Consider the following 57,671-nt stretch of genomic DNA (forward strand, 5'->3'; position numbering starts at 1 on the left):
ATATTTACTACGAATAGTTTTTTGTTTCTTTCCATTGCGTGCATTTTCTACATCAGTACGCTCATATGGAGAATACCCTAAATGGTTATCCATCTCAGCTGCAAGCATGCTTTCAATAGTACCTCCAAGAAGGTCTTTTAATGCGTCTTGAATGTCCTCAGCAGATTGAATGTCATACTCCCTAATTAAATCAGCAATAATATTCTTTTTTCCCTCTGTTAATCTTTCTTTTCTTTTACCCATAACAAAACAGCCTCCTATGATATTTATATTTTATCATAGAAAGCTGCTATATTTTGTAATTTACAGACTTTTTTTCACAGGCTCGTTTTTTTATGTTACTAAAAACTTCTTTTACTGAATGTACCCCTATCTATATGTAATTCAGCTTGAATATCTGCGTTATCAAAACCAACTAGCTTTATACGATTATTTCCCTTTTTAATTGGTAATTTTATAGAAGTATTTTCTTTGTTTGAAGATTTTGCTGTATTCTCAATAAGAGTAATAACTTTATTATCTGGTGATATTAAAACAATTTTAGCTTTACCTTTTTTTACCAATAGCTTATAAGGTACTTCTAAATCCAAGTCTTTATCACTTTCATAATCCCATATAATTATGTGTCCAGTTAGCTTTAGTCTTCCTTTATACACATTTTTATCTACTGTTTCTTCACACCTATTTAGTGAAAAAGAATTATAGTCCTTAGCTATTTCACTGTTATTATTGTAAAGTATATTCATAGAAGTGTCAGCGCATCCTATTAATAGGGTGCCTATAATAATTGTCATAAAAAATAATAATAGTCTTTTTTTATAATGCATTTTTATTCCCCCTAATATAAAACTATATAGAATTACTTCTATATAATACAAAATGTTGGTGCTGGTTAGCTGTGAATTTGCACTAATAATGAAGTTTTATCTTATATTTTATAGAATGAAAAGTTAATGTAAATATTGAAAACTTTCATAAGTAAGTATATCATAATTAGTATTTTTATGTAAAATGGGTTAACGAATTACAATGAAGCGTATGTAGATTTAGACAAGTCAAATCTATGTATGCTTTTTTATCTTTAAGGAAATTATAAAATTTTAAATAGTTTTAAAAATTTCTGTATAAAAACTTCAATAAGCGACAATAATTAAGTTAGGAGGGATAGTATGGAATTAAAAAATAAAAAAAGAATATATATTGTTTTAGTTATTATGGTTTGTGCTATTATATTTAGCTTAAGTTATTATATAGCTATAGATAAAATAAAGAGCAACAATAAAGAAAATAGAGATGACAAAATACAAGTAAATAATGTAAATGATGAAATGGAAAAAATAGCTGTGCAGGGTAACGCAGACGAAAAAATATATCCTGAGACTTCTATTGTGTTTCAGATTAGATATAAAAAGAGTGGAGATAAAATTACAGAAAAAGCAGAAAAGGGCAAAAATATAAAGGAAAAAACAAGAAATACACTTGAGGAAAGATATAAAAAAGAAGATTATAAATTAGAAGAAGCATCGTCAGCAAAAATTGTATTAGTAAAAGAAGTAGACAAATATTCACCTAATAAATATGTTTTGGGTATAAAGGGAGATTACATAGCCATTTTCAGAACAGATAGTACAGGAGAAATGTATATTGAAGATGAGGCAAAGGATGTAACAACTAAAAAGATTGATAATCTGAAGGAACAAGATATAAATCTTTTAACTAATGGTAATAGATATTTTCAATGTAATACACGAGAGGAAGCTTTATCACGCCTTGAGGATTATGATTAATAATCCTTAAGGTTTTTTTTATTGAATAAAGTTTCTTATAATGGTAAAGTAATAGGTGATAATTTATTATAACAAGGGGCTGAAATTTATATGTATGAGTACATAAAAGGCGTCTTTAGAGGAATAAATAAAGACTATATAGTGGTAGAAAATAATGGTATAGGCTATAAAATATATACTTCTGGAAATACTTTAGCTAGTATGCCAAAGATAGATGAAGAAGTAAAACTATATTTACAGCAAATAGTTAGAGAAGATTTTATGGGGTTATATGGTTTTTATACTAAAGAAGAAAGAGATATGTTTAATCTTTTATTAACTATAAATGGAGTAGGTGCTAAAGCGTCTTTATCATTGCTTTCTATAAGTAGTATTTTAAATTTAAAGTATGCTATTCTTACTTCAGATGAAAAAACTTTAACCAGAGCTCCAGGTATAGGTAAAAAAACTGCTCAAAGGATTATACTGGAACTTGGGGACAAACTGAAAAAGGATGATTTATCAGGAGAAGTAAAAGCACAATTAGAAGAAAATAGTGAAATTATAGATAGATCTTCAGAAGCATTAGGTGCATTGATTTCTTTAGGTTACTCAGAGAAAGAAGCTAACAATGCATTAAAAGCAGTAGATAAAAATAGTTCACTAGAAGGAATAATAAAAGATTGTTTGAAATTTTTAATGAATTGAAAGGAGTAATATAATGGATGATAGATTTGTTACCCCTTCAAATATAGAAGAAGATAACGATATGGAATATAGCTTAAGACCACAAAGGCTTAAGGAATATATAGGACAAAAAAAGGTAAAAGAAAAGTTAGATATTTTTATAAAAGCTGCTAAAATGAGAGATGAAGCACTAGATCATGTTCTGCTTTATGGTCCTCCGGGTCTTGGAAAGACAACATTAGCTAATATAATTGCAAGAGAAATGGGTGGTAATTTAAAAATTACTTCAGGGCCTGCTATAGAAAGAGCAGGAGATTTAGCTGCAATTTTAACAAGTCTTAGTGATTATGATGTGCTATTTATAGATGAAATTCATAGATTAAATAGGACCGTAGAAGAAATACTTTATCCTGCTATGGAGGATTATGCTTTGGACATAGTAATAGGAAAGGGAGCTTCTGCAAAATCTATTAGATTAGATTTGCCCAAATTTACTCTTCTAGGAGCTACTACAAGGGTAGGATTGTTGACATCTCCATTAAGAGATAGATTTGGAGTGCTATGTCCTATGGAATTTTATGAAGAAGACGAATTAAAAGAAATAATTGTAAGATCTGCAGGAATATTAAACATAGATATAGAAGAAGAGGCAGCGTATGAATTAGCTATGAGGTCTAGGGGTACACCAAGAATAGCTAATAGAATCTTAAAAAGAGTTAGAGATTTTTCTCTTGTAAAAGGAAATGGAGTTATAGACTTAAAAACTGCTAAAGATGCCATGGAACTTTTAGAAATAGATAGAGAAGGGTTTGACAATATAGATAATAAGATTTTAACTGCAATTATAGATAATTTTGAAGGAGGGCCTGTAGGAATAGAAACCCTTTCTTATTTTATTGGTGAAGAATTAGACACGATTCAGGATGTATATGAACCATATCTCCTACAAAAAGGTTTTATAATAAGAACTCCAAGAGGAAGAATGGCTACAGATAAAGCATATGCACACTTTAAAAGAATTAAGAGAGATAGGCTCGATATAGAGCAGTGTTCAATGGAAATTGATAACTGATTAATTCAGTTATTTTTTTAATCATACAAAGGAGTTGGAACTATGCAAGCAAAAGATTTTGATTACTATTTACCAGAAGAATTAATAGCACAATGTCCATTAGAAAAAAGAGATGAAGCAAGACTTATGGTCTTAGATAGGGAAAGTGGTGAAATTAAACATAAAATATTTAAAGATATAATAGATTATTTAAATCCAGGGGATTGTCTTGTACTTAATGATACTAGAGTATTGCCAGCTAGATTAATAGGAGAAAAAGAAGATACTCATGGAAAAATTGAATTTTTGCTTTTAAAAAGAATAGATAAAGACACATGGGAAACGTTGGTTAAGCCAGGGAAAAGGGCTAAAATAGGAACTAAATTTTCCTTTGGAGAAGGAGAGTTAAAAGCAGAAGTAATAGATATTGGAGAAGAAGGAAGTAGAATAGTTAAGTTTGAGTATGAGGGCATTTTTGAAGAGGTTTTAGATAGACTAGGACAAATGCCACTTCCTCCATATATAAAGGAAAAACTAGAGGATAAGGAACAGTATCAAACTGTATATTCTAAAGAGCAAGGATCAGCAGCGGCACCTACAGCAGGACTTCATTTTACAGAAGAACTTTTACAAAGAATAAAAGATAAAGGAATAAATTTAGCCTTTTTAACATTACACGTAGGACTTGGAACTTTTAGACCAGTAAAAGTAGAAGAAATAGAAGAACACCATATGCATTCAGAGTATTATAGAATGACAAAAGAAACCGCAGAACTTATAAATAATACAAAGAAAGCAGGAAAAAGAGTTATAGCAGTAGGAACAACTTCATGTAGAACTCTTGAAACTATAGGTAATGAAGCTGGAGAAGTGAGGGAACAATCAGGATGGACAGATATATTTATTTATCCAGGATACAAATTTAGAATTGTAGATGCTTTAATTACTAATTTCCATCTTCCACAGTCAACTTTAGTTATGTTAGTAAGTGCATTAAGTGGAAGAGATAAAATAATAAATGCGTATAATATAGCGGTAAAAGATAAATATAGATTCTTCAGCTTTGGTGACGCTATGTTTATTAAGTAGAAAGGAGCGTACATATGTATAAACTAATTAAAAAATGTGGAAAGGTAAGAAGGGGAGAATTTACTACACCTCATGGAACAATACAAACCCCTGTATTTATGAATGTAGGAACTTTAGGAGCTATTAAAGGGGCTGTTTCTTCTATAGATCTAAAAGAAATAGGCTGCCAAGTAGAACTTTCAAATACATACCATCTTCATTTAAGACCTGGAGATAAGGTGATAAAACAAATGGGTGGTCTTCATAAATTTATGAATTGGGATAGACCTATTTTAACAGACTCAGGTGGATTTCAGGTATTTTCTCTTGCAGGTATAAGGAAAATAAAGGAAGAGGGAGTGTACTTTAATTCTCATATAGATGGAAGAAAAATATTTATGGGACCAGAGGAAAGTATGCAAATACAAAGCAATATAGCATCTACTATTGCGATGGCTTTTGATGAATGTATTCCTAATCCTTCTACTAGGGAGTATGTAGAAAACTCTGTAGCTAGAACTACAAGATGGCTTGAAAGATGTAAAATTGAAATGGATAGATTAAATTCTTTACCAGATACAATAAATAAAAAGCAGATGCTTTTTGGAATAAACCAAGGTGGGACCTATGATGATATAAGAATAGAACATGCTAAGACTATAGCTAAAATGGATTTAGATGGATATGCTATAGGAGGTCTTGCTGTAGGAGAAACTCATGAAGAAATGTATAGAATAATAGATGCAGTAGTTCCTCACCTACCAGAAGATAAGCCAATATATTTAATGGGAGTAGGACTTCCAAGTAATATATTAGAAGCTGTGGATAGAGGAGTAGACTTCTTTGATTGCGTTCTTCCAGCAAGAAATGGAAGACATGGTCATGTTTTCACTAAGGAAGGTAAGATTAATCTAATGAATGTTAAATTTGAGTTAGATGGAAGACCTATAGATGAAGGATGCCAATGTCCAGCATGTAAGCATTATTCTAGAGCATATATTAGACATTTATTTAAAGCAAAAGAAATGTTAGCTATGAGACTTTGTGTTTTACATAATTTGTATTTCTATAATAATCTTATGCAAGAAATTAGAGATGCTATAGATGGAGATTACTTCCCAGAATTTAAAGAAAGAAAGTTAAAGGAATGGGGAGGAAAAGCTTAATTTAGTGATATCTAAATTTTAAAGTTAATAAATTTTTTACATTAAGTTGGAAAATTTTACTTTACACTTTGATAAAGTGCTTATAAACTTATACTATGAGGGGAGGTGATTGTATGACAATATTTGGAGAAACTTTAACTATAGCTGCAGCTAATCCACAAGGTGGGGCTTTAAGTTTATTTTTACCTTTTGTTTTAATGTTATTATTCTTCTATATAATTGTATATATACCAGAGAATAAAAGAAAGAAAAAATATAAGGGTATGTTAGAGTCTCTAAAAGTAAATGACGAGATTATAACAAAGGGCGGAATACTTGGAAAGGTTATAAATATACATGATACATTTATAATTTTAGAAACAGGACCAAGTAGAGCAAGGATAAAGTTAGATAAAAATGGAGTTCTTTCTATTCTAAATCCTTCAACTGTAGAGGAGAATGAGGAAAAGAAAGAAACCAAAAAAGAAAATAAGCATAAAGAAGAAGCAGAAGTAAAAGAAGAAGTTGGAGAAAACAATGAAAAAAATGGCGGAGTAGAATTTAAAGAAAATTAAATACTTGAAGTTAATTTATAAATTTTTTTCTTCAATCATAAAACACCTCTTTTTTACATAAATAGTAATATATAGGAGGTGTTTTATATATGGAAAAAACCAATTTTTTACCTATAGGATACGGTGTGCTAAGAAGTACCATTATAACGGTAATATTTATGATTGTATATGCAATTATAATGAGCTTTGTAGACATCGGAGAAAAAACTAATGCTATATTTTATTTAGCTACTACAGTATTAAGTATAATGTATGGAAGTATATATGCAGTACGTAAAATTAATAAAAATGGATGGCTTACAGGATTAATCGTTGCTATGATGTATATGCTAATAATCTATGTAGTATCATTAATAGCAGGGAATTCCCCTGATTTGCAATACAGGGGAATAGTAAGGGTTTTATTAGCATTAGCAGTAGGAGCATTATCTGGAATGCTAGGTATAAATATTTAATATTTACTTTATTTTATTATTGTTTTGTGTTATAATCAAACCGAAATAGCCTAGAGGAATGGAGGAGTTTAAATGAAACATATAAAAACTATTAACAAATCAAATATAAAAGACAGCTTAAAGAAACCAGGCTGTAAGGAATGTGCAAACTCATGCCAGTCAGCATGTAAAACTTCTTGTACAGTTGCAAATTTAGCTTGCGAAAATTAGTATAAAAAGCAGTAACTTTAAGTTACTGCTTTAAATTTAGTTGTAAATTAGTTGGGAGGAAAAGAAAGTGGCGGATATTCATAAGTTTATCCAAGATGGAGATTACTACATTATAGATGTAAATTCAGGAGCAGTACATATAGTAGATAAATTAGTATATAGTATAGTTGAAGAAAATGGATTAAAGGATATAAAAGAAGTTATTAAAGAATTCCATAACAAGTATGAGGAAAAGGATATAGTTGAAGCTTATGAAGAATTAAAAGAGCTTATAGAAGAAGGAGTACTATATTCAAAGGATTTATATGAAGATATAGGATTAAAAGCAGGACAAGGTGCTTCCTTTATTAAAGCTCTATGCCTAAATATAGCCCATGATTGTAATCTTCGTTGTAAATATTGTTTTGCAGATGAAGGTGAATATAAAGGTAAAAGAGAAATTATGTCTGCACAAGTTGGAAAGAAGGCTATTGATTTTGTAATAAAGGCTTCCGGTCCAAGAAAGCATATAGAAGTGGATCTTTTCGGAGGAGAGCCTTTAATGGCTTTTGATACAGTAAAAGAAATAGTTGAATATGCAAAAGAGCAAGAAAAAGTACATAATAAAACTATTAGATTTACTATGACAACAAATGCCACTTTACTAAATGATGAAATAATGGATTATTTAGATAAAAACATGGGAAATATAGTATTAAGCATAGATGGAAGAAAAAAGGTTAATGATGACGTTAGAATAAGAGTTGATGGTAGCGGATCCTATGACGCTATATTACCAAAAATAAAAGAAATGGTTAGTATTAGGGATAAAGATAAGCAATACTATGCTAGAGGAACCTTTACAAGAAACAATTTAGATTTCTTTGAAGATGTTATGCATTTAGCAAATGAAGGCTTTGATGAAATATCAATTGAACCAGTAGTATTACCAGATGAACATCCATTATCTTTAAGAGAAGAAGATTTACCAAAAATATTTCAACAATATGATAAGCTTTATAAAGAAATGGTGAAACGACATGAAGAAGGAAATGAATTTAAGTTCTATCATTTTAATATAGATCTTCAAGGAGGACCTTGTGTTTATAAGAGAATATCTGGTTGTGGAGCTGGACATGAATATGTAGCAATAACTCCATCAGGAGATATATATCCTTGTCATCAATTTGTAGGAAATGAAGACTTCAAAATGGGTAATGTATTTGAGGACGGCTTAAAAGAAGAAATTCAAAAAGACTTTAAAGAAGCAAATATTTATTTTAAACCAACATGTAAAGAATGTTGGGCTAGATTCTATTGCAGCGGAGGATGTCAGGCTAACAATTATAATTTTAATAAGGATATGCATGTGCCTTATAAATTAGGTTGTGAAATGCAGAAAAAGAGAATAGAATGTGCCATAGCTTTAAAGTCAAAATTTATGTCGGAATAAATTAACAATATACATATAAGTATGTATGTTACTTACTTATATTGACTATTTTTTACAAAAGTTATATAATCGTTGTATGTTGTTAAAATTCCTTAGAACTTATTCTAAGGAATGTACGCATTTAGAATTTAGAACTACAAAAGAAGGGGGATAAAGATGAGAAAAAAGAATACTGGCAAAAGTACAGTGTTATTTATATTATCAGTGTTAGTTATAGGGTTTTTAGCTTATGCTGGTACTTATGGAATAAATAATGTATTTGGCACAGGATATAAAGTTAAATCATTTAGCGAGACAATAAAGAAAGGACTTGACCTTCAAGGAGGTGTATCTCTAGTTGAAGAGATACAAGCGGATAAAGTAGATGCAGCTACTGTAGAAAGAACTATAGAGTTATTATCTAGTAGAGTTAATAAGTTAGGTGTTAGTGAAACGGTAGTACAAAGAGAAGGTCAAAAAAGAATTAGACTTGAAATACCAGGTGTATATAATGCCAAAGAGGTTATAGATACTGTGGGAAAGACTGGAGAACTTAAGTTTGTTGGACCAGATCAAAAGGTAATTCTTACAGGAAAAGATGTAAAAAATGCTGTAGCACAAATAAATCCTGAAAACAATCAACCTATAATAAGTTTTGAACTTAATGATGAAGGAACAAAGAAATTTGCTGAAGCTACTAAGAAGTTTATTGGTCAGACTATAGCAATATATATGGATGAAAAAGTATTAACTAGCCCTACAGTAAACAGTGTTATTCCAAATGGTAAAGGTATGATAGAAGGAAGCAAGACATTAGAAGAAGCAAAAAGACAGGCTGGTATCATAAAGTCAGGAGCACTTCCTGTAGTTGTAAAGCCTGTTGAAGTAAAAACCGTAGGAGCTACTTTAGGAGCTAATGCTCTACCTCTTAGTGTAAAGGCAGGAGTGGTAGGAGTAGGTTTAGTATTTCTATTTATGTTACTTTATTATAGAGTACCTGGGCTTATTGCAGATATTGCACTAGTACTTTATATAGTAATGGTATTGTTAACATTTGTTTCTATGAAGGCTACATTGACGTTATCAGGAATAGCTGGTTTCTTGCTTACAATAGGTATGGCAGTTGATGCTAATGTACTTATATTTGAAAGAACAAGAGAGGAATTAAGAGCTGGCAAATCTGTTAGATCTGCGGTAGATGCAGGCTTCCATAGAGCATTATCTTCAATCCTTGATTCCAATATAACCACTATTATTGCAGCTTTAGTATTATATAATTTAGGAACAGGACCAGTTAAAGGTTTTGCCCTCACTTTAATGGTAGGTATAGTATTAAGTATGTTTACAGCAATATTTGTTACAAGATTTTTATTAAACTTAGCCGTAGACATGGGGATGTTAAATAGTTTAGCAGCCTTTGGTGTTAAGAGGAGGGTAGAATAATATGAAGACATTAAAGATTATAGAAAAAACAAAACTATGGTTCTCTATTTCTCTTATTATAATACTTGTAGGATTCTTTTGTATGTTTAAAAATGGATTAAATTATGGCATTGATTTTAAAGGTGGTACCTTAGTTCAGATAAATATGAAAAAAGATTTTAATAAGCAGGATGTAGAAGCAATAATTAATAAATACACTAAAGATTATACTACTAATACTGCAACCAATACTGCCAATGAAGTACAATTAGAGATAAGAAGTAATTCATTAACTGATGAACAAGTAGAATCTATGTCTAAAGAAATGAAAAATAAGTATAAATTACAAGATAAAGATTTTTCTCAACAGAGAATTGGACCATCTGTAGGAAAAGAATTAAGACAAAAGGCAATTTTAGCATTAGTTATTGCTAACCTTGCTATGCTTATATATGTTGGTTTTAGATTTGAATTTAAGTTTGCATTAGCTGCTATATTAGGTTTAGTACATGATATTATAATAACTGTATCAGTTTATGCTATACTTCAAATTCCTGTAAATTCAAGTTTTATAGCTGCTATACTTACTATAGTTGGTTATTCTATAAATGATACTATAGTTGTTTTCGATAGAATAAGAGAAAATTCTAAGAAAATGAGAAAAGCTAATGATGTAGAATTAGCAAATATAAGTATAACTGAGACTATGACTAGATCTATAAATACAGTACTTACAACTTTATTTACTATTGTATCTGTATATGTATTTGTTCCATCTGTAAGAGACTTTGCTACTCCATTAATAGTTGGAATTGTATCTGGAGCATATTCTTCAATATTTATTTCAAGTCCACTATGGGTTATGCTTAAAAATAAGAGTGCAAAACAGGTTTTAACCACAAAATAAAAAATAAGTATAGTTTTACGTAAAATTGTAGATATTTATAAAAAACCAGAGCATATAGGTGCTTTGGTTTTTTAATTTATTAAAAAAATATTTAAAGTATTTGTCAAAATTCGCATTTTACATTATAATATATATGCTTTTTTATTTTTTTGGAGGATTAAGTTATGGAAGAAAAAGGTAGAACTGTGCAATTGTCAAAGCTGTCTACTTATCATAATCCTTTTCTGCTTTATGGAATGGATTGTGGATTAAAAAGAATAGTTAAGGCTGTAAATGAAAGAGAAAAAATAATTATATATGGCTGCTATGATTTAGATGGAATAACGGCAGTTTCTCTGCTTTTTTTGGTGTTAAAGTATTTAAATGCGGATGTAGAATACTTTGTATCTGATGGAGATAATGGCAAGTTTAATATAAATGCAGATATTATAAGAAATCATGTGAAATTTCTTGGAACAGATTTAATGATAACTGTTGGCTGTGGCATGAATTCTTATGAGCAGGTGGAACTGTGTAAGCAATTAGGTATAGATGTAATTATTACTGATTATCATACCTTTAATGGTATAATACCTAAGACTGTAGTTATTAACCCCAATCAAAGTGGATGTACATACCCTTTTAAGGAACTATCTAGTGTAGGAGTAGCCTACAAGCTTGTTCAAGCTATATCTTCTTATTATCAAATGAAATGTATAAGTAAGTATTTAGATTTAGTTATGTTAGGTACTATTTCTAATCATTTACCTTATATAGGTGAAAATAAGCTTATGATAGATGAGGGGATATATCATATGAATTACACTAATAATTATGGTTTAAAAGCTTTGAATAAGGTCAATAATATTAAATATATAAATTTGGAAAATGCTAATAAACTAGTTAGTAGTATTATGCCTTGTTGGAATAGTTCAAGGGGATTGGATAATGCAAGAATAACTGTGGAACTTTTTACTACTGCTAATAGTGATAGAGCAGAGCAAATTGCTAAGTATCTCAAAAACGAAATTAAAATAACTGGAATCCATAGAAAATAAATAAATATAATGTATAATATATTATGTAATTATGTTAAATATATTATTGTTTTTAATATATAGTGATATGGTGGTTAAAAACAGTAAAATAAATATATTTTTAAAGTTTTAGGGGGAACTAATAATGAATTTAAAGGAAAAAATAAGGATAGTAGAAGGATTTCCAAAGGAAGGTATAAGCTTTAAAGATGTAACCACTTTGCTAAATGATAAGGAAGCATTTAAGTTTACAATAGATAAAATAGTAGAACATCTTAAGGATAAAAATGTGGATATAATTGTTGGGCCAGAAGCAAGAGGATTTTTATTTGGTACACCTGTAGCCTATGCGTTAGGGGCGTCATTTGTACCAGTTAGAAAAAAAGGAAAATTACCTTCTGAAACTATTGGTGTAAGTTACGATTTAGAATATGGGTCTGATATATTAGAAATTCATAAAGATGCCATTAAACCAGGTCAAAGAGTTGCAATTGTCGATGATTTACTTGCTACTGGGGGTACTATACAATCTGTTGCAAAATTAGTTGAAAATGTGGGCGGAGAAGTTGTATCTATGGATTTTGTAATAGAATTAACAGATTTAAAAGGCAGAGCAAAGTTAGAAAAATATGATTTGCTATCCCTTGTACAATATGATATATAGTTAAAATATAAATTGCAAGTTTCTACAAAATATTATATAATGTTAGTAAAAAAATAATGGCTGGTTTAATTAACCAGCCATTGATTTTAGGAGAGTAAAGTATGCTTGAAAAGTTAATGGATAAAATTGATAAAAATTGCATTAATGTTGATAAAGAACTAGTAAAAAAAGCATATAATATTGCCTTTCAGGCACATAATGATCAAAAAAGGGAATCAGGAGAACCCTATATTATACATCCTGTTGAAGTGGCTTGTATTTTAGCAGAAATGGGTATGGATACAAGTACTATAGTAGCAGGTTTGTTGCATGATGTAGTAGAGGATACTCAATATAGTCGTGAAGATATAGAAAAGGAATTTAGTAGCGAAGTTGCAGATTTAGTTGAAGGGGTAACTAAGCTTGGAAAAATTCAATATAAGACTAAAGAAGAACAACAGGCGGATAATGTAAGAAAAATGCTACTTGCTATGGCTAAGGATGTAAGGGTTATACTTATAAAACTTGCAGATAGATTACATAATATGAGAACGTTAAAATATATGCCTGTAGAAAAGCAAAAAGAAAAGGCCAAAGAAACTTTTGATATATATGCTCCTTTAGCACATAGATTAGGTATTTCAAAAATAAAATGGGAATTAGAGGATTTGGCTTTTAGATATATAAATCAAAATGAGTACTATGATTTAGTAAAGATGATTGCAGAAAAAAGAGCTGAAAGAGAAGACTACATAAAAATGATAGTAAATCAGCTAAAGGATAATCTTGAAAAATCCGGTATAAAATCTGATATTGAAGGCAGACCAAAGCATTTTTATAGTATATACAGAAAAATGGTGAATAAGAATAAAACTTTAGAGCAGATATTTGATTTAACTGCGGTAAGAATACTTGTAGATACTGTAAAGGATTGTTATGCTGCACTAGGTATAGTTCATACTATGTATAAACCTATTCCAGGAAGATTTAAGGATTATATTGCTATGCCTAAGCCAAATATGTATCAGTCATTACATTCAACGGTAATAGGGCCTCAAGGGAAGCCTTTTGAAATACAAATAAGAACCTTTGAAATGCATAAAACAGCTGAGTACGGTATTGCAGCTCACTGGAAATATAAAGAAGGTAAAACTGACGAAAACAACATAGATTTAAAAATGACTTGGCTAAGAGAAATTCTAGAATGGCAAAGAGAAACTTCTGACGCAACAGAATTTATGGAAGGTTTTAAAATAGATTTGTTTTCTGATGAAGTTTTTGTATTTACTCCAAAAGGTGTAGTTATTAATTTGCCTAGCGATGCAACTCCAATAGATTTTGCTTATAAAATACATACAGATATAGGAAATAAGTGTATTGGTGCTAAGGTAAACAATAAAATGGTACCTTTAGATTATCATTTAAAAACTGGTGAAATTGTAGAAATAATAACTTCACCTACTGCTAAAGGTCCAAATATTGATTGGCTTAATGTAGTAAAGAGTAACCAGGCTAAAAGTAAAATTAAATCCTGGTTTAAAAAAGCTAAGAGAGAAGAAAATACTAGTAAAGGTAAGGAGCTTTTAGAAAAAGAAGCTAAAAAGCAAGGATATAATTTTGGTGAGATTGCTAAAGGTGAAATACTTATTTGTGTATTAAAAAAGTATAATTTTAATTCTGTAGAAGACCTGTATGCTTCAGTAGGTATTGGGGACTTAATGTCCTCTAATATTGTTACTAAAATAAGAGAACAATACGAGAAGGGAAACAAGGCACCACTATCTACTCAGGATATAATAAATAATATAAATAATAAAAATAGTAAACAAAATGAAAAAAAGAAGAGCAAAGGTCCTGGAGTTATAGTTAAGGGACTGAGTAATGTTTTAGTTAGATTTTCTAAGTGCTGTAATCCTGTTCCAGGCGATGAGATAATAGGATATATTACTAAAGGAAGAGGAGTATCTATTCATAGAAAGGATTGTAAGAATGTAGCTTTACTTATGGAAGATACAGAAAATAAAATAGTTGAAGTAAGTTGGGGAACAGTAAGTACAGGGGCGTATATTACGGAAATACAAGTGAAGTCAGAAGATAGAGATGGGTTACTTGCTGAAATTATGGATATTATTACTCAGACAAAAACTAATTTATATTCTATAAATGCAAAGAATATGCAAGGAAAAGGCGCTATAATAAATATAAAAGTAAGAATCCCCAATATAGAACATCTTAAAGATTTAATGAAAAAAATAAGAAAATTAAATGGGGTTAATGAGGTATATAGAGCCAAAAATTAGTTTAAGTCAATAATCGTTAGTGGATTTTCAAAAAGTTAATGAACTATATAGAACTAGAAATTAGGGGGAATTGAATTGAGAGCAGTAGTACAAAGGGTTAAATCATCTAAAGTACAAGTAGACGGAAAAGTAATAGGTAGCATAGAAGCAGGATTAAATGTACTTTTAGGTATATGTAAAGATGATACAAAGGATGACATAGCTTATTTAAAGGATAAGATTATAAATTTAAGAATTTTTGAAGATGAAGATGGAAAAATGAATAAATCTCTTTTAGATGTAAAGGGAGAATTATTAGTGGTTTCCCAATTCACATTATATGGTGATGTAAGAAAGGGAAAGAGACCTAGTTTCATAGAAGCATTAGGTGGGGATGAGGCTAATGTGTTATATGAGGAATTTGTAAAGCAGTGTAAAGATATATTAGGTAATGTAGAAACAGGCGAATTTGGGGCGGATATGGAAGTAACTATAATAAATGATGGACCTGTTACTATATTATTAGATAGTAAGAAAACTTTTTAAAAATTAATGGGAGTGGATTATTAAATGAATATTCAAAGAATTCCTGTAGGGGTATATGCAGCTAATTGCTATATAGTTATAGATGAGGAGACCAAAGATGCAATAGTGGTAGACCCAGGTTCTGAATATGCTGTTATAAAAGATGAAATTAAAAAATTAGGAGCCAATATAAAATATATATTTGTTACTCATGGCCATATTGATCATACTGGAGCAGTAGCTGAACTTAGAGAATTTTTAAATGTACCAGTATGTTTAAATGAAAAAGATGAAAAGTTAATTATGAATGGTGGATATATGTTTGGAACTCCTGAAAACTGTGGTAAGGCAGATATTCAGATAGAAGAAGGAGATATGTTTACTATTGGAAATATGAAATTAAAATGTATAGAGACTCCTGGACACACTTTAGGAGGTATGTGCTTTATTATAGATAATGTAGTGTTTACTGGAGATACATTATTTTCAGGTTCTATAGGAAGAACTGACTTTGAAGGAGGAAGTTTTGAATCTATAATAGATAGCATAAAAAGAAAATTACTAGTTTTACCACAAGATACCATAGTTCTTCCGGGACATGGAGATCATACTACTATAAAGAATGAAAAAGTATATAATCCTTTTCTTTCATTCTAAAAGAAAAGAACTAAAATAAGGGAGATAAAATGATAATAAATATAGATTTAAGTAACTTAAAATATAGATATGATGTATATCAAATGTTTAATCTTTTTTATCCCTTTAATGAGTTAGTATTTCAAAAGGATAATTGGAATTATAAAGTAGAAGTAAAAGATGATAAGTTTATTATAAGAGATAAAGAGGAGAGTAAAGAGTTTTTTATTGAAGAGGCTAGTAAAATAAAGGAAGAATTAAAAAAAGCTGTTTATATATTTTTAAGAGATAAAACAGGTAAAAATTTTCCCTGGGGGACATTAGTAGGTATAAGACCAAGTAAAATAGCTCTTTCTTTATTAAATGAAGGTAAAAGCGAAGATGAAATAGTGGATTATTTTTATAATCACCATTTAACTAATGAGGAAAAAGCAAGGCTTTGTATAAGAGTTGGGAAAATAGAAAAAAGAATGGTGAATAAAGAGCAAAATACAATTAGTTTATATATAGGAATGCCATTTTGTCCTACTAGATGTTTGTATTGCTCTTTTGCATCTAATCCTATTGCATCCTGTAAAAAAATAGTAGAACCTTATATTCATTCTTTAACACATGAGATAGAGAAAATAAGTAAGTTTATAAGGGAAAAGGATTTAAATGTGGAAACCATCTATTTTGGAGGTGGTACCCCTACTGCAGTGAATGATGAACAATTTGAATATATTATGAAAAATATATATAATAAATTTATATGTGGAAATAATATAAAAGAGTTTACTGTAGAATGTGGAAGACCAGACAGTTTAACCCAAAATAAATTTACTACTATGAAAAAATATAGGGTAGATAGAATCAGCATAAATCCCCAAACTATGAATGAAGATACTTTAAAATTAATAGGAAGAAATCATACTGTTTCTGATGTAATAGAGAAGTTTAAAATGGCAAGAGAATTAGGCTTTAATAATATAAATATGGATATAATAGTGGGGTTACCTAAGGAAAGATTAACTCAGATAAAAAACACATGTAAAGAAATATTAAGTTTAAAGCCAGATAGTTTAACAGTACATGGTTTATCTGTAAAAAGAGGATCAAAACTTCATGAAAACATGAAAGAACATTTGCAAAACATAGATCAAAATGAATTAAATCTTATGTATAAAGAAACTTCAAAGTTAGCAGAGGATCTAGGGATGACCCCTTATTATATGTATAGACAAAAGAACATGATAGGTAATATGGAGAATGTAGGGTATTCATTACCGAAAATGGAATGCATATATAATATACAGATGATAGAGGAAAGGCAAACTATTATTGCTATGGGTGCTGATTCTGTAACTAAAGTTGTATTTTTAGATGAGAATAGACTTGAAAGAGTTCCAAATGTAAAGGATGTAATAGAATACAATAAGAGAGCAGATGAAATGGTTGAAAGAAAAACTATAGAGTTAAATAAGCTCTATTAATTAATAGAAAGTTAGAGCGACTTAAGGGTTGCTGTTAATATAAAAATTAAATAATTATCAACTTATATATACAGGTTGATAAAAGGAGGAAAAGAAATGGGAGAAGCATTAAAGGGATTAAAAAGAACCATAATGTGTGGCGAACTTAGAGAATCCCATATAGACAGCACATTCACTGTAATGGGCTGGGTTCAAAGAAAGAGAAACCTAGGAGGACTTATTTTTATAGATTTAAGAGATAGAACAGGAATCCTTCAGGTAGTATTTGGTGAAGCAATAAATAAAGAAGCTTTTGAAAAAGCTGATACTGCTAAATCAGAGTATTGTATAGCAGTTACAGGAAAGATAGTAAAAAGAGAATCACCAAATGATAGCCTACCAACAGGAATGGTTGAATTAAAAGGTGAAAGTATTAAAATATTATCTGAATCTGAAACGCCACCTATATATATAAAAGAAGATTTAGATGCTTCAGAGAATATAAGATTGAAATATAGATATTTGGATTTAAGAAGACCCGATATGCAAAAAATATATATGATTAGACATAAGGCTGCTAAAGCTGTAAGAGACTTTATGGATTCACAGGGATTCTTAGAAGTTGAAACTCCAATACTTACTAAGAGTACTCCAGAAGGAGCAAGAGACTATCTTGTACCAAGTAGAAATTACCCTGGAATGTTTTATGCATTACCACAATCTCCACAATTATTTAAGCAGTTACTTATGGTGTCAGGTTTCGATAAGTATTTCCAGATAGCTAAGTGTTTCAGAGATGAAGATTTAAGAGCAAATAGACAACCTGAATTTACTCAGATAGATTTAGAAATGTCTTTTGTTGAAGCTGAGGATGTAATGAGCTTAAATGAAAAATTAGTTCAATATATATTTAAAACTATATTAGACGTAGATGTTAAGCTTCCTATGGAAAGAATGCCTTACAGAATAGCTATGGAAAAGTACGGTAGTGATAAACCAGATTTAAGATTTGGAATGGAAATAGAAAACATTAGTGAAGTAGTAGCAAATTCTGAATTTAAGGTATTTAGAGATGCATTAGATAATGGTGGTTCTGTACGTGCTATAAAGGCTGAAAATTGTGCAGACATGGGAAGAAAACAGATAGATAAATTAACTGACTTTGTAAAGACTTTCAAAGCTAAGGGATTAGCATGGATAGCTTACAAAGAAGGAGAAATAAAATCACCAATAGCAAAATTCTTATCAGAAGATGAAATGAAAGCTATACTAGACAAAATGAATGCTAAGGTAGGAGATTTAATCCTTATAGTTTCAGATGCTAAGGATAAAGTTGTATTCCAAAGTCTTGGCCAGTTAAGATTACACTTAGCTAAAGAATTAGAATTATTAAAAGATAATAAAGAGTTTAGATTTGTATGGGTTACTGAGTTCCCATTACTTTCATACAATGATGAAGAAAATAGATGGGAAGCAGAACATCATCCATTTACAATGCCTATGGATGAAGATCTTCAATATCTAGATTCAGATCCAGGAAGAGTAAGAGCTAAAGCTTATGATATGGTACTAAATGGAGAAGAGTTAGGTGGAGGAAGTATAAGAATACATGTATCTAGTATTCAGGAAAAGATGTTTGAAGTATTAGGATTTACTAAGGAAAAAGCTTGGGAAAGATTTGGATTCTTGCTTGAAGCATTCAAATATGGTCCACCACCACATGGAGGATTAGCATTTGGATTTGACAGAATGATAATGTTCTTAGCAGGAACAGAAAATATTAAAGATGTTGTTGCTTTTCCTAAAAATCAAAATGCATTTTGCCCAATGACAGAAGCTCCTAATATAGTAGATGAAGTTCAATTAAATGAACTAGGAATATGTACAAAAAATTCAGAAAAATAATCAAATTATATATGCTAAATGATTTAAATTGTAGTATAATATAATTGAAATAAAGAAGTATAATTCCTGCTGTGTGCGGAAATAGGTTTATGTTGAGCCAACATATTGATGAAGGGGAATCGGACTCTTTTTGTGGATTTGATGCTTAAGTTTTACTTAGGAACAGGGAAGCAAGAAGGAGATGCCCACCTGCTAGGTGCAGGTTCAAAAATAACCTATTTAAGCGACATGGTGGGAATTATGTTTATTTAGGAATTATTGTTACACGTATGGGGTCTTTAATTTCTATGAAAAAAAGCTAATGCATGAGAGCATTAGCTTTTAGTTTAAGCTTTTTTTGTTTTTACATATAAATAAGATATAATAAATGCTATTATACTAGGTGCAACCCACACAAAGCCTATCTTAGATAAAGGTATTAAGGCGATAAAGTCTTCTATAAACTTTATATGAATACCCAAAGGTGATATATTATCAAGAATGCTTATAACTAATGTAGTGTATACAGTGGAGGCTACAATCTTATGATTATCTATACCAAATAAAGTTAATATAACAAGTACCATAACTATAGGATATAATATTTTTAGTATAGGAACAGATAAAACTACAATTTTATCAACACCCATAGTAGCAGTTAAAATGCTCCATATGGAGATTATTATAGAGTTAGCTGTATAGGATAGTTTACCATTAGAAAGTTCCTCAAAATATTTAGCTGCTGAAGAAGTAAGACCAATAGATGTTGTGAGACAAGCTAGTGCTACAGCTAATCCAAGAACAATATTGCCAGAGAATCCTAATACTCTGGTTACTATTTCAGTAACTAATGCAGTTTTAGATATGTCGCCAGGTAATATAGAGGAAGTTTGGCTACCTAGATACATTAAACCTCCATATATAAATCCAAGGCCTACTACTGCAACTATACCAGCTATTGAAGTCATCTTTATAATATCTGATGTTTTAGTATAGCCTTTATCTTTTACAGAAGATAAAACGATAGATGCAAATATAACAGAAGCTGTAGCATCCATAGTTTGATATCCTTCAATTAATGAATTAGAAAACACATTTTGAAAATTAGTATTTACAATTGCGCCTATAGGACTAATAATTCCTTTAATTATTATAGTTAATAATAGTAATAAAAGTATAGGGGTTAAAATTTTTCCTATATTATCCACTATTGATGATGGCTTAAGAACAAAAGCTAAGTTAATAATAAAATATATTATTATACATGGTACAATCCCTACGTTTGGAAATAGTGGGCTGATACTAAGTTCATAGGTAGTAGCAGCAGTTCTTGGTATAGCTAGTAATGGTCCTATAGCAAGTATAATACCAGTAGTAGCTATAAGAGAAAATATTTTTCCAACTCTAAGTGACATTTCTTTAAATGTACCATTTATTTTTGCACAAGCAAGAATGCCTAGTAAAGGAAGACCTACTCCAGTTATTATAAAACCAATTATGGATATGACAAATTTTGATCCAACAGCTTTTCCTAAATATGGCGGAAATATCAAATTACCTGAACCAAAAAACATAGCAAAAAGTGCTAATCCGATTATAAATGCGTCTCTATTAGATTTTTTCATAAATATCTCCTTTCCGCTTATTTTAATAAAGTTAATAATTATTATATCATATAAAGTAGATATATGTTATTTTTAGTATTATATAAAAATTAAAAAATATGCTGCAAAAAGAAAAGGAGGTGCAAATATGAATTTATTAATGGAAAAAGTAAATTGTATGCAATATGAAAATAAAGGTAAAAGTACGCTTTTGTTTTTAGGTAAAGAATATGAAGTAAAGAAAATTAAATATAAAGATAGCAAAATAAAAATATTTATCAGGGGAAAAAATATAGAAATGTATATACCGGAACAAATGAATGAAATTTATTATAAAAATGAAATAAGTAAAGCTTTAAATCAGTGGTATAGATATATATGCAGGGAAATAATAAATGAAAAGCTTCAATATTACTCTCATAAAATAAAAGTTAAATATAATAATTTTAGAATTAAGGATCAAAAAACTAGATGGGGAAGTTGTTCAAGTAAAAATAATTTAAATTTTAACTGGAGAATTGTGCTAGCGCCAGAATGGGTAATGGAGTATGTAATAATACATGAGTTATGTCATTTAGTTCATATGAATCATTCTAGTAAATTTTGGGGAGAAGTTTATAAATATATGCCCAATTATAATGATGCTATTCTATGGCTAAGGAATAATGGACATAAATTATTTTGTAATGTTTAATGTATATAAATCATAAAATTAGATAATAATAAAATATTTTTTAGAAAATATTTATTAAAAAGTAAATATAAGGTATAATTATGGTAATGATTAAATTTTAGAAGAATGTGAGGGGATGACTTATATGGAAAGAACTCTTGTGCTTATAAAACCTGATGGGGTTAAGCGACAATTAATAGGGGAAATAATAAGTTTTTACGAAAGAAAAAATTTGAAAATTTCTTATCTTAAAATGATTAAAGCAGATAGAGAAGTTGCTGAAAATCATTATATAGAACATGCAGGAAGAGACTATTTTGATAAATTAATAGAATATATAACTGAAGATAAAATAGTTGCTATGATAATAGAAGGAGAAAATGCAGTAAAAATAGTTAGAAAGATAAATGGAGTAACAGACCCTCTAGAAGCAGATATGGGAAGTATACGTGGAAAGTATGGATTGAGTAAACAAAGAAATTTAGTTCATGCATCTGATAGTATTGAAAGTGCAGAAAGAGAAATTAGTATATGGTTTTCTGAATTAAAGCTTTAAAAATTTATTCAATATTTTTAATTTTTGAAAAAAAGAGGAAATTGTGGTACTAATATAGAATAATTTAAATAGCTTAATAGAGAGGTGTGTGAAAGATGATATCAAATAAGGATGAAGTAATAAAGCTAGCGGAAGAAATACTATGTATGCTTCAGATAAATGGATATAATATAGAGCAGATGACACCAGAAGAAGTAAGTAAAGTAGTAGATGAATATTTAAAAGATATGTATGAAGAATTTGATGAAGATTATGGAGATATATTTAGTGAAGATGATATTTCCTATCAAAGTTTTGAAGACTTTTATAAAGGATTTACAAGAAGTTTGAAAAATAAAGATTTACATATAGAAAGTTATTTAAATTAGAATTCCTTTTAGGAAGATTAAATTATATGGATATACATAAGAAAGGGTAGAGATTTTAATCTCTACCCTTTTGCTATTATTAATTATATAAGGGATAAATTTTTAACAAATACAAAGGAAATGGAATAATAAGTAAGAAACAATGAGGTAGAATTTACTAATTATTTCATATGCACTATTACATTTCTTGTAAATAAAACATATAATGATATAATAAAATTATTAATAGTAAAGAGGTAAAAATTTCATGGAAGCTATAATAGAAAGAGTGGAAAAAGGCTATTTCATATGTAGAAGACAAGATGGGGTAATAATAGACATACCTATTAAATTTATTAAAACATTGAAAATAGGCGATGTTTTAATAGTTCCATATAAAAGGCAATTAAATTAGTATAATATAGTAAATAAAAGTTAAGAATAATAGGGACGCATTTTTAGCATAATCATATATTAGTAAGTGGTAAAGGGAGGGAAAATGTATGATTAAAGAAGAAAGTTTTAAATTAAAATCAATGTTGGAGGAAATAGGTCAAATTGTATTAGAAAACAAAAGATTCGACGAATGCAAAAGTGATAAAGATGAGTTATCGCTAATACTTGCCATTGAAAGCTTAATAAAAAGTGATATAAAAAATTTTGATGAAGAAGATATAATACAAAGAATGAAAGCAATAGAACAATTTTATGACTTAGATAATCCTGATATGGTTTCTAATAAAATTACAGGAAAAAGCTTTTTTATTTTTAATCATGTTAAAAAATTAACAATATGATGTAATAATTTCTGTGGAAATTTATATATAGAATAAAACTTCTTTCTTTAGAAAAAATAAATAGAGAAAGGAGTTGTGCTTATGCCTAATAAAATGAGAAGTACAAAAAATAATAGAAAGCATGATGGCAAGTTTAAAAAGAAAAATATAAAGCATGATCCACAATCTGAAAGTTCAAGGGCGGTATTTGGAGAACCTAAGGCGGAAAGTGAAACTTAATTAATACAAATGAGGGGTGAAAGATATGCTAGAAGGTAATATAGATGAACTAAAGTTAAAGGCTAAGCAAATGCTTATAGATGGAAAAACATTAGATGAAATTAGAAGAGAAACAAAGCTTAGGCAAAAAGATATAAGAAGAATACAAAAAGAAATTACTGCTAAGTTCTAAAAAATAGAGCTGAAATGATAGAGAATGTCATTTCAGCTTTTTTAATTATTTTTTTACTACATCAACTACTTGAGCAGAACCTCTATATATTTTTAACTTTACTATATAATTATAGTTTTCCATAGGAGATGGATTCTTATCTATATTTTTGTAATAGTCACTTTCAATTACAACTTTACTAGAAGTAAAATATCTATCTAGTGGATAATTTATATATATTATATCTATCTTCTCTTCAGAGGATATATAATCACTTTTAAATATATAAATAGGAACTTGACACTTTAAATATACTTCATCAGATTTAGGCCTTTCCATAGTGATATGAGAAACATCATAGAAGGAACCTACCTGTGTTAATATAGCATAGGCATCTATTTGCTCTCCTTTAAATTTTTTTGCTTTTTCTACTAAAGTGAAATCTAATTTATCTTTTTTTATAGAAGATATTTTATAGTCTAAATAAAGTACCTTTCCCCTAAAGGTATCTTTTCCTGGTGTAATTCTAGATTCTAATTCAATTGTTTTACCATACTTTTGTGTAATTAAAGGAGGAATACACATAAAGATTAATATGCATAAAGGAATTAAAGAGGTTAATAAATATTTTTTTGTTCTACTCATAGTTACACACCCTTCTTCCTTAGTTTCTCAAAGTAATATCCCATAGCCATAAGAATTATTCCACCTAGGATAAAGAAAATTGATTTAGGTAAAAAGTCATAGGCAACATCAAAATAATATCTTAGTATAGTAAAACATAGGAAGGCAAGGGATAAGAGACTTCCTTTATTTATTAAATATAAAAGATATATAAAAAAAGCTAAAGAAAATATTAAAGAAATTGAAGAAGCAGTACTTAATGAAAATAGATTTAGTTTTTGCCAAAACTCTTTATAGGTTAACATTATACCTGTTACTCCAAAAATAAGATTTCCTTGAAATTTGAAAACTTCTCTATTTAATTTTATAGGGCTATAATAAAAAGCAATACCTATAATAAATAAGGCTAAAGTAATATATGGAGAAATTAAATCTGATCTTGAAGCAAAATATATTAGCCCATCTATTAACAAAACATTATTTAAAAAAGTCAAAATATAATGATTGTCAAACAGCTTGCTATTAGCAATATACATATAAGGTATAATTAAAAAAAGTAAGTAAGGTTGATTTCCAGAGGCAAAATAACTATTTATATATATAAAAATGAGTACTTGAGAAAACGTAAATAAAATATGATCTTTAAATAACATGGCAAAGGGCATTACACCTAAAAACCAAAGGATAATTAATGTGCTAAAGTAGTTACTAAAGTTAAACATTTGGGCTATTAAAAATATTCCAGCTCCATATATAAGTGTACTTAGATATAAAAAGCTTTTACTAGTTTTAGGGTAGTTATCATAAACATAAAAGCTTATTATATTTGATAGGATAAACAGGAATATTACTATAATAAACTTAAGTGATTTGGTGAATCCTTGCCAATTACTCGCTATGAAGGTTAGTATACCTAGACCAATAAGTATAGAGCCTATGGATAATAGAATTCTTATGAAATTTATTTCACTGCCTACATTGTAACTAAGAAGCATAGATTCCTTTTGGTCTTTAGTTATAATCCCATCATTTTCAAAGAAGGTCAATTCTTTTTGCAAAAAATTAAATTTACTGGAATTAATATTTCTTTTATTCATAGCATTTCTCCTTAATTAATTTTTAGATTTATAAATATAGATAAGTAAGTATTTTTTTAAGCAAATACCATTGGAAGTTAAGAGTCATTTGGTATTAGTATTATGCATATATTACAATATTATAAGCTTAATACAGAATCTGTACTCTGTGCTCTGTACTCATGTGCTCTAAAAAATTGCTCATAATTTTTTTTCGTATGGAAATCCTATAAATGAAGAACTTATATAGGGAGGATTGAAATAATGGAAAAGTTTGAGTTAAACGATATAAAAGAAATTCATGTAGGAGATGTTCCAGCAGCCAAAAAAGGTATTATAGATAGTCTTTTAGGTCAGGATGTTCATAAAGATGAAATTCCTTTTGAACATTTTTCATCATACAAGAAGGGACATGAAATTGGATCACAGGTAGAAAACCTTCTAAAAGGAGATCAAAGTAGAGATAGACATTAATTATAAAAAATGAGAGAGGTGTTAGCTCTCTCATTCTCTATTTAATGCCATATTACCTCTGAATTTTTCATTTTGGTTTTTTAATTTTTCCTTAGTAGTATCTGTTACTTTACCAGTATCTATTAACTCAGAAGTTATTCCATCTATTACTTCATCATTTGAAGTAGTTTGTATAGTAGTAGATATTTTTTCTTCTGCAGTATTTTGTAATTTGTCTTTTAATTGGACCAGTACTATTGAAGACATAATCATAACCATACCTATTAATTGAGGAATCTCAAACATTTCACCAAATATTATAAATGCTAATATTGAAGCAACAACAGGCTCTATACTTGCTACAATACTTGCTTTACCTGCTTCAATGTATTGAAGACATTTAACTATTGAACAATTTGGTATAAGGGTAGCAATAATTCCAAGACCAAGAACATTTAGTAATGTAGAACTATCTTTAACTGATGATACTAGTGTCCATGGTGGTGCGAAGAACCATAAGAATATTGCTCCAAATAAAAATGAATATATTAAATGAGTTTTATATGAGTATTTTTTTATACCTATCTTTCCTAAAATATTTTGAAGTGCAACTGCAAAACCAGAAGTTATACCCCAAATAATGCCTACTAAGTTTAATTTAAAAGCAGTACTATCATATGCTTTTACAACTAGGCAGCAACCTAATATAGCCATTACTAAAGCTATAAATTTTTTCACTGTAAACTTTTCTTTGAAAATAAAATAAGATAAAACCACTACAATAATAGGATTAATAAATAATAAAACTGAAGCAGTAGCAACGCCTGTATATTTAACCGCATAAGAAGAGGCAATAAACATTCCATCCAAAGCAACTACTCCATAAAAAGCAAACAATAATAACCCTTTTAAATCTGTTTTAAAACATTTTGGATCTTTGATTAAGTTTATAATAATATAAGCTATTACGGCTACCGTTGGTCTGAAAGACGATATTGTCATAGAATCAAACCCTAGATTAGATAAGTTTTTTACAAAGATACCCATAGCACCCCAGGAAGCTCCTGCAAGTAATGCATAGAAGTAACCCTTTTTAATATTAGCTGAATCTCCCATAAAATATCTCCCTTCTGTATATTAGTCACGCAGATTAAAAGAAAAAAATAAAGAGAGAACAAACCCCAAGTTTGTTCTCTCTGTTTGATCCAGAGTCTATCCAGATATAACCCTTTTGCCTGAGAATTTCACTTCTTTTACTGGGATAAAAAAAGTTTGTCCCTTCGGCGGCTTAATATAAGCACTCTCTTATATCTTTCATATAGGCAATAAATATTTAGTTTGTATTATGAATAGCTATTCTTTGTTAAACAGAGTTCTTACTTCAGTGAGAGTTTTTACTTCCACCAAAGTTTAGAAATCATTATCCAGGGACGTAGCTGATCTTTACTTCCACTTTGAAGAAGATGAAAGTATTAGAAGAGGTTAGCCATCGGATAAAAAAATAAAGAGAGAACAAACCCCAAGTTTGTTCTCTCTGTTTGTATCCAGAGTCTATCCAGATATAATCCTTTTGCCTGAGAATTTCACTTTATTTTATTGGGAAAAATAAAGTTTGTCCCTTCGGCCACTTTTTAAGTTCTCTCTTATATCCTTCAACTAGTAAATTATTTAATTTATATATCGTTTACATTATACAATAGTAAATGGTAATTGTCAACAAACCTTGCATGAATTTCATTATGCTTACAGCACATTTTCAAGGTGTTGCTACTGTTTCCTTTCAGTTGGTAAAACTTATAAAGTTATATCGTATTTTTATATATTGTATCGAAGAATAAATTAATGTTACTCTTTATTTATGAAAAGTTGAGAAACTTATAAAGAAATTATAAAGTTTTATAAATTTATGCCAATATAATTTATAATAAAGCATGTAGGAGGGACCTTTCTATGAATGAAAAAATATTAATTGTTGAAGATGATAAAGATATTGCTTTATGCATAAAAGAATATATTGAAAAGAAAGGATACAGCGGTATATGGGCATCCACAGGAAAAGAGGGGTATGAGGAATTTAAGAGAGAGAAATTTCAGCTTCTAATATTGGACATTATGATGCCTGAAATGGATGGATTAACCCTTTGTAAAAATATAAGGCTCATAAGTGATGTACCAATACTTATTATAAGTGCTAAAAGTGAAGATTATGATAAGGTTAAGGGACTAAACTTAGGTGCTGATGATTATATTACAAAACCTTTTAGTTTAACTGAACTTTATGCAAGAATAGAATCTCATTTAAGAAGATATAGAAGATATAATTTTATAAATGAAAATGCCAACATTATATCTTATAATAATGGACTTGTTATATATGAAGATGGTAAATATGTTGAAATTGATGGGGTTAATATACATCTAACTTCAAAAGAATTTGAACTTCTCATGTTAATGGCACAAAATCCTAAAAAAGCTTTTACCAAAAAAGAGCTCTATGAAACAGTATGGAGTGAACAGGATGTGGATGGAAATAATACAGTAACAGTTCATATAAAAGAAATTAGAGAAAAGTTAAAGGATGATGTAAAAAACTCAAAATTTATTGAGACCGTATGGGGAATAGGTTATAGATTTATAGGAGAAAAGATAATATGAAAATAAAAAACTGGCTTATTCTTTCATATATAACAGTAATGCTTATCCCAATATTAACTGCAGTAATACTTTTCTTTTGGATGGAAAGTTATAATAAGCAAACAGAAATAAATGATTATGTGGCAAACATGAAAAAATTTGAAAAGTACGATGAAGTATTAAATGATGAAAATATTTTTATTCATCCTCCTAAGAAACTTAATTTAATTGATGAAAAAGATAAAAGCAATACCAAAATAGAACTATACGATAAAAACGGAATACTAGTATATTCATCTAATAATGAAACCATGAGTATTCCAATATCTACAGAACAAATCTATAAGGAGCTTTATGAAATAAAACATGGATTTAGGGCAGATACATTTAAAAAACCTATTTTTAGTAAAGGCGATTTAATTGGAGTTTACAAAATAACTATAATGCGTACAAAAATAGTTAAAGGGGTAAATGATATAACATTAAAGGCTCTTGCTATATTTATTACAGTGTTCTTTTTAGTTTTAATATCCATGATTAAATTAATGGATAAAAAATTTAATAATCCTATTTTACTTTTAATAACAGCTATGAAGGATTTTGCACGAGGAAAGGAAACGTCTATAAAATATAAGTCACAGGATGAAATAGGAGAACTCATAAAGCATTTCAACAATATGAAAAATGAACTTGAACAAAAAAATGTCCAAATAGAAAAAGAACAAAAATCTAAAGAGTATATGATAGCAGCAATATCACATGATTTAAAAACTCCTTTAACGGCTATAAGAGCTTATGCAGAGCTAATTAATTCTAAAGATGAAGAAAGCAGCATTAGACATGTATCAAGTATATTAAATAAATGCGATTATATGACTAATATGCTAGAAGATTTACTAATGTATACGGTACTATCTTCAAATTATGATATGAACTTTGTTAATGTAGATGGAGAGGAATTTTTTCAAATGCTTTTTTCTGGCTATGATGAGGTTTGCTCAAAAAATAATATAAGATTTGAAACTGAAATAAAGGTTAATGGAAGTTTTTGTGTTGATGTTAAGCAAATGATAAGAGTAATTGATAATTTAATGAGTAATGCAATTAGGTATACAGAGGAAGGAAAGTGGATTCATATGGGAGTATTTTCTCATGAAGCTAATCTTCCCAATTGGTTATTTCAGGATGAAAAGCAAAAAATTAATGAATTTGGAAGAGAAGGGGCAGTTATATTAGTTAAAAATGAAGGAGAAGAAATATCAAAAGAGCATATAGAAAGAATTATGGAACCTTTTTATAAAGTGGACAACTCCAGAAATAAGAAGGTAGGAACAGGGCTTGGATTAAGCATAGTAAAGTTAATTATTGACAATCATCATGGAAAAATGACTATTTTATCAAGTAAAGAAACAGGAACATTAATAGCTTGTTTTTTAAAAAATGAAAGGATGGATTAAGATATGGTTAAAAAAAGAGTTATAAGTATTTTTATAGGAGCTTTAGTAAGTGCTACTGCATTAGTAGGTTGTGAAACAAAAACCAGTATTTTGCCAGAAAAAATAGTAGCTCATGCTATGGAAGTAGATAATAAAGTCAAGCCTTATTATGGAGAAAGTAAAATGGTAATATACGGCGAAGATAATAAGATTGTTGAGGATACAATTCTAAAGGAATGGTATGATACTTCCAACAATAAAATGAGAATTAGGATTGAAACTTATGATGATAAAAATAATATGCTAAGCACCTGCACAAATGATGGAAATAATGTATTAATGTATATGAGCAAGGATAAAAAAGCTTTAACTATGAAAAGCATAGATACTATGGATATGCCTATAAAATCCCAAAGAGAGCAGACAAAACAACTTTTAGAAATTATAAAGAAAAGTCATAATATAACTACTGTAGGAGAAGAAAAAGTAAATGGTATAGAAGCCTATCATATAAAAGCAGTGCCAAAAGAAAAGGATAGCTTAATAGGTAATCAAGATATGTGGATAGATAAAAATAATTGGTTTGTGGTTAAAAGTGTTTCTTTGGGCGGAAATACAAAAACAGAATTTGAATATACAAAATTGGATTTTTCACCTAAGATGGAAGATAGTCTTTTTACACAGAAAATTCCTTCAAATGTAAAGGTGGAGAATTTAGAGAATATGGGTCCAACGGTAAAGGAAATGAGTTTAAAAGATATAAAAGGTTTTTTAGGAAACTCCTTTGCATATTTCTCAGAAACATCAGGTTATAAAATTAAGAAAATATCACTTAATCAGTATAAAAGCAAAGTAGCAGATGATGAAATAATTATGGATTACCAAAAGAATGATAAACCTTGTTTTAGTATAAGCCTCAGGAAAGAAAATAAAGTTGATTCAAAGAATGGTAAAATCCCTGGTGAAAAAGATGTAACTATAAGGGGACAAAAAGGATTTGTTATAAATGATACTATTTGTATAATTGGATGGTCAGAAGGTAATGTAAGTTATAGTATAATATTACAAGATAATAGCATAAAGTATGAAGAGTTTATAAAGAGTTTAGACAAGATGGAACTTTATAAATAATAGAGAGTTAAATAAAAGGCACTTTGGATATAAAAATTTTCCAAAGTGCCTTTTTAATGTGTGTACAATATGTATAAAAGATAACTATTTACTTAAAATATTAATGACTTATTAAATATTAATGAATTTATCAAAAAAATTTTAGGAGGAGTTAACATGAGTAATAGTTCTAATGATGAAAATTTCAAGGACAAAAAAGTTAATATTGTAATGTTCAGTGGAGAATATGATAAGGCATTGGCTGGATTAATAATGGCAAACTCTGCAAGAGAATTAGGAGCTCAGGTGACCATGTTTTTCACTTTTTGGGGGCTTTTGTTATTAAGGGATCCCGATAAACTTTCATTAGAAGATAAAACTACATATGAAAAAATGTTTTCAATGATGACACCTAATGGTATAGAAGATCTGCCTTTATCTAAGATGAATTTTGCTGGCATAGGAAAGAAAATGCTTAAGGAAATGATGAAAGATGATGAAGCTCCAAGTTTAACGAAATTTTTAAATGGTGCACGCAAAAAAGGTGTAAAATTTTATGGGTGTAAGTTAGCAGTAGATGTAATGGGGTTTAAAAAGGAAGAATTCATACCTGAACTGGAGATTGTAGATGCAAAGGAGTATTTAAAAGATGCGTTGAACTCAGATATGCAGTTATTTATATAATAGACTTAAAAGCTATTTGTATATTCCTGTGAAAATTCATTAACACACAGGAATTTTTTTATGGTACAATATATATATTATAATATCAATATGATTACAGGAGGGAGATGGGGATTATAAATTACTTACAGAAATTTTTTGACCCAAGTAAAATAAAGAAATCTAAATCTCAGCTTATGATTATTGCAGCGGTGTTTATACTAAGCATATTTGTATATGCAACAAGAAAAAACATTACACTTGTTATAGATGGTAAAGAAAAGAAAGTTGTTACATACGCAGGAACTGTTGAAAAGGTTTTGAAGAATGAGGATATAAAACTAGATAAAAAAGATAAAATAGATAAAGATTTAAAAGCAAAAATAACTAAAAATGATACTATTAATATAAAGAAAGCAGTAAATGTTAAGATTAATATAGATAATAAAGAATTAAATATAAAATCAGCAGAAAAAAATGTAGGCGATATGCTAAAGGCAGAAGATGTAGCTCTAAGAGCTCAAGATAAGGTTATACCAGCAGCGGAAAAAAGCTTATGTGAAGGATTAAATGTTGATGTTATAAGAGTAGATACAAAAGTAATTACAACATCTGCCCCTATCGATTTCAAGACTACTGTTAAAAATGACAATAGTATATTGAAATCCAAAAGCAAAGTTTTGCAAGAAGGAAAAAAGGGAGAAAAGCAGATTACTACAAGTGTAGTTTATGAAAATGGTAAAGAAGTAGGAAGAAAGATTATTAAGGAAATTGTTACTAAAAAGCCTAAGGAAAAAATTGTAGCACAGGGTACCTTAACACATAGAGTAGCATCAAGAGGATCTTATTCTCAGGTTAGTTCAAATATTATTAAAGTAAAGGCTACTGCTTACTGGGCAGTTAGTGGAGTAGGTAATACCTATACTTCCTCAGGAAGAAAAGCTGTAAGAAATGCAGATGGCTATAGTACTGTAGCTGTTGATCCAAGAGTTATTCCATTAGGGACAAGACTTTATGTAGAAGGTTATGGCTATGCTATAGCAGCTGATGAAGGTTCAGCGGTAAAAGGAAACTTTGTAGATGTTTTCTTTAATACACGTAGTGAAGCCTGTAACTGGGGAGTAAAATATGTAAATGTTCACGTATTAAAATAATTAAAGATCAATAATTAGAGAATCTATGCTTAGGGCAGGATTCTCTTTTTTATGAAAAAATAAAATTTGTAGTCAGAAATTCTATACTCCTTTCGTATTAGATTATGAGAAGCTTCTTAAGGGAGATTGTAGCAAGGGAGGGAAAAATATGAATGTAGACAGTACAAACTTTGTAAAAGAAATAAAAAAGAAGAATACAAGAGCTCTAGAGTTTGTAGTAGATAACTATAGTAATCTAATTTTTAAAGTTATAGGTAGTGTATTAAATTCAGAATTTCATTCTCAATATGTAGAGGAATGTGCAAATGATGTATTTTTAGCTGTATGGAATAATATTGAAAGTTTTGATAAGAAAAAAGGAGAATTTAAATATTGGATTACTGCTATAGCAAAATACAAAGCTATAGATTACAAAAGAAAGTTATTTAAGCAAAGTACTGTTGATCCTATTGAGGATTACACATTACAGGATACTGTGAATTTAGAAGAAATTATAGTAGGAAAAGAAAATAGAGAAGAACTTTTAACGGCTATAGATGATATGAAGGATGAAGATAGGGAAATATTTATAAGAAGATATTTTTTATATGAGGGAGTAGAAAATATAGCAAGAACTTTTGGTGTGAATAGGAATTTAGTAGATAAAAGACTTTCAAGAGGACGTAGATTTTTAAAGGAAAAGCTTATGCTTTTGAAAGGAGAAGTATTATGAATAATAATGATTTTAATTTAGAAGAAAAGGATATATATAAATTGTTTAATGGAATAAAAATTGAAGAAAGTGAGTTTAATGATATGAATGAAGAAGTAGACCAGATTCAAAAAGAAAGAATAAAGAAAAATTTAAATAAAAGGATAAAAGGTAAAAAAGGTTCAAAAGCTTTAAAGTATGGCTCTATGGCAGCAGCAATAGGAGTAGCATGTTTCATAGGAATTAAAGCAGCTCCTCCAACTTTTGCAAAGAATATTCCAGTTTTAAATTCTATAATACAAATGCTAAATAACGAAGGCGGAGATCATGGGGAATATGAAAAATACTCTCAAATTGTAGATAAGAGTGTTACAGATAAGGGAGTAACTCTTACTATAAACGAAATATTAGCTGATGAGTCAAAACTTGTTATAAGTTATACAATAAAGAGTGATAAAAAAATTAAAGGTTTAGAAGTATTCCCCTTACAAGGACTTTTAAAAATTAATGGTAAAAATTTTTCTGGTTCTGGAAGTAGTCGAGGAAAGTATATTGATGATTATACCTATGTTGCTAGTGAAGAGGCAAATATTGATTCATTTAAAGCACCTGAAAAATTTAATGTAGATTTAAATGTTAGTGAGATAGCAAATATAAAAGGTAAGTGGAACTTTGCTTTTAGTGTATCCAAAGAGGAAATAGCCAAAAGTAGTACTATAATTAAACCAAATAAAAAAGTAAGTTTTCCAGATAGTAATATAACTATAGATAAAGTAGTATTATCTCCTATAGGAACTTATATTTTAATAAATGGAGAATTTAAAGATAAAGTGAAAAATAGAAACATACCAGGAGGAGAAATGTTTGAATATAATTATTGGATAGCTTATGATGATAAAGGAGTGGAACTTATACCAAAAGGAATTGGTTCTGGAGCAGCTGATTCTTCAAAATTTAGTAGTAAGATGGCTTATACAAAAGTAAAAGGTATTCCTAAGCATTTAACTATATTGCCTTTAAAATGGGAGTCAGAAGGCGGTGGAGTTGATGAAAATGGTAAAGAAGTACATTTTTCAATAGAGGAAAGTAAAAGACCTAAGGAAATAAGTAAAATTATAGATGGAAAATATCCAATAGAGCTTTCACAAGGAAAAATGGGAAAACTTATAATAAAGGAAATAAAAACAGAAAAAGATAAGACTATAGTTAAATTTACTGCGGAAGGTAAAGCACCCTATACTCAAGGAACTAGCCTTTCTATAAAAGATGCATTTGGAAATGATGTTAAAATTAAAGATAGTGATATAAGAAAAAATGAAGAAAAACCTAATGAATTCACCATGGAATTTGAACCATTAGATCCTAATAGACAATATAGAGTATGCACAGGTGACTTTGCTAATGTTGAAGTGGGAGAAGATTTAAAGTTTAATATTGAGATTAAGTAGGTAAAATAAAGTACAGATTACAGAGTATAGAGTACAGATGAGGAAGCTTTTCTTCTGTTGACACTACAGAAAAGCTTTAAAATAATAAAGAATAGATAATAAACAGCTATAGACTATTGTGTTGATAAGCTGAATTTTAATAAAGTAAAATTGATTTAATATAAAAAACACAAGGATACTGTATGATAAGACATAAGTATCCTTGTGTTCTTTACTCTGTATAATTTACAATTTCTTCTGTGCTCTGTGCTCTGTGCTCTGTGCTCTGGAAAAGGTGCTTAGCGCTTTTTCAAGTCATTTGCAATTAAATATTCTTACAATATTGTAATAGTTTTGTTTTATATGTAAGGGGTTAGTTATTGTTATAAATAATAAATGATATATAATATAAATGTATATATGAAAAATAATTCTTAAATGGAAAAAGGAGACTTTATGGAAAAGTGTATTATAAATGGACATGAATATAGTAAGATTGAAAAAATTTTAGATGAAAAAAAAGTAAATTTATCAGATATTAAGTTTGGATTTAATTTGAAAGGTTTTATGCCTTATGCTCATTGCAAAAAAGCTATTTCTATAAAAGTATATAAATTTGGAGTTTTACTACCTACAATTATATTAGGATTTATACCAACTCTTTTAGGTATTATTTTCGAAAATTCTAATTTGGCTGCTATTGGAACCTTAATGATTGCCGTGGGATCAGGAGATTTTATGATATTTTGGATAATAAAAAATTTACCTAATGCTGCTTTAGTTAGTGATCATCCAGTAAAGCCTGGTTGTGTTGTCTATATAGAAAATTAAATTATAGATTTTTATAAAGGGGGATAAAAATGAATTTTAAAAGATTATGCTCAAAAGTTATTATAGCAGTATTTATGACTACTGCTATAATAAGTGGAAGTATTTCACAAGTGAAATGTGCAGAGATGACTGAGGGTAACTTAAAATCCAAGGTAGTACCTTTAAGCACTGTAAAGGCTGGAAATGGATTTCATGATCTTAATTCACTTCAAACTATTTTAAAGGATAAAAAGATTGTTGCAGTTGGAGAGGCTACTCATGGAACTAAGGAATTTTTTCAAATGAAGCATCGTATGTTTGAGTTTCTAGTAGAAAAAATGGGGTTTAGATTATTTGGTATAGAAGCAGCCTTTGGAGAATGTAGAGCGATTAATGATTACATTCTTTATGGAAAGGGAAAAGCGGAAGATGTTGTTAAAGGTATGGGATTTTGGACTTGGTCAACTAAGGAAGTAGTGGATATGGTACAGTGGATGAGAGCATACAATGAAGATCCTAAACATAAAACTAAAATAAAATTTTATGGATTTGATATGCAATCAGCAAATAGAGATAAAGAAATTATATTGAATTATATGAAAAAGGTGGATAATAAATCTTTAAAAAATTATAATGATAGTTTAGCCAAATTTAATGATTATAACATAGCTTCATTTAATGTAAATGAATTAACCACAATTAAAAATAAAGCTCAGGCATTAGGTACTGATTTTGAAAAGAATAAAAATCAATATATTTTAAAATCATCAAAAGGTGAATATGAAATTATACAACAGCATTTAAATATTATTAATCAATGTTTAGATTTAACAATAAAAAATAAGGGATTTATGGCCAATGGTTCAAGGGTTAGAGATTATTATATGGCCCAAAATGTTAAATGGATATTGAATTATGAAAAACAATTTGGAAATGATAAAATAATGCTTTGGGCACATAATGGACATGTAGCAAAGAAGTTCCCTAGTTATGTTTCTATGGGACAAAACTTAAAGACAATATTTAAGGATGATGTTTATGTTATAGGACAAGAATTTTACAAAGGAAGTTTTAGAGCAGTTCCACATTCAATTTTTCCAACATCAGGCCCCAATAGTAGTAGACTTAAAGAGTTTAATATAGAAAGCTCTTACTCAAACACATTTGCATATAAACTTGAAAAGGCTAATGTACCATTATATTTCATTGATTTTAAAGAAGCTTCAAAAGACAAGGATATTGATAAATGGTTATCTGAAAATCAGCTTGTTCATGAAATAGGAGCAACATATTCACAAATATTTCAAAGTATGTCTTTATGCCCGCAAGTTCCAAAAGAAGCATTTGATGGAATCATATTTATAAGGGAAACATCAGCAGCGGTAGGAATATAAAAAAGTGCTATAAAGCACTTTTTTATATTTTGCTTATAGCTTTTGTTTTTTGTATAGCAGTATAAGCATTTACTAGTCCATAGCCAGAATAAATATCTTTACCTTTGGTTAAAATGTCTTTTGAGCTATTTTCTAGTAAAGATTTTATTTGTGCTGGAGAAAGGGTTGGATTTTCAGCCTTAATAATAGCTGCTATGCCTGATACTATTGGCGCAGACATACTAGTTCCATCCCAAGCCTCATAGTTTCCATTTGGAACAGTACTTAGTACTCTTACTCCAGGAGAAGCAACTTCTATGTTTGAGCCATAATTTGAAAAGGCAGCCTTTCTTAATCTAGTGTCTACTGCTGAAACAGTAAAAGATTCTTTATCTCCAGCAGGAGTATATATATTACAATCGGTATTATCATTTCCAGCTGCAGCTACAGTAAATACACCTTTATCTTGTGCATAAATAAGAGCATTTTCTATGTCTGTATTCTTATCAACACATCCAAAGCTTAAATTAATTATATCTGCCCCTTGGTCTGTGGCATATCTTATTCCTTTAGCAATAATATCTGAATCCCCTTCACCATTTTTATTAAGAACTTTTATAGGGATAATCTTAACGTCTAATGTACCAACAATACCACATATACCTTGTTTATTATTAGCTTCAGCGGCTATAATTCCAGATACATGAGTTCCATGTCCATTATCATCAATAGGGTCACTATCTTCATTTACAAAGTCATAGCCTAAATTTTTTAATACTCTATTTTTTAAATCAGGATGATTATAATCTATACCAGTATCTAATACAGCAACTTTTATTTCTCTTTTTTGACTTACTAATGTCCAGGCTTTTTCACTTTGTGTAGCTGTAATAGCCCATTGGTACTTGTAGCCAGGATCATTTATTTTTGCATTTTGCTGTGGATTTATATCTGGAATTTTAAAATCCTTTTTGATTGGTAATCTTTCAATAGGTTTAATTATTTTTATAGGGGTTGGATTTTGAATTTTTGTTATTCCTTTTAAGTTTCGTATTTGTTTTTCTAATGAATTATTAGAAACAAACATGTACTTTCCGTTTTGAAGTTGAACAATTTCTACATCCTTAATTGAATTTCTTAGATTACTTGTAGTTCTTTTATTCATAGCTTGTACTGTTGTTTTGTCTTTAATATCATTTGTATTTCTTTCTTCAATTGATATTAATTTTTTACTAGAGTACCCGGCAAGTATTATTGATAATGTAGCCATACAAATTATTGTTTTATTGAGCTTCATCATATATGACCCCCTTTAATTATATATTTTTAAACTAAACAAATTGTATTAAATTAATCGTTTATTCGACATTATTTTTAAGTGTTAAGTTGTTAAAAATATATTAATTTATAGAATATACTTTTCAAATTAAATAAGTTCCTTAATAATCTTAAGAAAGATTTAAGGAAACTACTAAGGGATTGGAAATAGTTTTTTTATACGTTGTGCTATAATATTCATAGCTAAATTTTTCGGGGAGAAAGGTGAAGAAAATTGGGTAAAAGAGACGTTTTACGAATTATAAGAAAAGACTATGAAGAAGGCATTGAAAAGAAAAGAAATTTTAAAAATATAAAAAAGTTTTTCGATATGAGTAAAAAAGAAGAGTATACCATTGATGATGAAACTTGGAGTGATATGGATATAGATAGGGTCTATGGAAAGATAGACAGAAGCTATACTACATTAGGTGAAGCAGCTTTATACTATATGTTAAGAAATCCATTAAGAGATGAGGAAAAGTTAAAGAATAGAGACAAGTTAATTCAAGAACTTAAAAGTGATGAGAAATTAAGAGAAAATCTTTCATACATATTCTTTAAGTTAGGAAGTGACCCGAAGAATACCTTTTTAGATATGATAGAAAGTGAGCTTGTAGTAAATAAATTTAAATATTATGTATATACCTTATTAGGTAAGGTATTCCCTATAATAGCTATTATTTTAACTATAATTTTTGGTGAAAGCTATGTGCCAATGATTTTCGTAGCTGCTGCTTTAAATATGATTATAAATCATAGAGAGAGAAATACAATTAAATCTAGAGGAATAGTATATTTAAGAGATATCATAAAGTCAGCTAAGAAAATATGCAGTACAAAAAATACTTCAATTAAAGGGTATACAGATGAAATAACAAGTAATCTTAAACATGTTAAGGATATAGACAGAAGTACATTTTTAATAGGAATTATAAATATATGGGGAGGATTTTTTGAAGTTATTTCATTGTTATTTCTTGTGGAAGAGTGTGCTTATTATAAAGTATCAGGTGTTTTAAGAGAAAAAAAGGAATATTTAATGAACATATTTTATATTGTAGGGGAACTAGAGGCAATACTATCTATGTCTGCCTACCAAAGTAGTTTAAAACAACCTTATGTAAAGCCAAAATTTATAAATGAAGTTTCACTAAATATTAAGGAAGGAGTACATCCACTATTAGATAATCCAGTAGCAAATTCTATATCTATTAAAGACAAGGGCATAGTACTTACAGGTACAAATATGTCTGGTAAATCAACTTTTTTGAGAATGTTAGGGATAAATATACTATTTGCACAAACCTTTTATTTTGCATTAGCTAAGGAGTATGAAGCTCCGTTTTTTAATATAGTATCATCAATTAGTCCTAATGATGATTTAGCAAAAGGAAAAAGTTATTATATGGCTGAAGCAGAAGGAATACTTAGAATAGTTAATGCTTTAAAAAAGGAATTACCTGTATTTTGTCCAATAGATGAAATATTTAGAGGAACCAACCCTATAGAGAGAATAGCTATGTCAGCAGAGATACTATCATACTTAAATAATGGAAGAACTATTTCAATTGTAGCTACACATGATAGAGAATTAGTAGATATTTTAAAGGATACTTATGAATTCTATTATTTTAGTGAGGATGTTAATAGTAACGATGGATTAACTTTTGATTATAAACTTAAAGTTGGAGTTTCACAAACAAGAAATGCAATAAGGCTTTTAGAGTATATTGGATATCCAAAAGAGGTAACAGAAAAGGCATATAAAAGAGCAGAAACTATTAAAGGATTTATTTAGTGCTATGAGGTATGAACGTAATAGATTATTATATGGAATTATGACAATAATTGTGGTTGCGTTAGGACTATATTCAAGAAGAATATCTTATGCCATACCTGACTTTTTAAATACATATTTAGGTGATGCTTTATGGGCTTTAATGATTTTTGTTTTTATTGGATTTATTTTTAAAGTTATGGATACAAAGAGAGTTGCACTAATAGCAATATTATTTTGCTACTCCATTGAATTAAGCCAATTGTATCATGCTAGTTGGATAGATAATATAAGAAAAACAACTTTAGGTGGGTTAATATTAGGATATGGATTTTTATGGAGTGATTTATTGGCTTATGCTATAGGGATTGGCATAGGTATGATTATTGAAATTTTATATAAAACCCTTAGAGATAAATAAAAGATTAAAAAATATACTAGTTAATTTAATATTTTATAATAAGCTTAAGCAAAGAAAGGGATTTAGAAATGAAAGAAAATATTAAAAATAAACTTAAAGATAAAAATTTTAATAAAAAAAGAAAAATAGCTGTGGGAGTAGCAGTATTTTTAGGAATAACATTTATGAGTCCATTTGTTAGAAAGAATGTTTTAGCTAATATTAAATTATTAGGAATTAGTATAGAAGAATTTATTCAAAATAAAAGCAGTACACTTAAAGATTATAAAACTGTAATAGAAAAAGATGTTAAGCAAAATGATGTTTCAATAAAATTAAATGAATTTATATTAGATGGTAATCAAGTTGTAATAAGTAGCACTATTAATTCTGATAAAGTAAAGTGGAAAGAGTCAGCAGTTGTGCTATCACCACAGATTTATATAAACGATAAAAATATTATGGCAGCTGGTGGAGGTGGAAGCTCTAAACAGAAGAAGATAGACGATTCTACCTGCAGTTTCCGTAACTTTTTAATATTAAATGATAAAGATTTAGCAAATTTGAAAGGTAATCTCCATGTGAAAATTGTATATGATACCATTTTTAATGGAAGAGATGAATTAAAAGGTAATTGGGCCTTTGAATTTAATTATAATAAAGATAACATGAGATAGTTAATAAATTCATATTAAGGTTGACAAAGGAAAATGTAAGTGATATTTTAGTAATGAAGTTATATAAAGTATCCTTCGGGGTTGGGTGAAATTCCCTATCGGCGGTATAGCCCGCAAGCCATAAGGCAGATTCGGTTAAATTCCGAAGCCGACAGTATAGTCTGGATGAAAGAAGGTGAATGAGTGTTATGTGCTTATTTTTAAATTTGTGCTATGCTTGTTTTGTTTGTAGTTCCCCCTAAGAATATTTAGGGGGTTTTAATTTTTTGAATAAAACAGTATTAAAAAATTATTTTATATAAAACTCCATAGATTTTTATATAACTCTAATCTTAGGTAATTAGGAGTGATTTTTATGAAAAGTAAAACAAACAAGATAGTGAAAATGGCAATGTTGTGTGCATTATCAATTGTACTTATGTTATTAATAAGATTTCCCATTATTCCAGCAGCCCCATACTTAGAGTATGAACCTGCTGATGTACCAATATTAGTTGGAGGATTTTTATATGGACCGATATCAGCTTTAATATTAACTGTAGCTGTATCATTAATTCAATCACTTACTGTAAGTGCTTCAAGTGGGTGGGTTGGTTTTATTATGCATATAATATCAACTGGAACCTTTGTATTGGTTGCAAGTTTTATTTATAAAAAGTTCCATACAAATTTAGGCGCAACTATAGCTTTGATTTTAGGTTGTATATGCATGACTCTTATTGCAATACCTTTAAATTTATTTTTTACAGTACGATTTTGGGGTATTCCACATAAAGTAGTAGTAAACATGATTCCAACAGTGATTATACCATTCAATTTGATTAAATCAGGAATTAATTCTGTTGCTACAATAGTTGTTTATAAAGCAATAGAGCGTATAATTTCTGTTGATAAACCATTTAATAAACAGATAGGCAATTAGCATTATATTAAATATAATATTTTATTCAAATAACATAAAAGCTCTGGACTAGTCCAGAGCTTTTAATAAATTGCAGGGTAATTACACCTTTTTTAGAAGCATTTTAATACCAAAATATATTAATAAAAATCCAACAATTATATTTAATATTTGTATTATGCTATTTGGGAAAAATTCTTTAGCAAAACTTCCCATTAAAGCTATTAGAGTTAAAAAGAAAACTGTAGACAGTAATGCTCCAAAGCCAAATGAATAAATATCTGTTCTTTTCATATTTTCTTCTGCTACTTTGGTTGAAAATACACCTGCCCAAAAAATTATTGTAAGAGGATTTGAAGCAGTAAGAATTAATGCATGAGCAAATACATTATTTGAATTGGATAGGTTTTGCAAACTTAAGCTTGGAAGAAAGTTAATATTAAATTGACCTAAAACTGTGCTGAATCCAAAAATTAGTAATATCATAGCACCAAATATTTTTAAACATATTCTTATATTCTTCTTATCAATAATTGAAGCTATTCCAAGGATGGCAACAATAATAAAAAGCGCATCTATTAAAGCAACTCCCAGTACTCCAGTTTCTGCAATATAAAATCCTTTTAATGAGGACATTTGAAATATAAAAATACAAACAGGGCCTATAGCAAGCTGCAATAGCATGCCAAATTTAAAACCTTCTAGAATCATTTTGTCACCTACTTCTCCATTAGATTAATATTATTTAACATATAGTTCAATAATATATAAATTATGCATATAAAAAGTATATTATATAAATGCAGTAAAAACAATGATACTAAAAAGCATAGAAATTTATTGAGAGGTGTAAGTTGATTATTTTAGAGGTTTTCTGTGTTTTATCGGATAGACAATAATTTTATAAAAGGTAAAATTAAGGTAAGGGATAAACTATAGTATTAAAATGGGGAGGAAAAGATATGAAAAAATCTATTATAAGCTTACTGTTTGTTTCAATGATAAGTATGGGACTAGTAGGCTGTGGTTCACAAAAAAGTAGTGGGGAAGTAAGTAAGCCTTCTGACGATAAGGTGTTAACCGTTTACACTGCACGTAGTGAAAGCTTAAATAATCTAGTAATTCATAACTTTGAAAAGGATACAGGAATTAAAGTAGAAATGGTAGTAGCAGGTACAGGAGAGCTACAAAAACGTGTAGCATCAGAAAAAAATAGTCCTTTAGGAGATATATTATGGGCTGCTGATGAAACTATGCTTGCATCTTCTAAAGACTTATTTATGAAATATGTTTCTCCAGAAGATGCTAACATGGGTGATGCGTTTAAAAATAAAACAGGATATTTTTCACCATGTTTTGCAGATCCAACAGTGTTTATTGTAAATAAAGATTTAATTGGAAACATTAAAATAGAAGGTTTTAAGGACCTTTTAAATCCAGCTTTAAAGGGCAAAATTGCATTTGGTGATCCAACAAATTCAAGTTCTGCATTCCAATCACTTATGGCAATGTTATATGCTATGGGAAAAGATGGAGATCCAATGTCTGAACAAGCATGGAATTTTGTAGATAAGTTTATTGCAAATCTTGACGGTAAGATGTCAAGAAGTTCTGGTCAACTTCATAAGAGTGTTGCAGATGGTGAATATCCTATTGGTTTAACATGGGAAGATCCAGCAGCAAACTATGTTAAAAATGGAGCACCAGTTAATGTAGTATTTCCAAAAGAAGGAGCTATATTTCCTGGGGAATCTGTTCAAATTATAAATAATTGTAAGCATCCTGAAAATGCTAAGAAGTTTGTAGATTACTTACTTTCTGAAAAGACACAAAATGCAGTAGGAACTCAACTTACTGTTCGTCCGCTTAGAAAAGGAGCCAAGCTTGCATCATATATGGTGCCAATTGAGAAAATTAAAATTACACCTAATTATAGTGAAAGCTGGGTAGCAGAAAATAAAAACAAAGTAACAGCAAAATTTAATGAGCATCTTGAAAAATCAAAAAAATAATAGACTCCCTGTAATATGGTAGAAAAAGAGGTATTAGGACTTTATGTAAAAGTATAGTCCTATGATCCTCTTTTATATCATATAGCCATTTAAACATTACTATAAACAAGAAAAAAAGGAGTAAATTATGAGTGTTTCTATTAATATAGACAAAGTTATAAAAAAATACGGCAATGATATTATTATTAATAAATTATCTCTCAATATAAAGCCAGGGGAACTGTTTACATTACTTGGACCATCTGGCTGTGGAAAGACTACATTATTACGTATGATTATAGGTTTCAATTCTATAGATGGCGGTGAAATTAAGCTTGATGATAAGGTTATAAATAATATTCCTCCTGAAAAACGAAATATGGGAATGGTTTTTCAGAACTATGCTATTTTTCCACATATGTCTGTTAAGGATAATGTAGCATTTGGATTAAAAAATCGTAAGGTGCCTAAAGCAGATATTGAAAAACAGGTTGAGGAAATGTTAAAAATAGTAAAGATAGATCATTTAAAAGATAGAATGCCATCAAAGCTTTCTGGCGGACAGCAACAACGTGTGGCTTTAGCAAGAGCAATTGTTGTTCATCCAGAAGTATTGCTTATGGACGAACCATTATCTAACCTTGATGCTAAATTAAGAGTTGAAATGAGAAATGCGGTAAAAAAAATACAAAACAAAATTGGAATTACTACAGTATATGTTACTCATGACCAAGAAGAAGCGCTTGCTATTTCAGATAGAATTGCTGTTATGTATAATGGGGTGATTCAGCAGATTGGCAAGCCTAAGGAAATATATCAGCGACCAGCTAATATTTTTGTATCTACTTTTATTGGACTTTCTAATATCGTAGAAGGAACCATATCTATTAATGAAAATGGAGAAAAGAAACTTGTGCTTTTAGAAAACTATCAAGTAACCATAAATAATTTAGACCTTTCAGTAACAGATGGGCAACGTGTTTTAATATCCATTCGTCCAGAGGAATTTATTATTAATAGTAGTAATGGAGAAGGGATTAAATGTACTATTAAAAGTAGTGTGTTTTTAGGACTTACTACTCACTATTTTGTAGAACTTCCTAATGGTGAAGAAGTTGAAGTAATTCAAAATTCAGATGTAGAAGACATTATTCCAGATGAAACTAAGGTAAGTCTTTCTGTAGACCCTAGGAAAATAAATGTTTTCCATTATGAAAATAAATGTACTTTGATAAAAGAGGTGATTTAGATTGAATGAACTACGTGAAAAACGTTACAATATCTGGATGACCTTTACTTTTATCATTTTAGCAATTTTTATTCTATTTATTATTTATCCTTTGGTTTTAGTGCTTTATAAAAGTTTCTTAGACCCAATTTCCAATAAAATAACTTTAAGTTATTTTATAAAGTTTTTTTCTAAAAAATTTTATTGGAGTACATTAGTGAATAGTTTTAAGGTTACTATATGTGCCACATTTCTTTCTGTTGCAATAGGTTTACCTATGGCATATATAATGAGAAGTATTAAAATATCTGGAAGTGGTATATTGGATATTTTAATAGTAATATCATATTTATCGCCACCTTTTATTGGTGCTTATGCTTGGATTCAACTACTAGGAAGAAATGGTGCTTTAACAAAAATTCTTAATTCCATGTTTCATACAAAATTAAATGGAATTTATGGATTTGCAGGTATTGTTCTTGTATTTACATTACAGTCCTATCCATTAGTTTATATGTATATATCGGGAGCTTTAAAGAACCTTGACAATTCTTTAAATGAAGCTGCTGAAAGCTTAGGATGTACCGGTGTGAAACGTATTTTTACTATTATTATGCCACTAGTTATGCCAACTATATTTGCTAGTTCCTTATTGGTTTTTATGAGGGTATTTGCAGATTTTGGAACACCTATGCTTATTGGTGAGGGATTTAAAACAATTCCTGTATTAATTTATAATCAGTTTATGAGTGAAGTTGGTGGAGATGATGGCTTTGCTGCTGCACTTTGTGTAATTGTTATAACTGTAGCTATTTTGCTTTTCTTTATACAACGTTTTTTTGCAAATCGTAACACATATTCTATGACAGCATTAAAACCTATGATTGCTAAAAAGACAACGGGAATTAAAAACTTTTTTGCTCATTTATTTGTTTATTTTGTTGTGCTTTTATCAATAATACCACAGGTGGTGGTAATATATACATCATTTTTAAATAATAATGGTGGTCAAGTATTTACGGGAGGTTTTTCATTAAAAAGCTATAAGGCAACTTTATTTGCAAAAGATAATTCAGTTATTATGAATACTTATATTTTTGGGCTTATGGCTATAGTAATTATTGTTATACTAGGTGTTTTGATTTCATATTTAACTGTAAGAAAACGAAATTTATTTACTAGTCTATTAGATACTATTACTATGTTCCCATATATTATACCAGGTTCTGTTTTAGGAATTGCTTTTTTATTTGCATTCAGTAGGAAACCACTTCTATTAAGTGGAACTGCATTAATTATGATCATTGCATTTTCTATTAGAAGAATGCCTTACACTATTCGTTCCAGTACAGCAATTATTGGACAAATAAGTCCTAGTGTAGAGGAGGCAGCTATAAGTCTTGGTGCATCAGAGATAAAATCCTTTGCTAAAATAACAGTGCCAATGATGATGCCAGGTGTACTTTCAGGTGCTATTATGAGTTGGGTAACAGTAATTAGTGAATTAAGTTCATCAATTATTCTTTATACTACAGGTACTCAAACGCTTACAGTTTCTATATACACAGAAGTTATTCGTGGAAACTATGGAAACGCTTCTGCATATTCCACAATATTAACACTTACAGCTATCCTATCGCTATTGTTATTCTTTAAATTATCAGGAAAACGTGAAATAAGTATTTAGTAATAGAATCCGGTATATATCGGATTCTATTACTTTTTTATTTAATATACTATTTACTAATTTGATATGGAAGGTGGCTTTAATTTAATGAAATATGTTATACTAAAGAAAAAATGGAATTTTATAGGTGGACAGGAAATGAAAAAATACACAAAATTTAAAGACTATATGAAATACTCATTTATTAAATATGCTATTGCATTAATTTTACTTGTATTTATTTTGTTTATTACTTCTATGTTTATAAATATTAATTTTTCAACTATTAAATCTAATAAAATATGTAATAGAGTAGTAAGTGATTTTGTTGACAACCAATGCACATCATATTATGGAAACATAAATACTTTGTCCCAAAATGAAATTATTAAAAATGCTTTACTAAAAAAATCTAAAATTACAGAAGTTAATTATTTGTTGTACAACTTTTGCAATAAACAATGGATCAAATCCAATTTTATACTGCTGGACAAGCATAAAAATATAGTTTCATCTAATTTATATAAAAGTAATCAGGAATTATTTCCCACAAATGAAGAGATTCAAGATATTATTTTAAAGTTAAATAATAATTGTAATACTGTGCTAACTAGCAGTGTGAGGAGTCAGTATGATAATGATCAAAATTCAAATATTTTATTTGGCAAGGCAGTTACCTATAAAAGTGAAATTATTGGATACTTAATTTTTCAATTACGCAATAGTGGATTTAATAATTTTGTAATTAATAAGAATGCAGATATTATAATTATAACTGACCAATTTGATAATGTGATTTTTTCTAGCAATAGAATGATAATTGATTCTATTGGAAAGTATAAGATTAATTTTAATAGAAAAAACATTACAAAGGTTAAGGGAAGGCCATATTATGTTACAGTAAATAAGGTACAAAATAATAACATGAAAATTTTAACTATGACCTCCATTGGTATGCAACAACAGTTTTTATTATTTGGAATTATAGTGATTTGCACCGTAAGTATTTTTTTGATTATTCTTGTAATTTTTTTAGCAGATAAGATGACCACAAGAAATCTTAATTCATTACATATATTATTAGAAGCGGTTAGCCAGTGTAGAGAAGGAAATATGGAATATCGTATACAATCAAAAACCTTTGAGGAATTTCAAATACTTTATGATGAGTTTAATAATATGATGTCAAGAATCCAAGCATTAATTAAGAAAAACAACGAAATTTCTGAACGAAAACGATTAATGGAGATAAAGCATTTAGAAGGACAATTTAATCCGCATTTTGTATTTAATGTTCTTGAAACACTGCATTATCAAATGCTTCTTGATCAAGGACAAGCATCAAAAATGTTGATTTCTTTTGCAAATCTTATGCGTTACAGCATTAATTATGGAAGCACGCAAGTCTCAATAAAAACTGATATACAATATGTAAGTAATTATTTAATGTTACAAAAGATGCGTTATAATAAAAGGCTAGATTATGAAATTGATATTAAGAAAGATTTGATGAATTGTAAAATTCCAAAGTTACTAATACAGCCTATAGTAGAGAACAGCTTAGTTCATGGATTAGAAAGTTCTCCTTGCATTACTGTGAAAATTTCTGGATATATTGTAGAAGAAAACATGGAAATTTGTATTGAGGATAATGGGCAGGGAATTGAAGAGAGCCAGTTAAAAAGCTTATTAGGGACATTAAGTGATGAAAATGCTATGCCAGAACATATAGGATTATATAATGTTCATAGAGCACTTCAGCTACTATATGGAAAAGATTATGGTATAACAATTGAAAGTAAGTATGGCATTGGAACAAAAGTTATTTTAAAAATTCCAATTACGGAGAGTGATGATTGTGTATAAAATTCTTATTGTTGAAGATGAAGATATAATACGTAAGGGTCTTATATATATGGTAGATTGGCTAAAGGTTAATTGTATTGTGGTAGGGGAAGCTACGGATGGAAAGGATGGGCTAGATAAAATTAAAAGCCTTCGTCCAGATATTGTGATTACTGATGTAAAGATGCCTTTTAAAGATGGTATTCAAATGCTAGAGGAAAGTATAAGAGAATATGGTTATGAAGCTATTATCATTTCCGGATACAGCGAATTTGAATATGCTAAAAAGGCAATTACATTAAATGTTACGGAATATCTATTAAAGCCCATTGATTTTGAATATTTATATAGAACAATTAACAGCCTAACAGATAAAATTGATCATAATAAAAAAATTAAAGAATATATAAAAAATGCTCATAAAGTACAGCCAATAAGCATACTTGATTTAAAATATTATAATTCCAATCCATATAAGAGTAAATATGTAACTAGAATGCTTGAATATATTAAAACTGAATATGTACATAAAATTTCCCTTGCAGATTTAAGTAAAGAAATTAAGATTTCCTCTGCACATCTCAATGCAAAATTTAAAGAGGAAACCTCATATACTTTTAATGATTTTTTAAACCGTTATCGCATTATACAGTCAATAGAATTGCTAAAGATAGGTGATATGAAGGAATATGAAATTGCAGAAACAGTAGGTTTTAAGGATTATAAATACTTTATTCAAGTTTTTAAAAAATATATAGGATGTTCTCCAAGTAAGTTTTTAGAGATTAATAAATGGAACTTTTGAAAATATGTTAAATTATATGAAGAGGGTTATTATTATGGACATTATAATTTAGAAAAAAGCTTAGATATTTATACAGTTGGGGCATAAAATCTGCAGAGTGTTTAAATAACACTCCTTTTTTATTTGAAAGAGGACAATTTATTGTAATAACACATATTATATAATATAGCATTTTTGGGGAGGAAATTAAGTGAAATATAATGATATATCAATACATGGAGTAACAGCTTCAGAAAAAGTTTATAGAAACTTGAGAAATATTAAATATTCCAAATTAGTAGAAACTAATACTCTTAAGTTATCATATATACCTTATGAAATATCTAAGATATTAAGTATAGCTATAGGTATTAGTATAAAAACATTTAAAAAAACGCAGTTGGAAAAGGGATGTAAAGTAAACATTATAGGTTTTAGAAATATAGATATAGACTATCTATCAGATGATCCAGATAAAGAGGTTCATCAACTAAATTATAAAATACCTTTTTCAACAGAAATGGTATACCGCAATGATGACATTAGTGTAAAAAATGTATATGCACCAGTAGACAAATTGAATTTAAAAATTATAGATCCAAAGAAATTAGAGTTGACAACAAGATTATATATAGCTCCCTTGGTTTTATGATGTCAATAAAAAATGTTAGCATTGTTTTTAGTAATTTTAATAGGAAAGGAGTAAAAAATGAAAATTAATAACATAGAAATATCAGGTGTTATTAACCAGAAAAGTTTAGATTCTTATGATTTACAATATCCACGCAAAGAAATATGTGAAACTTTTGGGATTAACTTTTCAGAAGACATGTCTACAGTTGAAACCCCACTACAAATTTTTTTTGATACTGAGGTATTAGAAAACAAAATAATATATACTCAAGGAGAAAATAAAGTTTTTCTTCATGGTATTATAACAACAAAAATTGTTTATGTTGCTGATGAGGAATCTAAGCCCATTAATACTGTAGAATTTTATAAGCATTTTTCATGTATACTACCAATAAATAATACAAGCAATAAAGAGATAGCCACTAAAGTTTTTATTGAGGATGCTAGTGTAATTCAACAAAATGATAGAGGATTTTATGTTGCACTTTTATTATTAATATGTCCTGTGTATGGTAAAGAAATAGATAAATATAAAGAAGTAGAAATTATGCCTAAGATAGAAAGCATAAATAAAATTGAGAAGCCTAAAGAAGAAAGTAGAAATTTAACTGTGCCTGCTAAAAATAGTGATATGGATATAGAAATTGAATATGATATGAATATGAAAGGGCAATATTTTGAAGCTAATTGGAAATAACGGTAACAAACTATGCTACCAATTAATATAATGTACTATAAAACAATACATTAAAAAAGTGGGGGTGCTCTGAATGAGTAAAATTGAGTATACTAAGGAGATTAAGGAAACTAAGGAAATGGACAGAAACTATGAACTGTTAAGCTTTTATCAAGATGATAGAGCTTCAGCTAGTGCAAATGTACGTTTCAATGCTTGTGAGCTTTGCAAAACTGTTACAATAGATCCTAATCTTGAAGATGTGTCTAGATTACTGAGAGTAAGGGTAATACTAGTAAATGTTTGCCCAGGAAAAGAAGTAACAGTAGGATGTATAGTAACAGATAGATCAGGAAGAATATTAGCTTATAAATCAGATACCTTTATAGCAATGAGAGACAGAGCTCAGGTAGGAGAAAATGTAAATGTAATTACTGAAGATAAGAGTATTGGCTGTGGATGCCAAGATCCAGGACACTGCATAGATGTAAGAAGAGCTTTTACATTCATACTTCCTATTAGTGATCTATGTTCACCAATGGATGTAAATGTTAGAGTAATAGCTAATTATACTTCACCATGTAATTAAACTATAAAGACTAAATAAAGTGTTTTGTAGATAAGTAGCAAGTGTCTATATTTAGTCACCAAAGGGGTATTTAATTGGATTAATTTTTATCCAATTAAATACCCCATAACATTAATGAATATCAATTTTTCTCTTTTGATTTGTACCCTTATTTAATTTAGGAAGAGTAATTTTTAAAACACCATCGTTAAATGAAGCATATATTTTGCTTTCATCCACATTATCTATATAGAAGCTTCTCTTAAACTCACCATAATGCCTTTCTCGTCTAACATAGTTTTCATTTTTATCTTCTAAGGAATCATCTCTTTTTGCACTAATTATTAAGTTATTGTTATTAAATTCTATATCAATAGCTTCTTTTTTAATTCCTGGAAGATCCGCCTCTACTAGATAGTTTTCATCTGTTTCTTTTAAATCAACTTTAATATTTCCTTGTAAGGAATGCATCATTGAAAATAAATCGTCGTCAAAGAAGTTCTTCAAAAATGGTGAAAATAAATCATCTCTTCCAGTTAAATTATTTTTTCTAAAAGGTATCATATCAAACATTTCTAAATCCCTCCTATATTTTATTAATTTATATATTTAACTTATACATATATAATAAGCTAAAAGTCAAAGAAAGTCAAAGTCTAAAATAAAGAGATTTATGAAACTATCTTAAAATAATTCACATATTTCTTATATAAATTATTTTAAGAAGAATTTTTAAAAATAAACCAGGAATTTTAGTGTATTTTTAAATTTTTTAAACATGAAGCAATGTAATTATAGTATTATCTATATCCTTATCTTTAAAATTTTCCAATCTTTTTTTAATTGTAACCATTTCTAATTTTAATCATAAAATGTAAGTGGTGAGTATTTTTAAAAATAAAATATGAGGAGGTTATTAATGTATAACAATCCGTTTTTTTATTGTACTTATTGTATGCAACAATTTAATTGTCCATTTTTAAATGAGCAGATGAGAAGTTTTAATGATTTTGGAGGAAGCAGAACAGAAAAGGAAGGCCAGAAGCAAAAATTTCAAGGATTCCCATCAAATATAATTATTCTTCCTTTTCCAGGCGGTGGATGGAGCCGTTGGCAGGACCTTGGAGGAACTTTGACATCTGGGCCAGCAGTATCTTCCTGGGCACCAAATAGATTGGATACTTTTGTAAGAGGTACAGATAATGCATTGTGGCATAAATGGTGGGATGGATCACGCTGGAGTAATTGGGAAAGCCTTGGGGGAACATTAACTTCATCTCCAGCTGCTGTTTCTTGGGGAAACAATAGAATTGATGTATTTGTAAGAGGAACGGATAATGCTATGTGGCATCTATGGTGGAATGGATCACGATGGAGCAATTGGGAAAGCCTTGGAGGAACTTTAACATCTGCACCAGCAGCATCTTCCTGGGCACCAAATAGATTAGATACTTTTGTAAGAGGTACAGATAATGCATTGTGGCATAAATGGTGGGATGGTTCAAGGTGGAGTAATTGGGAAAGTCTTGGCGGAAGGTTAACTTCAGCCCCAGCCGCTGTTTCCTGGGGAAATAACAGAATTGATGTATTTGCCCGTGGCCAAAGCAATCGTTTGTATCATTTGTGGTGGAATGGATCACGATGGAGTAGCTGGCAAGACCTTGGAGGAAGGCTGAATTCTGCTCCGGCAGTTTCATCTAGAAGATCAAATAGGCTTGAGGTATTTGCAAGAGGGCTAAATAATCAATTAATTACCATGTCTTGGAATGGATCACGATGGAGTAATTGGTGGAGTCTTGGAGGCAATATAACATCTGCTCCAGCAGCAGTATCTTGGGGACCAAATAGAACCGATGTATTTGCTAGAGGAAGAAATAATGCAATGTGGCATATTTTTAGAAGATAGCATTTTCATGATGAACTAAGTATATTAATAGGTCTAATTTGTTATTAAATGATAACAGTTTAGACCTATTAACCATATCCTATAATATGTTATGAAAAATACCATTATTAATTTATATTACTGTATTCTATTATTTTTTTGATAAGATAAAAATAGTAAAAAATAAAAAACACCTATACTTAAGTATAGGTGTTGATATTTTCATGGTTGCGGGGGTAGGACTTGAACCTACGACCTTCGGGTTATGAGCCCGACGAGCTGCCGACTGCTCCACCCCGCGTCGATATATTTATAAACTTTATCTTGACTCTTACTATACCCTAATAAGTAGAGAAAGTCAAGTGATTTAAAGGAATATTTAGGGATGTTTTACAGAAGTAAAATAAATATAACTACAGTTCCATCATTAACTTTGGTAAATATTTTAATATTCGACAATATTGACAATAAAGTAACAACGTACTATAATATGGTATAATAATTTAAATTAAATATTTAAAAATAAGATAAAGCGAATTTCGGTGTAATTCCGAAGCGGTTCCGCCACTGTAAGGTGAAGTTTTTTACAAATATGTCACTGGATTTATGTCTGGGAAGACTGTAAAAAATGATGAAGCTAAGCCAGGATATCTTGCTTATTTTTAGCCATGTAAACACTCACGGGAAATGGGCAGTTGGCACTAAGAATAGATGTAAAACTCTAACTATTTTTTGTGGTTAGAGTTTTTTATTTTTTAAAAGAGGTGTTATGTTGAATAAAGAATGTTTAAAAATAGCTTTCTATGGCAAAGGCGGTATTGGAAAGTCAACTATAGCTTCTAACCTATCAGCAGCTTTTGCAACATTAGGAATGAAAGTATTACATATTGGATGTGATCCTAAAGGGGATTCTACAAGAACTCTTATGGGATATAAAATACCAACATTACTTAATATTTTGGAAAAAGATACTCCTATATATGAAGAGGATTTTTTATTTAAGGGGTATAAAAATGTTCATTGTATTGAAGCTGGTGGGCCTAAGCCTGGAATGGGTTGTGCTGGCAGAGGAATAATAACTGTAATAGAAGAACTAACTGATTTTAAGATTTTTGATAAACAATGGGATGTAATCATTTACGATGTACTGGGAGATGTGGTCTGTGGTGGATTTTCTACTCCTATAAGAGAAAAGCTTATAGATGCTGTATATATAGTTACCTCATCTGAATTTATGTCTATTTATGCTGCAAATAATATAATGAAAAGCATAAATACTTTTTCATCCATGAACGGTGCTTTACTTGGAGGAATTATTCACAATTGTAGAAGTTCAAATTCCAACATTGAAATAGTACAAAAATTTAGTAAAGATTGCAATACATCGATTTTAGATACTATTCCTTATTCTAAGAATTTAGGTGTATCGGAACTTAAAGCTAAAACAGTTGTAGAAAATTTACCTAATTCGCCTGTTAGCTATAGTTTTATACAGCTAGCAAAAAAAATAATAAATAATAAAGATTATCATATACCAAATTCTTTAGATGATAACCTTATGGAAAAGCTTAGTGAGTCTATATTAAAAGAGATTACTAAAGAATAAGAGAGGGGAATAGTGAATTTAATGAAAAACAATTTGTTAGATAAGGCTATAAAGAAAATGGACTTTGGTAAGATTATACATACAGCTTTATCGGTTCCAAATACCTGTGCATTGGCAGTTGGTCCAAAATCTTGCATAAGAATATTTTATTTTCAGGGAAGAAAAAAGAATTTAAATGATAGGTTATATATGCTTCCAGTATCTGAAATTCAATTAGTTTCCTCAACTCATTTAGATGAGTTTAAAGAAGCTGTAGAAGAAATTTTTATTAGAGAAAATCCTGAAAATTTAATAGTACTTATTATGTGTCCTGATATTATACTTGGAAGTAATTTTGAAAATCTTGTAAAATCCTTAGAAGAAAAATATAGAAAGAATATAAAGTTATTTAAAAGAGGTCCTTTAGTGGACAACATGATGTGTTCTAGTGAGAGAATGATGAATATAGTTAATGAATTATCACAGAAAAATATTTAATATGGAGTGTGAATTTTATGAACAAGTTATTTCAGTTTATCCCTCCCTTTGCTAGTGATTATTCAGGAATATGCTCTGTTTTAATGCAATTAGAAGATTGTTTAAATATATTAATAACCCCTAAAGGATGTATTAAAACTATATTGGAAATAGACAACGTAGATAAACTTGAAGATACTAATTTATATTATACAACTTTAACACAGAAACATGTAATATCAGGATTTGATGAAAGCATTATATGCAGTATCCTTGAAATTTTTGAAAATAATCCGAAAAAATGCATAAATATCATAAATACACCTGTTCCAAGTATTATAGGAAGTAACTTAAAAGGAATAGCTGATATTTTAGAAAAAAAACTTAAAGTTCCAGTAATTTTATTTGATTCCACAGGCTTTGAAAATTATTCTTTTGGAATAAGTGAAGCATTATTAAATATAGGTAAAAAATTTATAAATACTAATATTACTAAAAAATCAAACTCTGTAAATATATTAGGATATTCTTCTTTAATTATTGGAAATAAATTAAATCTATATAATATTGAAGAACTTATAAAAAATTGTGGAATAGAAATAATTTCAACCTGGTGTAATGAAACTACCATAGAAAAATTTAAATATGCTTCTGATGCTAGCTTAAATATTGTTATTTCCGCAGAAGGAATTCCATTAGCAGAATACATGAAAGATAAATTTAATATTCCATATATAATAGACATTCCTATAGGTGTGGCTGGAACTATTAAATTTTTAAATTCTATCGAGAATATGTTAAATATTAAAGTGAAATTTCCTATATGTAAAATTAATAGAATTTCTTCAGATAAAAAAGTTTTAATAATAGGAAATCCTGTAGAAAATTTAGCAATTAGATATTGCTTAAATAAAGATTTTGCATTAAAAGAAATTAAAACAATTTCTCTAATTTCTTCAAGTAGAAAAGAAAAAAGACTTTATAAGTATAGCATTTTTTCAGACATTAACTTTGTTTACAGCGAGTATGAATTAGCAAAAATTATGAAGAAATTTGATTTTGATATATTAATATCTGATCCTTTATATTATGACCTTATAAATAAACAAGCTACTATCATACCAATTCCACATATAGGATTAAGCGGTGGAGAATTTATAAAAGATAGTACTAATTATATATTTAAAAATGGTTTTAAATACTTTTATAAATACTTATTACAATAAAGATATGAAGGGATGTATAAAAATGAAATCAAAAAAAATAAAATCAATAATGGCAATGATAATTTTAACATTAGGGCTTACGGCCTGTGGCCAAGCAACAACTTCTAATAAAAATCAGGTTAAAACACGAACTGTAACTGATACTGTAGGAAACAAAGTAACTATTGCTGAAAATATAAATAAAATTGCAGTTACCCCTATTCCTTGGTCTTCTATAATTTACGCTGTAGATGGAACTGGAGACAAAATAATTGGTATGAATGCATCTGCCAAAAAGTCTTATGAAAAAAGTATATTAAAATCACTTGCCCCAGAAATAGAAAAAGCCTCTACTAAGTTTATTGACAACAATTTCACAGTAAATATTGAAGAAGCTCTAAAAGCAAAACCTGATTTATTTATTCAATGGGATAATCAAGAAAAAAGCATTAAGCAATTGACAGAAGCGGGTATACCAACTATTGCTTTAAAATATGGAACCCAGGAAGATTTGGAAAATGGAATAAAATTAATTGGACAAGTACTAAAAAAAGAAGATAGAGCAAATAAATTAATTGGTTATCATAAGGATAATTTAAAGTATTTTGAATCCAAGCAAACAGAACTTAAAGACAAAAAAAAGCCTAGAGTATTATATTTAAGAGATGATCAATTAAAAGTTGCTGGAAATAAATCTTATAATAACTCTATGATCCATAAAACTGGTGGTGTTAATGTAGCTAAAGATGTACCAGGCCAATGGAGTAATGTAAATATGGAGCAGGTAATGAAATGGAATCCTGAAATAATATATGTAAGTAATTTTTCAGATATACAACCATGTGATTTAATAAACAATAAAATTAAAGGACAAGATTGGAGTAAAATTGATGCAGTAAAAAATAAAAAAGTTTACAAAACACCTATTGGAATATATAGATGGGATGCTCCATGTGTTGAAAGTTATCTTATGTTTAAATGGATGGGGTCCATTCAGCAACCAACTATATTTAATGACTATAAAATGGAAGATGAATTAAAAAAATTCTATAAAGAATTTTTGAATCATGATTTATCAAAAGAAGAAATAAAAAATATATTACATGAAAAATAATAACTTAGGA

General features: G+C 28.9%; 61 protein-coding genes, 1 tRNA gene, 1 other RNA gene and 4 riboswitches. Of the genes, 53 read left to right on the forward strand and 10 right to left on the reverse strand.

Going from position 1 to position 57,671, the window contains the following annotated elements:
* A partial coding sequence (locus T514_RS0117295) for a transposase (RefSeq protein ID WP_027625906.1) occupies positions 1 to 243 on the reverse strand: 243 nt, incomplete at its 3' end.
* A 98-nt stretch (positions 244 to 341) separates the two neighbouring features.
* Positions 342 to 827, reverse strand: coding sequence for a hypothetical protein (locus tag T514_RS0117300; RefSeq protein WP_027625907.1), 486 nt, complete (start codon positions 825 to 827; stop codon positions 342 to 344).
* A 342-nt stretch (positions 828 to 1,169) separates the two neighbouring features.
* Here T514_RS0117300 and T514_RS0117305 point away from each other — a divergent pair, with 342 nt between their 5' ends.
* The 19 genes from T514_RS0117305 (at position 1,170) to ssrS (ending at position 19,394) form a co-directional block, all read left to right on the forward strand.
* On the forward strand, positions 1,170 to 1,787 hold the full coding sequence (locus tag T514_RS0117305) for a hypothetical protein (RefSeq protein WP_027625908.1): 618 nt from the start codon (positions 1,170 to 1,172) through the stop codon (positions 1,785 to 1,787).
* Positions 1,788 to 1,877: 90 nt separating this feature from the next.
* The gene (gene ruvA / locus T514_RS0117310; RefSeq protein WP_027625909.1) at positions 1,878 to 2,474 is read left to right on the forward strand and encodes a Holliday junction branch migration protein RuvA; all 597 of its coding nucleotides are present in this window, start codon (positions 1,878 to 1,880) and stop codon (positions 2,472 to 2,474) included.
* A 13-nt stretch (positions 2,475 to 2,487) separates the two neighbouring features.
* Positions 2,488 to 3,525 (forward strand): Holliday junction branch migration DNA helicase RuvB, encoded by a 1,038-nt coding sequence (gene ruvB / locus T514_RS0117315; RefSeq protein ID WP_027625910.1) that lies wholly within the window; start codon positions 2,488 to 2,490, stop codon positions 3,523 to 3,525.
* A 42-nt stretch (positions 3,526 to 3,567) separates the two neighbouring features.
* Positions 3,568 to 4,593, forward strand: a complete 1,026-nt coding sequence (gene queA, locus T514_RS0117320) for a tRNA preQ1(34) S-adenosylmethionine ribosyltransferase-isomerase QueA (RefSeq protein WP_027625911.1) — start codon at positions 3,568 to 3,570, stop codon at positions 4,591 to 4,593.
* A gap of 14 nt (positions 4,594 to 4,607) precedes the next feature.
* Positions 4,608 to 5,738: a tRNA guanosine(34) transglycosylase Tgt gene (gene tgt / locus T514_RS0117325; protein ID WP_027625912.1), complete on the forward strand. Its 1,131-nt coding sequence runs from the start codon at positions 4,608 to 4,610 to the stop codon at positions 5,736 to 5,738.
* 113 nt (positions 5,739 to 5,851) lie between these two features.
* On the forward strand, positions 5,852 to 6,292 hold the full coding sequence (gene yajC / locus T514_RS27405; protein WP_084284697.1) for a preprotein translocase subunit YajC: 441 nt from the start codon (positions 5,852 to 5,854) through the stop codon (positions 6,290 to 6,292).
* 89 nt (positions 6,293 to 6,381) lie between these two features.
* Entirely contained in the window at positions 6,382 to 6,747 is a 366-nt protein-coding gene (locus T514_RS0117335) for a TIGR04086 family membrane protein (protein WP_027625913.1), read from the forward strand.
* A 72-nt stretch (positions 6,748 to 6,819) separates the two neighbouring features.
* Complete coding sequence (gene scfA / locus T514_RS24890) at positions 6,820 to 6,957, forward strand: six-cysteine ranthipeptide SCIFF (protein ID WP_034869559.1); 138 nt, start codon at positions 6,820 to 6,822, stop codon at positions 6,955 to 6,957.
* 67 nt (positions 6,958 to 7,024) lie between these two features.
* Positions 7,025 to 8,389 carry a thioether cross-link-forming SCIFF peptide maturase gene (scfB, locus tag T514_RS0117345; RefSeq protein ID WP_027625914.1) on the forward strand — a complete coding sequence of 455 codons (1,365 nt, stop codon included), beginning with the start codon at positions 7,025 to 7,027 and terminating at the stop codon, positions 8,387 to 8,389.
* A 156-nt stretch (positions 8,390 to 8,545) separates the two neighbouring features.
* The gene (gene secD, locus T514_RS0117350; RefSeq protein ID WP_027625915.1) at positions 8,546 to 9,811 is read left to right on the forward strand and encodes a protein translocase subunit SecD; all 1,266 of its coding nucleotides are present in this window, start codon (positions 8,546 to 8,548) and stop codon (positions 9,809 to 9,811) included.
* A 1-nt stretch (position 9,812) separates the two neighbouring features.
* A complete protein-coding gene (gene secF, locus T514_RS0117355) occupies positions 9,813 to 10,697 on the forward strand; it encodes a protein translocase subunit SecF (RefSeq protein WP_027625916.1) in 885 nt (294 codons plus the stop codon).
* Between the two features lie 164 nt (positions 10,698 to 10,861).
* Positions 10,862 to 11,734 (forward strand): DHH family phosphoesterase, encoded by an 873-nt coding sequence (locus tag T514_RS0117360; RefSeq protein WP_027625917.1) that lies wholly within the window; start codon positions 10,862 to 10,864, stop codon positions 11,732 to 11,734.
* Positions 11,735 to 11,858: 124 nt separating this feature from the next.
* Entirely contained in the window at positions 11,859 to 12,377 is a 519-nt protein-coding gene (locus T514_RS0117365) for an adenine phosphoribosyltransferase (RefSeq protein WP_027625918.1), read from the forward strand.
* A gap of 101 nt (positions 12,378 to 12,478) precedes the next feature.
* Complete coding sequence (locus T514_RS0117370) at positions 12,479 to 14,656, forward strand: RelA/SpoT family protein (protein ID WP_027625919.1); 2,178 nt, start codon at positions 12,479 to 12,481, stop codon at positions 14,654 to 14,656.
* 75 nt (positions 14,657 to 14,731) lie between these two features.
* Positions 14,732 to 15,181, forward strand: coding sequence for a D-aminoacyl-tRNA deacylase (gene dtd, locus T514_RS0117375; protein WP_027625920.1), 450 nt, complete (start codon positions 14,732 to 14,734; stop codon positions 15,179 to 15,181).
* Between the two features lie 24 nt (positions 15,182 to 15,205).
* Positions 15,206 to 15,817, forward strand: coding sequence for an MBL fold metallo-hydrolase (locus T514_RS0117380; protein WP_027625921.1), 612 nt, complete (start codon positions 15,206 to 15,208; stop codon positions 15,815 to 15,817).
* Between the two features lie 29 nt (positions 15,818 to 15,846).
* A complete protein-coding gene (locus T514_RS0117385; protein ID WP_027625922.1) occupies positions 15,847 to 17,268 on the forward strand; it encodes a coproporphyrinogen III oxidase in 1,422 nt (473 codons plus the stop codon).
* Positions 17,269 to 17,364: 96 nt separating this feature from the next.
* A complete protein-coding gene (aspS, locus tag T514_RS0117390; protein WP_027625923.1) occupies positions 17,365 to 19,152 on the forward strand; it encodes an aspartate--tRNA ligase in 1,788 nt (595 codons plus the stop codon).
* Positions 19,153 to 19,212: 60 nt separating this feature from the next.
* A non-coding RNA gene (gene ssrS / locus T514_RS26280) (6S RNA) lies at positions 19,213 to 19,394 on the forward strand.
* Positions 19,395 to 19,478: 84 nt separating this feature from the next.
* On the opposite strand, the gene brnQ is transcribed toward ssrS, so the two are convergent.
* Complete coding sequence (gene brnQ, locus T514_RS0117400; protein WP_027625924.1) at positions 19,479 to 20,756, reverse strand: branched-chain amino acid transport system II carrier protein; 1,278 nt, start codon at positions 20,754 to 20,756, stop codon at positions 19,479 to 19,481.
* Positions 20,757 to 20,883: 127 nt separating this feature from the next.
* On the opposite strand from brnQ, the gene T514_RS24895 reads away from it, so the two are divergent.
* The 7 genes from T514_RS24895 to T514_RS27020 all read left to right on the forward strand — a co-directional run bounded on the left by T514_RS24895 (position 20,884) and on the right by T514_RS27020 (position 23,499).
* Positions 20,884 to 21,429 (forward strand): M48 family metallopeptidase, encoded by a 546-nt coding sequence (locus tag T514_RS24895; RefSeq protein ID WP_051542120.1) that lies wholly within the window; start codon positions 20,884 to 20,886, stop codon positions 21,427 to 21,429.
* A gap of 124 nt (positions 21,430 to 21,553) precedes the next feature.
* Positions 21,554 to 21,964, forward strand: coding sequence for a nucleoside-diphosphate kinase (ndk, locus tag T514_RS0117410; protein ID WP_027625925.1), 411 nt, complete (start codon positions 21,554 to 21,556; stop codon positions 21,962 to 21,964).
* Between the two features lie 95 nt (positions 21,965 to 22,059).
* Positions 22,060 to 22,332, forward strand: coding sequence for a hypothetical protein (locus T514_RS0117415; RefSeq protein WP_027625926.1), 273 nt, complete (start codon positions 22,060 to 22,062; stop codon positions 22,330 to 22,332).
* A gap of 247 nt (positions 22,333 to 22,579) precedes the next feature.
* Positions 22,580 to 22,726, forward strand: coding sequence for a hypothetical protein (locus tag T514_RS26755; protein WP_156939985.1), 147 nt, complete (start codon positions 22,580 to 22,582; stop codon positions 22,724 to 22,726).
* Between the two features lie 88 nt (positions 22,727 to 22,814).
* On the forward strand, positions 22,815 to 23,108 hold the full coding sequence (locus T514_RS0117425; protein WP_027625927.1) for a hypothetical protein: 294 nt from the start codon (positions 22,815 to 22,817) through the stop codon (positions 23,106 to 23,108).
* Positions 23,109 to 23,189: 81 nt separating this feature from the next.
* Positions 23,190 to 23,327: a CPC_1213 family protein gene (locus tag T514_RS27015; RefSeq protein WP_169735830.1), complete on the forward strand. Its 138-nt coding sequence runs from the start codon at positions 23,190 to 23,192 to the stop codon at positions 23,325 to 23,327.
* A gap of 25 nt (positions 23,328 to 23,352) precedes the next feature.
* Complete coding sequence (locus tag T514_RS27020; protein ID WP_169735831.1) at positions 23,353 to 23,499, forward strand: hypothetical protein; 147 nt, start codon at positions 23,353 to 23,355, stop codon at positions 23,497 to 23,499.
* A 45-nt stretch (positions 23,500 to 23,544) separates the two neighbouring features.
* On the opposite strand, the gene T514_RS0117440 is transcribed toward T514_RS27020, so the two are convergent.
* Positions 23,545 to 24,123, reverse strand: coding sequence for a GDYXXLXY domain-containing protein (locus T514_RS0117440; protein ID WP_027625928.1), 579 nt, complete (start codon positions 24,121 to 24,123; stop codon positions 23,545 to 23,547).
* Positions 24,124 to 24,125: 2 nt separating this feature from the next.
* Positions 24,126 to 25,199 (reverse strand): DUF2157 domain-containing protein, encoded by a 1,074-nt coding sequence (locus T514_RS0117445; protein WP_027625929.1) that lies wholly within the window; start codon positions 25,197 to 25,199, stop codon positions 24,126 to 24,128.
* A 243-nt stretch (positions 25,200 to 25,442) separates the two neighbouring features.
* Between T514_RS0117445 and T514_RS0117450 the strand changes: the two genes are divergently transcribed.
* Positions 25,443 to 25,652, forward strand: a complete 210-nt coding sequence (locus T514_RS0117450; protein WP_027625930.1) for a hypothetical protein — start codon at positions 25,443 to 25,445, stop codon at positions 25,650 to 25,652.
* Positions 25,653 to 25,682: 30 nt separating this feature from the next.
* On the opposite strand, the gene T514_RS24900 is transcribed toward T514_RS0117450, so the two are convergent.
* Positions 25,683 to 26,747, reverse strand: a complete 1,065-nt coding sequence (locus tag T514_RS24900; protein ID WP_051542122.1) for a DMT family transporter — start codon at positions 26,745 to 26,747, stop codon at positions 25,683 to 25,685.
* A gap of 97 nt (positions 26,748 to 26,844) precedes the next feature.
* A riboswitch (glycine riboswitch) is annotated at positions 26,845 to 26,949 on the reverse strand.
* 234 nt (positions 26,950 to 27,183) lie between these two features.
* Positions 27,184 to 27,287, reverse strand: a riboswitch (glycine riboswitch).
* Between the two features lie 294 nt (positions 27,288 to 27,581).
* Here T514_RS24900 and T514_RS0117460 point away from each other — a divergent pair.
* From T514_RS0117460 to T514_RS0117500, 9 genes are all read left to right on the forward strand, one after another.
* Positions 27,582 to 28,286: a response regulator transcription factor gene (locus T514_RS0117460; protein ID WP_027625931.1), complete on the forward strand. Its 705-nt coding sequence runs from the start codon at positions 27,582 to 27,584 to the stop codon at positions 28,284 to 28,286.
* On the forward strand, positions 28,283 to 29,722 hold the full coding sequence (locus T514_RS0117465) for a sensor histidine kinase (RefSeq protein ID WP_027625932.1): 1,440 nt from the start codon (positions 28,283 to 28,285) through the stop codon (positions 29,720 to 29,722). The genes T514_RS0117460 and T514_RS0117465 overlap by 4 nt, the downstream gene beginning before the upstream one ends.
* A 3-nt stretch (positions 29,723 to 29,725) precedes the next feature.
* Complete coding sequence (locus tag T514_RS0117470) at positions 29,726 to 30,832, forward strand: LolA family protein (protein WP_027625933.1); 1,107 nt, start codon at positions 29,726 to 29,728, stop codon at positions 30,830 to 30,832.
* Between the two features lie 156 nt (positions 30,833 to 30,988).
* Positions 30,989 to 31,495 (forward strand): DsrE/DsrF/DrsH-like family protein, encoded by a 507-nt coding sequence (locus tag T514_RS0117475; RefSeq protein ID WP_027625934.1) that lies wholly within the window; start codon positions 30,989 to 30,991, stop codon positions 31,493 to 31,495.
* 107 nt (positions 31,496 to 31,602) lie between these two features.
* Positions 31,603 to 32,628, forward strand: a complete 1,026-nt coding sequence (locus tag T514_RS0117480; protein ID WP_051542124.1) for a 3D domain-containing protein — start codon at positions 31,603 to 31,605, stop codon at positions 32,626 to 32,628.
* Between the two features lie 148 nt (positions 32,629 to 32,776).
* Complete coding sequence (locus T514_RS0117485; RefSeq protein ID WP_027625936.1) at positions 32,777 to 33,340, forward strand: sigma-70 family RNA polymerase sigma factor; 564 nt, start codon at positions 32,777 to 32,779, stop codon at positions 33,338 to 33,340.
* On the forward strand, positions 33,334 to 34,767 hold the full coding sequence (locus T514_RS0117490; RefSeq protein ID WP_423219364.1) for a DUF4179 domain-containing protein: 1,434 nt from the start codon (positions 33,334 to 33,336) through the stop codon (positions 34,765 to 34,767). The genes T514_RS0117485 and T514_RS0117490 overlap by 7 nt, the downstream gene beginning before the upstream one ends.
* 435 nt (positions 34,768 to 35,202) lie before the next feature.
* Entirely contained in the window at positions 35,203 to 35,577 is a 375-nt protein-coding gene (locus tag T514_RS24905; protein ID WP_051542126.1) for a DUF3267 domain-containing protein, read from the forward strand.
* Between the two features lie 29 nt (positions 35,578 to 35,606).
* The gene (locus tag T514_RS0117500) at positions 35,607 to 36,950 is read left to right on the forward strand and encodes an erythromycin esterase family protein (protein ID WP_027625938.1); all 1,344 of its coding nucleotides are present in this window, start codon (positions 35,607 to 35,609) and stop codon (positions 36,948 to 36,950) included.
* 22 nt (positions 36,951 to 36,972) lie between these two features.
* Here the strand turns inward: T514_RS0117500 and T514_RS0117505 are convergent, their stop codons facing one another.
* On the reverse strand, positions 36,973 to 38,229 hold the full coding sequence (locus tag T514_RS0117505) for a S8 family peptidase (protein ID WP_084284702.1): 1,257 nt from the start codon (positions 38,227 to 38,229) through the stop codon (positions 36,973 to 36,975).
* Between the two features lie 252 nt (positions 38,230 to 38,481).
* On the opposite strand from T514_RS0117505, the gene T514_RS0117510 reads away from it, so the two are divergent.
* From T514_RS0117510 to T514_RS0117530, 4 genes are all read left to right on the forward strand, one after another.
* On the forward strand, positions 38,482 to 40,047 hold the full coding sequence (locus T514_RS0117510; RefSeq protein ID WP_051542127.1) for a MutS-related protein: 1,566 nt from the start codon (positions 38,482 to 38,484) through the stop codon (positions 40,045 to 40,047).
* A 4-nt stretch (positions 40,048 to 40,051) separates the two neighbouring features.
* A complete protein-coding gene (locus T514_RS0117515) occupies positions 40,052 to 40,447 on the forward strand; it encodes a ribosomal maturation YjgA family protein (protein ID WP_027625941.1) in 396 nt (131 codons plus the stop codon).
* Between the two features lie 68 nt (positions 40,448 to 40,515).
* Positions 40,516 to 41,103 (forward strand): DUF4179 domain-containing protein, encoded by a 588-nt coding sequence (locus T514_RS0117525; protein ID WP_027625942.1) that lies wholly within the window; start codon positions 40,516 to 40,518, stop codon positions 41,101 to 41,103.
* A gap of 67 nt (positions 41,104 to 41,170) precedes the next feature.
* Positions 41,171 to 41,284, forward strand: a riboswitch (FMN riboswitch).
* A 174-nt stretch (positions 41,285 to 41,458) separates the two neighbouring features.
* Positions 41,459 to 42,025, forward strand: coding sequence for an ECF transporter S component (locus T514_RS0117530; protein ID WP_027625943.1), 567 nt, complete (start codon positions 41,459 to 41,461; stop codon positions 42,023 to 42,025).
* 81 nt (positions 42,026 to 42,106) lie between these two features.
* Here the strand turns inward: T514_RS0117530 and T514_RS0117535 are convergent, their stop codons facing one another.
* On the reverse strand, positions 42,107 to 42,715 hold the full coding sequence (locus T514_RS0117535) for a LysE family translocator (protein WP_027625944.1): 609 nt from the start codon (positions 42,713 to 42,715) through the stop codon (positions 42,107 to 42,109).
* Positions 42,716 to 42,966: 251 nt separating this feature from the next.
* Between T514_RS0117535 and T514_RS0117540 the strand changes: the two genes are divergently transcribed.
* From T514_RS0117540 to T514_RS0117575, 8 genes are all read left to right on the forward strand, one after another.
* Entirely contained in the window at positions 42,967 to 44,016 is a 1,050-nt protein-coding gene (locus tag T514_RS0117540; protein ID WP_027625945.1) for an extracellular solute-binding protein, read from the forward strand.
* A gap of 127 nt (positions 44,017 to 44,143) precedes the next feature.
* The gene (locus T514_RS0117545; protein WP_027625946.1) at positions 44,144 to 45,244 is read left to right on the forward strand and encodes an ABC transporter ATP-binding protein; all 1,101 of its coding nucleotides are present in this window, start codon (positions 44,144 to 44,146) and stop codon (positions 45,242 to 45,244) included.
* A 196-nt stretch (positions 45,245 to 45,440) separates the two neighbouring features.
* Positions 45,441 to 46,910, forward strand: a complete 1,470-nt coding sequence (locus T514_RS0117550) for an ABC transporter permease (protein ID WP_479723129.1) — start codon at positions 45,441 to 45,443, stop codon at positions 46,908 to 46,910.
* Between the two features lie 87 nt (positions 46,911 to 46,997).
* A complete protein-coding gene (locus T514_RS0117555; RefSeq protein ID WP_051542129.1) occupies positions 46,998 to 48,755 on the forward strand; it encodes a sensor histidine kinase in 1,758 nt (585 codons plus the stop codon).
* Positions 48,748 to 49,539: a response regulator transcription factor gene (locus tag T514_RS0117560; protein WP_027625949.1), complete on the forward strand. Its 792-nt coding sequence runs from the start codon at positions 48,748 to 48,750 to the stop codon at positions 49,537 to 49,539. The genes T514_RS0117555 and T514_RS0117560 overlap by 8 nt, the downstream gene beginning before the upstream one ends.
* A 190-nt stretch (positions 49,540 to 49,729) precedes the next feature.
* Positions 49,730 to 50,170: an SPOCS domain-containing protein gene (locus T514_RS0117565; protein ID WP_027625950.1), complete on the forward strand. Its 441-nt coding sequence runs from the start codon at positions 49,730 to 49,732 to the stop codon at positions 50,168 to 50,170.
* Positions 50,171 to 50,227: 57 nt separating this feature from the next.
* On the forward strand, positions 50,228 to 50,848 hold the full coding sequence (locus T514_RS0117570) for an SPOCS domain-containing protein (protein ID WP_027625951.1): 621 nt from the start codon (positions 50,228 to 50,230) through the stop codon (positions 50,846 to 50,848).
* 73 nt (positions 50,849 to 50,921) lie between these two features.
* A complete protein-coding gene (locus T514_RS0117575; RefSeq protein WP_027625952.1) occupies positions 50,922 to 51,416 on the forward strand; it encodes a hypothetical protein in 495 nt (164 codons plus the stop codon).
* Positions 51,417 to 51,527: 111 nt separating this feature from the next.
* On the opposite strand, the gene hsp18 is transcribed toward T514_RS0117575, so the two are convergent.
* Complete coding sequence (gene hsp18, locus T514_RS0117580) at positions 51,528 to 51,968, reverse strand: heat shock protein Hsp18 (RefSeq protein ID WP_027625953.1); 441 nt, start codon at positions 51,966 to 51,968, stop codon at positions 51,528 to 51,530.
* A 346-nt stretch (positions 51,969 to 52,314) separates the two neighbouring features.
* Between hsp18 and T514_RS0117585 the strand changes: the two genes are divergently transcribed.
* The gene (locus T514_RS0117585) at positions 52,315 to 53,301 is read left to right on the forward strand and encodes a PLL family lectin (RefSeq protein WP_027625954.1); all 987 of its coding nucleotides are present in this window, start codon (positions 52,315 to 52,317) and stop codon (positions 53,299 to 53,301) included.
* Between the two features lie 204 nt (positions 53,302 to 53,505).
* Here T514_RS0117585 and T514_RS0117590 read toward each other — a convergent pair.
* A tRNA-Met gene (locus tag T514_RS0117590) sits at positions 53,506 to 53,581 on the reverse strand.
* 207 nt (positions 53,582 to 53,788) lie between these two features.
* Positions 53,789 to 53,953: riboswitch (cobalamin riboswitch) on the forward strand.
* Positions 53,954 to 54,049: 96 nt separating this feature from the next.
* On the opposite strand from T514_RS0117590, the gene T514_RS0117595 reads away from it, so the two are divergent.
* Genes T514_RS0117595 through T514_RS0117610 form a run of 4 tightly spaced genes read left to right on the forward strand, consistent with a single transcriptional unit; the run spans position 54,050 to position 57,661 of the window.
* On the forward strand, positions 54,050 to 54,886 hold the full coding sequence (locus tag T514_RS0117595; protein ID WP_027625955.1) for a nucleotide-binding protein: 837 nt from the start codon (positions 54,050 to 54,052) through the stop codon (positions 54,884 to 54,886).
* A gap of 21 nt (positions 54,887 to 54,907) precedes the next feature.
* A complete protein-coding gene (locus tag T514_RS0117600; protein WP_027625956.1) occupies positions 54,908 to 55,363 on the forward strand; it encodes a hypothetical protein in 456 nt (151 codons plus the stop codon).
* 17 nt (positions 55,364 to 55,380) lie between these two features.
* Complete coding sequence (locus T514_RS0117605; RefSeq protein ID WP_027625957.1) at positions 55,381 to 56,568, forward strand: nitrogenase component 1; 1,188 nt, start codon at positions 55,381 to 55,383, stop codon at positions 56,566 to 56,568.
* 22 nt (positions 56,569 to 56,590) lie between these two features.
* Positions 56,591 to 57,661 (forward strand): ABC transporter substrate-binding protein, encoded by a 1,071-nt coding sequence (locus T514_RS0117610; protein WP_027625958.1) that lies wholly within the window; start codon positions 56,591 to 56,593, stop codon positions 57,659 to 57,661.
* The last annotated feature ends 10 nt before the right edge of the window (positions 57,662 to 57,671 follow it).

This window comes from Clostridium lundense DSM 17049 (assembly GCF_000619945.1).
GTDB lineage: Bacteria > Bacillota > Clostridia > Clostridiales > Clostridiaceae > Clostridium_AO > Clostridium_AO lundense.

Bases quoted from the DNA above. Each gene is read 5' to 3' on its own strand.
- T514_RS0117300 (WP_027625907.1), bottom strand. From the start codon at position 827: ATGCATTATAAAAAAAGACTATTATTATTTTTTATGACAATTATTATA.
- T514_RS0117305 (WP_027625908.1), top strand. From the start codon at position 1,170: ATGGAATTAAAAAATAAAAAAAGAATATATATTGTTTTAGTTATTATG.
- ruvA (WP_027625909.1), top strand. From the start codon at position 1,878: ATGTATGAGTACATAAAAGGCGTCTTTAGAGGAATAAATAAAGACTAT.
- ruvB (WP_027625910.1), top strand. From the start codon at position 2,488: ATGGATGATAGATTTGTTACCCCTTCAAATATAGAAGAAGATAACGAT.
- queA (WP_027625911.1), top strand. From the start codon at position 3,568: ATGCAAGCAAAAGATTTTGATTACTATTTACCAGAAGAATTAATAGCA.
- tgt (WP_027625912.1), top strand. From the start codon at position 4,608: ATGTATAAACTAATTAAAAAATGTGGAAAGGTAAGAAGGGGAGAATTT.
- yajC (WP_084284697.1), top strand. From the start codon at position 5,852: ATGACAATATTTGGAGAAACTTTAACTATAGCTGCAGCTAATCCACAA.
- T514_RS0117335 (WP_027625913.1), top strand. From the start codon at position 6,382: ATGGAAAAAACCAATTTTTTACCTATAGGATACGGTGTGCTAAGAAGT.
- scfA (WP_034869559.1), top strand. From the start codon at position 6,820: ATGAAACATATAAAAACTATTAACAAATCAAATATAAAAGACAGCTTA.
- secD (WP_027625915.1), top strand. From the start codon at position 8,546: ATGAGAAAAAAGAATACTGGCAAAAGTACAGTGTTATTTATATTATCA.
- secF (WP_027625916.1), top strand. From the start codon at position 9,813: ATGAAGACATTAAAGATTATAGAAAAAACAAAACTATGGTTCTCTATT.
- T514_RS0117360 (WP_027625917.1), top strand. From the start codon at position 10,862: ATGGAAGAAAAAGGTAGAACTGTGCAATTGTCAAAGCTGTCTACTTAT.
- T514_RS0117365 (WP_027625918.1), top strand. From the start codon at position 11,859: ATGAATTTAAAGGAAAAAATAAGGATAGTAGAAGGATTTCCAAAGGAA.
- T514_RS0117370 (WP_027625919.1), top strand. From the start codon at position 12,479: ATGCTTGAAAAGTTAATGGATAAAATTGATAAAAATTGCATTAATGTT.
- T514_RS0117380 (WP_027625921.1), top strand. From the start codon at position 15,206: ATGAATATTCAAAGAATTCCTGTAGGGGTATATGCAGCTAATTGCTAT.
- T514_RS0117385 (WP_027625922.1), top strand. From the start codon at position 15,847: ATGATAATAAATATAGATTTAAGTAACTTAAAATATAGATATGATGTA.
- aspS (WP_027625923.1), top strand. From the start codon at position 17,365: ATGGGAGAAGCATTAAAGGGATTAAAAAGAACCATAATGTGTGGCGAA.
- brnQ (WP_027625924.1), bottom strand. From the start codon at position 20,756: ATGAAAAAATCTAATAGAGACGCATTTATAATCGGATTAGCACTTTTT.
- T514_RS24895 (WP_051542120.1), top strand. From the start codon at position 20,884: ATGAATTTATTAATGGAAAAAGTAAATTGTATGCAATATGAAAATAAA.
- ndk (WP_027625925.1), top strand. From the start codon at position 21,554: ATGGAAAGAACTCTTGTGCTTATAAAACCTGATGGGGTTAAGCGACAA.
- T514_RS0117415 (WP_027625926.1), top strand. From the start codon at position 22,060: ATGATATCAAATAAGGATGAAGTAATAAAGCTAGCGGAAGAAATACTA.
- T514_RS26755 (WP_156939985.1), top strand. From the start codon at position 22,580: ATGGAAGCTATAATAGAAAGAGTGGAAAAAGGCTATTTCATATGTAGA.
- T514_RS0117425 (WP_027625927.1), top strand. From the start codon at position 22,815: ATGATTAAAGAAGAAAGTTTTAAATTAAAATCAATGTTGGAGGAAATA.
- T514_RS27015 (WP_169735830.1), top strand. From the start codon at position 23,190: ATGCCTAATAAAATGAGAAGTACAAAAAATAATAGAAAGCATGATGGC.
- T514_RS27020 (WP_169735831.1), top strand. From the start codon at position 23,353: ATGCTAGAAGGTAATATAGATGAACTAAAGTTAAAGGCTAAGCAAATG.
- T514_RS0117440 (WP_027625928.1), bottom strand. From the start codon at position 24,123: ATGAGTAGAACAAAAAAATATTTATTAACCTCTTTAATTCCTTTATGC.
- T514_RS0117445 (WP_027625929.1), bottom strand. From the start codon at position 25,199: ATGAATAAAAGAAATATTAATTCCAGTAAATTTAATTTTTTGCAAAAA.
- T514_RS0117450 (WP_027625930.1), top strand. From the start codon at position 25,443: ATGGAAAAGTTTGAGTTAAACGATATAAAAGAAATTCATGTAGGAGAT.
- T514_RS24900 (WP_051542122.1), bottom strand. From the start codon at position 26,747: ATGGGAGATTCAGCTAATATTAAAAAGGGTTACTTCTATGCATTACTT.
- T514_RS0117460 (WP_027625931.1), top strand. From the start codon at position 27,582: ATGAATGAAAAAATATTAATTGTTGAAGATGATAAAGATATTGCTTTA.
- T514_RS0117465 (WP_027625932.1), top strand. From the start codon at position 28,283: ATGAAAATAAAAAACTGGCTTATTCTTTCATATATAACAGTAATGCTT.
- T514_RS0117470 (WP_027625933.1), top strand. From the start codon at position 29,726: ATGGTTAAAAAAAGAGTTATAAGTATTTTTATAGGAGCTTTAGTAAGT.
- T514_RS0117475 (WP_027625934.1), top strand. From the start codon at position 30,989: ATGAGTAATAGTTCTAATGATGAAAATTTCAAGGACAAAAAAGTTAAT.
- T514_RS0117480 (WP_051542124.1), top strand. From the start codon at position 31,603: ATGGGGATTATAAATTACTTACAGAAATTTTTTGACCCAAGTAAAATA.
- T514_RS0117485 (WP_027625936.1), top strand. From the start codon at position 32,777: ATGAATGTAGACAGTACAAACTTTGTAAAAGAAATAAAAAAGAAGAAT.
- T514_RS24905 (WP_051542126.1), top strand. From the start codon at position 35,203: ATGGAAAAGTGTATTATAAATGGACATGAATATAGTAAGATTGAAAAA.
- T514_RS0117500 (WP_027625938.1), top strand. From the start codon at position 35,607: ATGAATTTTAAAAGATTATGCTCAAAAGTTATTATAGCAGTATTTATG.
- T514_RS0117505 (WP_084284702.1), bottom strand. From the start codon at position 38,229: ATGATGAAGCTCAATAAAACAATAATTTGTATGGCTACATTATCAATA.
- T514_RS0117515 (WP_027625941.1), top strand. From the start codon at position 40,052: ATGAGGTATGAACGTAATAGATTATTATATGGAATTATGACAATAATT.
- T514_RS0117525 (WP_027625942.1), top strand. From the start codon at position 40,516: ATGAAAGAAAATATTAAAAATAAACTTAAAGATAAAAATTTTAATAAA.
- T514_RS0117530 (WP_027625943.1), top strand. From the start codon at position 41,459: ATGAAAAGTAAAACAAACAAGATAGTGAAAATGGCAATGTTGTGTGCA.
- T514_RS0117535 (WP_027625944.1), bottom strand. From the start codon at position 42,715: ATGATTCTAGAAGGTTTTAAATTTGGCATGCTATTGCAGCTTGCTATA.
- T514_RS0117540 (WP_027625945.1), top strand. From the start codon at position 42,967: ATGAAAAAATCTATTATAAGCTTACTGTTTGTTTCAATGATAAGTATG.
- T514_RS0117545 (WP_027625946.1), top strand. From the start codon at position 44,144: ATGAGTGTTTCTATTAATATAGACAAAGTTATAAAAAAATACGGCAAT.
- T514_RS0117555 (WP_051542129.1), top strand. From the start codon at position 46,998: ATGAAATATGTTATACTAAAGAAAAAATGGAATTTTATAGGTGGACAG.
- T514_RS0117570 (WP_027625951.1), top strand. From the start codon at position 50,228: ATGAAAATTAATAACATAGAAATATCAGGTGTTATTAACCAGAAAAGT.
- T514_RS0117575 (WP_027625952.1), top strand. From the start codon at position 50,922: ATGAGTAAAATTGAGTATACTAAGGAGATTAAGGAAACTAAGGAAATG.
- hsp18 (WP_027625953.1), bottom strand. From the start codon at position 51,968: ATGTTTGATATGATACCTTTTAGAAAAAATAATTTAACTGGAAGAGAT.
- T514_RS0117585 (WP_027625954.1), top strand. From the start codon at position 52,315: ATGTATAACAATCCGTTTTTTTATTGTACTTATTGTATGCAACAATTT.
- T514_RS0117595 (WP_027625955.1), top strand. From the start codon at position 54,050: ATGTTGAATAAAGAATGTTTAAAAATAGCTTTCTATGGCAAAGGCGGT.
- T514_RS0117600 (WP_027625956.1), top strand. From the start codon at position 54,908: ATGAAAAACAATTTGTTAGATAAGGCTATAAAGAAAATGGACTTTGGT.
- T514_RS0117605 (WP_027625957.1), top strand. From the start codon at position 55,381: ATGAACAAGTTATTTCAGTTTATCCCTCCCTTTGCTAGTGATTATTCA.
- T514_RS0117610 (WP_027625958.1), top strand. From the start codon at position 56,591: ATGAAATCAAAAAAAATAAAATCAATAATGGCAATGATAATTTTAACA.